This is a genomic window from Fictibacillus iocasae (assembly GCF_042665465.1).
Lineage (GTDB): Bacteria > Bacillota > Bacilli > Bacillales > Fictibacillaceae > Fictibacillus > Fictibacillus iocasae.
The window spans coordinates 115,344-171,462 of record NZ_JBHTCP010000009.1 but is presented as its reverse complement, the minus strand read 5'-3'; the positions used below and the strand labels follow the sequence as shown (position 1 = coordinate 171,462).

62 protein-coding genes and 1 other RNA gene (1 of these 63 running past the window's edge) are annotated in these 56,119 nt (G+C 47.3%); 53 read left to right on the top strand and 10 right to left on the bottom strand.

Features of this window, described 5'->3' with window-relative positions:
* Positions 1–82 precede the first annotated feature (82 nt).
* Positions 83–667: a hypothetical protein gene (locus ACFQPF_RS05030; protein ID WP_379747186.1), complete on the top strand. Its 585-nt coding sequence runs from the start codon at positions 83–85 to the stop codon at positions 665–667.
* 61 nt (positions 668–728) lie between these two features.
* Here ACFQPF_RS05030 and ACFQPF_RS05025 read toward each other — a convergent pair whose 3' ends face one another.
* Together ACFQPF_RS05025 and cax are read right to left on the bottom strand one after the other, a co-directional pair.
* Positions 729–1,760, bottom strand: coding sequence for a redoxin domain-containing protein (locus tag ACFQPF_RS05025; protein WP_379747184.1), 1,032 nt, complete (start codon positions 1,758–1,760; stop codon positions 729–731).
* 392 nt (positions 1,761–2,152) lie between these two features.
* Entirely contained in the window at positions 2,153–3,229 is a 1,077-nt protein-coding gene (gene cax / locus ACFQPF_RS05020) for a calcium/proton exchanger (RefSeq protein ID WP_379747270.1), read from the bottom strand.
* Between the two features lie 160 nt (positions 3,230–3,389).
* Between cax and ACFQPF_RS05015 the strand changes: the two genes are divergently transcribed.
* From ACFQPF_RS05015 to trpE, 17 genes are all read left to right on the top strand, one after another.
* Positions 3,390–4,574 (top strand): ATP phosphoribosyltransferase regulatory subunit, encoded by a 1,185-nt coding sequence (locus ACFQPF_RS05015; RefSeq protein WP_379747182.1) that lies wholly within the window; start codon positions 3,390–3,392, stop codon positions 4,572–4,574.
* Positions 4,571–5,215, top strand: a complete 645-nt coding sequence (hisG, locus tag ACFQPF_RS05010) for an ATP phosphoribosyltransferase (protein ID WP_379747180.1) — start codon at positions 4,571–4,573, stop codon at positions 5,213–5,215. Before ACFQPF_RS05015 ends, hisG begins: the two co-directional genes overlap by 4 nt.
* Positions 5,212–6,486, top strand: coding sequence for a histidinol dehydrogenase (gene hisD / locus ACFQPF_RS05005; protein WP_379747178.1), 1,275 nt, complete (start codon positions 5,212–5,214; stop codon positions 6,484–6,486). The genes hisG and hisD overlap by 4 nt, the downstream gene beginning before the upstream one ends.
* Positions 6,483–7,073 carry an imidazoleglycerol-phosphate dehydratase HisB gene (hisB, locus tag ACFQPF_RS05000; RefSeq protein ID WP_379747176.1) on the top strand — a complete coding sequence of 197 codons (591 nt, stop codon included), beginning with the start codon at positions 6,483–6,485 and terminating at the stop codon, positions 7,071–7,073. The genes hisD and hisB overlap by 4 nt, the downstream gene beginning before the upstream one ends.
* Position 7,074: 1 nt before the next feature.
* Positions 7,075–7,716, top strand: a complete 642-nt coding sequence (gene hisH, locus ACFQPF_RS04995) for an imidazole glycerol phosphate synthase subunit HisH (RefSeq protein WP_379747174.1) — start codon at positions 7,075–7,077, stop codon at positions 7,714–7,716.
* Positions 7,709–8,437, top strand: coding sequence for a 1-(5-phosphoribosyl)-5-[(5-phosphoribosylamino)methylideneamino]imidazole-4-carboxamide isomerase (gene hisA, locus ACFQPF_RS04990; protein ID WP_379747172.1), 729 nt, complete (start codon positions 7,709–7,711; stop codon positions 8,435–8,437). The genes hisH and hisA overlap by 8 nt, the downstream gene beginning before the upstream one ends.
* A complete protein-coding gene (hisF, locus tag ACFQPF_RS04985; RefSeq protein ID WP_379747170.1) occupies positions 8,438–9,196 on the top strand; it encodes an imidazole glycerol phosphate synthase subunit HisF in 759 nt (252 codons plus the stop codon).
* Entirely contained in the window at positions 9,193–9,819 is a 627-nt protein-coding gene (hisIE, locus tag ACFQPF_RS04980; RefSeq protein WP_379747168.1) for a bifunctional phosphoribosyl-AMP cyclohydrolase/phosphoribosyl-ATP diphosphatase HisIE, read from the top strand. The genes hisF and hisIE overlap by 4 nt, the downstream gene beginning before the upstream one ends.
* Before the next feature lie 521 nt (positions 9,820–10,340).
* Positions 10,341–11,972 carry a tetratricopeptide repeat protein gene (locus ACFQPF_RS04975; protein WP_379747166.1) on the top strand — a complete coding sequence of 544 codons (1,632 nt, stop codon included), beginning with the start codon at positions 10,341–10,343 and terminating at the stop codon, positions 11,970–11,972.
* A gap of 89 nt (positions 11,973–12,061) precedes the next feature.
* Entirely contained in the window at positions 12,062–13,006 is a 945-nt protein-coding gene (gene trxB / locus ACFQPF_RS04970; RefSeq protein ID WP_379747164.1) for a thioredoxin-disulfide reductase, read from the top strand.
* A 432-nt stretch (positions 13,007–13,438) separates the two neighbouring features.
* On the top strand, positions 13,439–13,897 hold the full coding sequence (locus ACFQPF_RS04965; protein ID WP_379747162.1) for an NUDIX domain-containing protein: 459 nt from the start codon (positions 13,439–13,441) through the stop codon (positions 13,895–13,897).
* Positions 13,898–13,942: 45 nt separating this feature from the next.
* On the top strand, positions 13,943–14,818 hold the full coding sequence (gene rapZ, locus ACFQPF_RS04960; RefSeq protein WP_379747160.1) for an RNase adapter RapZ: 876 nt from the start codon (positions 13,943–13,945) through the stop codon (positions 14,816–14,818).
* Positions 14,819–15,769, top strand: coding sequence for a gluconeogenesis factor YvcK family protein (locus tag ACFQPF_RS04955; protein WP_379747158.1), 951 nt, complete (start codon positions 14,819–14,821; stop codon positions 15,767–15,769). It abuts the gene before it with no gap.
* Between the two features lie 40 nt (positions 15,770–15,809).
* Positions 15,810–16,751: a DNA-binding protein WhiA gene (whiA, locus tag ACFQPF_RS04950; protein ID WP_379747156.1), complete on the top strand. Its 942-nt coding sequence runs from the start codon at positions 15,810–15,812 to the stop codon at positions 16,749–16,751.
* A 37-nt stretch (positions 16,752–16,788) separates the two neighbouring features.
* Positions 16,789–17,055, top strand: a complete 267-nt coding sequence (locus ACFQPF_RS04945) for an HPr family phosphocarrier protein (RefSeq protein ID WP_379747154.1) — start codon at positions 16,789–16,791, stop codon at positions 17,053–17,055.
* A 124-nt stretch (positions 17,056–17,179) separates the two neighbouring features.
* The gene (locus ACFQPF_RS04940) at positions 17,180–17,368 is read left to right on the top strand and encodes a hypothetical protein (protein ID WP_379747268.1); all 189 of its coding nucleotides are present in this window, start codon (positions 17,180–17,182) and stop codon (positions 17,366–17,368) included.
* Positions 17,369–17,752: 384 nt separating this feature from the next.
* Positions 17,753–19,258, top strand: a complete 1,506-nt coding sequence (gene trpE / locus ACFQPF_RS04935; protein WP_379747152.1) for an anthranilate synthase component I — start codon at positions 17,753–17,755, stop codon at positions 19,256–19,258.
* A gap of 39 nt (positions 19,259–19,297) precedes the next feature.
* Here the strand turns inward: trpE and clpP are convergent, their stop codons facing one another.
* Positions 19,298–19,888: an ATP-dependent Clp endopeptidase proteolytic subunit ClpP gene (gene clpP / locus ACFQPF_RS04930; RefSeq protein ID WP_379747150.1), complete on the bottom strand. Its 591-nt coding sequence runs from the start codon at positions 19,886–19,888 to the stop codon at positions 19,298–19,300.
* A gap of 283 nt (positions 19,889–20,171) precedes the next feature.
* On the bottom strand, positions 20,172–20,387 hold the full coding sequence (yvfG, locus tag ACFQPF_RS04925) for a protein YvfG (protein ID WP_379747148.1): 216 nt from the start codon (positions 20,385–20,387) through the stop codon (positions 20,172–20,174).
* Positions 20,388–20,685: 298 nt separating this feature from the next.
* On the opposite strand from yvfG, the gene cspD reads away from it, so the two are divergent.
* The 13 genes from cspD to ACFQPF_RS04860 all read left to right on the top strand — a co-directional run bounded on the left by cspD (position 20,686) and on the right by ACFQPF_RS04860 (position 32,302).
* On the top strand, positions 20,686–20,886 hold the full coding sequence (gene cspD / locus ACFQPF_RS04920) for a cold-shock protein CspD (RefSeq protein ID WP_379747144.1): 201 nt from the start codon (positions 20,686–20,688) through the stop codon (positions 20,884–20,886).
* A gap of 183 nt (positions 20,887–21,069) precedes the next feature.
* Entirely contained in the window at positions 21,070–22,389 is a 1,320-nt protein-coding gene (rpoN, locus tag ACFQPF_RS04915; protein ID WP_379747142.1) for an RNA polymerase factor sigma-54, read from the top strand.
* A gap of 263 nt (positions 22,390–22,652) precedes the next feature.
* Entirely contained in the window at positions 22,653–22,838 is a 186-nt protein-coding gene (locus ACFQPF_RS04910) for a Spo0E family sporulation regulatory protein-aspartic acid phosphatase (RefSeq protein ID WP_379747140.1), read from the top strand.
* On the top strand, positions 22,819–22,956 hold the full coding sequence (locus ACFQPF_RS04905) for an FbpB family small basic protein (RefSeq protein ID WP_379747138.1): 138 nt from the start codon (positions 22,819–22,821) through the stop codon (positions 22,954–22,956). Before ACFQPF_RS04910 ends, ACFQPF_RS04905 begins: the two co-directional genes overlap by 20 nt.
* Before the next feature lie 10 nt (positions 22,957–22,966).
* Positions 22,967–23,251, top strand: a complete 285-nt coding sequence (locus tag ACFQPF_RS04900) for a YkvA family protein (RefSeq protein ID WP_379747136.1) — start codon at positions 22,967–22,969, stop codon at positions 23,249–23,251.
* Positions 23,252–23,452: 201 nt separating this feature from the next.
* Positions 23,453–23,698, top strand: coding sequence for a glutaredoxin family protein (locus ACFQPF_RS04895; protein WP_379747134.1), 246 nt, complete (start codon positions 23,453–23,455; stop codon positions 23,696–23,698).
* A gap of 178 nt (positions 23,699–23,876) precedes the next feature.
* Positions 23,877–24,914 (top strand): sugar-binding transcriptional regulator, encoded by a 1,038-nt coding sequence (locus ACFQPF_RS04890; RefSeq protein WP_379747132.1) that lies wholly within the window; start codon positions 23,877–23,879, stop codon positions 24,912–24,914.
* Positions 24,915–24,978: 64 nt separating this feature from the next.
* A complete protein-coding gene (gene gap / locus ACFQPF_RS04885; protein ID WP_379747130.1) occupies positions 24,979–25,986 on the top strand; it encodes a type I glyceraldehyde-3-phosphate dehydrogenase in 1,008 nt (335 codons plus the stop codon).
* A 103-nt stretch (positions 25,987–26,089) separates the two neighbouring features.
* Positions 26,090–27,274: a phosphoglycerate kinase gene (locus ACFQPF_RS04880; RefSeq protein ID WP_379747128.1), complete on the top strand. Its 1,185-nt coding sequence runs from the start codon at positions 26,090–26,092 to the stop codon at positions 27,272–27,274.
* 71 nt (positions 27,275–27,345) lie between these two features.
* Positions 27,346–28,104, top strand: coding sequence for a triose-phosphate isomerase (gene tpiA, locus ACFQPF_RS04875; protein ID WP_379747126.1), 759 nt, complete (start codon positions 27,346–27,348; stop codon positions 28,102–28,104).
* A complete protein-coding gene (gene gpmI, locus ACFQPF_RS04870; RefSeq protein ID WP_379747124.1) occupies positions 28,101–29,636 on the top strand; it encodes a 2,3-bisphosphoglycerate-independent phosphoglycerate mutase in 1,536 nt (511 codons plus the stop codon). The genes tpiA and gpmI overlap by 4 nt, the downstream gene beginning before the upstream one ends.
* A gap of 102 nt (positions 29,637–29,738) precedes the next feature.
* Positions 29,739–31,031 (top strand): phosphopyruvate hydratase, encoded by a 1,293-nt coding sequence (eno, locus tag ACFQPF_RS04865; RefSeq protein WP_379747122.1) that lies wholly within the window; start codon positions 29,739–29,741, stop codon positions 31,029–31,031.
* Between the two features lie 650 nt (positions 31,032–31,681).
* A complete protein-coding gene (locus ACFQPF_RS04860) occupies positions 31,682–32,302 on the top strand; it encodes a nuclease-related domain-containing protein (RefSeq protein WP_379747120.1) in 621 nt (206 codons plus the stop codon).
* Positions 32,303–32,691: 389 nt separating this feature from the next.
* Here the strand turns inward: ACFQPF_RS04860 and ACFQPF_RS04855 are convergent, their stop codons facing one another.
* Entirely contained in the window at positions 32,692–33,489 is a 798-nt protein-coding gene (locus ACFQPF_RS04855) for an EcsC family protein (protein ID WP_379747118.1), read from the bottom strand.
* Between the two features lie 192 nt (positions 33,490–33,681).
* On the opposite strand from ACFQPF_RS04855, the gene ACFQPF_RS04850 reads away from it, so the two are divergent.
* The 9 genes from ACFQPF_RS04850 to ssrA all read left to right on the top strand — a co-directional run bounded on the left by ACFQPF_RS04850 (position 33,682) and on the right by ssrA (position 40,395).
* Complete coding sequence (locus tag ACFQPF_RS04850; RefSeq protein WP_379747116.1) at positions 33,682–34,401, top strand: FHA domain-containing protein; 720 nt, start codon at positions 33,682–33,684, stop codon at positions 34,399–34,401.
* A 146-nt stretch (positions 34,402–34,547) separates the two neighbouring features.
* On the top strand, positions 34,548–34,751 hold the full coding sequence (locus ACFQPF_RS04845; protein WP_379747114.1) for a hypothetical protein: 204 nt from the start codon (positions 34,548–34,550) through the stop codon (positions 34,749–34,751).
* A gap of 35 nt (positions 34,752–34,786) precedes the next feature.
* On the top strand, positions 34,787–35,086 hold the full coding sequence (locus tag ACFQPF_RS04840) for a hypothetical protein (RefSeq protein ID WP_379747112.1): 300 nt from the start codon (positions 34,787–34,789) through the stop codon (positions 35,084–35,086).
* A gap of 97 nt (positions 35,087–35,183) precedes the next feature.
* Positions 35,184–35,414 carry a preprotein translocase subunit SecG gene (gene secG, locus ACFQPF_RS04835; protein WP_094254089.1) on the top strand — a complete coding sequence of 77 codons (231 nt, stop codon included), beginning with the start codon at positions 35,184–35,186 and terminating at the stop codon, positions 35,412–35,414.
* A 162-nt stretch (positions 35,415–35,576) separates the two neighbouring features.
* Entirely contained in the window at positions 35,577–36,263 is a 687-nt protein-coding gene (locus tag ACFQPF_RS04830) for an alpha/beta hydrolase (protein WP_379747110.1), read from the top strand.
* Positions 36,264–36,276: 13 nt separating this feature from the next.
* Positions 36,277–37,026 (top strand): alpha/beta hydrolase, encoded by a 750-nt coding sequence (locus ACFQPF_RS04825; protein ID WP_379747108.1) that lies wholly within the window; start codon positions 36,277–36,279, stop codon positions 37,024–37,026.
* A gap of 36 nt (positions 37,027–37,062) precedes the next feature.
* Positions 37,063–39,366, top strand: a complete 2,304-nt coding sequence (gene rnr, locus ACFQPF_RS04820; protein WP_425589395.1) for a ribonuclease R — start codon at positions 37,063–37,065, stop codon at positions 39,364–39,366.
* A 107-nt stretch (positions 39,367–39,473) separates the two neighbouring features.
* The gene (gene smpB, locus ACFQPF_RS04815; protein WP_379747106.1) at positions 39,474–39,941 is read left to right on the top strand and encodes an SsrA-binding protein SmpB; all 468 of its coding nucleotides are present in this window, start codon (positions 39,474–39,476) and stop codon (positions 39,939–39,941) included.
* 93 nt (positions 39,942–40,034) lie between these two features.
* Positions 40,035–40,395, top strand: a transfer-messenger RNA (tmRNA) gene (ssrA, locus tag ACFQPF_RS04810).
* 253 nt (positions 40,396–40,648) lie between these two features.
* Here ssrA and ACFQPF_RS04805 read toward each other — a convergent pair.
* The 4 genes from ACFQPF_RS04805 to katA all read right to left on the bottom strand — a co-directional run bounded on the left by ACFQPF_RS04805 (position 40,649) and on the right by katA (position 45,664).
* Positions 40,649–41,962: a trypsin-like peptidase domain-containing protein gene (locus ACFQPF_RS04805; RefSeq protein WP_379747104.1), complete on the bottom strand. Its 1,314-nt coding sequence runs from the start codon at positions 41,960–41,962 to the stop codon at positions 40,649–40,651.
* 140 nt (positions 41,963–42,102) lie between these two features.
* Positions 42,103–42,852, bottom strand: a complete 750-nt coding sequence (locus tag ACFQPF_RS04800) for a sugar phosphate isomerase/epimerase family protein (protein ID WP_379747102.1) — start codon at positions 42,850–42,852, stop codon at positions 42,103–42,105.
* 295 nt (positions 42,853–43,147) lie between these two features.
* Positions 43,148–44,023 carry an esterase/lipase family protein gene (locus tag ACFQPF_RS04795; protein ID WP_379747100.1) on the bottom strand — a complete coding sequence of 292 codons (876 nt, stop codon included), beginning with the start codon at positions 44,021–44,023 and terminating at the stop codon, positions 43,148–43,150.
* A 186-nt stretch (positions 44,024–44,209) separates the two neighbouring features.
* Positions 44,210–45,664, bottom strand: coding sequence for a catalase KatA (katA, locus tag ACFQPF_RS04790; RefSeq protein WP_379747098.1), 1,455 nt, complete (start codon positions 45,662–45,664; stop codon positions 44,210–44,212).
* A gap of 176 nt (positions 45,665–45,840) precedes the next feature.
* On the opposite strand from katA, the gene ACFQPF_RS04785 reads away from it, so the two are divergent.
* The 11 genes from ACFQPF_RS04785 (at position 45,841) to moaA (ending at position 53,326) form a co-directional block, all read left to right on the top strand.
* Positions 45,841–46,272, top strand: coding sequence for an organic hydroperoxide resistance protein (locus tag ACFQPF_RS04785; RefSeq protein ID WP_379747096.1), 432 nt, complete (start codon positions 45,841–45,843; stop codon positions 46,270–46,272).
* Between the two features lie 23 nt (positions 46,273–46,295).
* Positions 46,296–46,586 (top strand): putative quinol monooxygenase, encoded by a 291-nt coding sequence (locus tag ACFQPF_RS04780; protein WP_379747094.1) that lies wholly within the window; start codon positions 46,296–46,298, stop codon positions 46,584–46,586.
* Between the two features lie 146 nt (positions 46,587–46,732).
* Complete coding sequence (locus tag ACFQPF_RS04775) at positions 46,733–47,755, top strand: MoeB/ThiF family adenylyltransferase (RefSeq protein ID WP_379747092.1); 1,023 nt, start codon at positions 46,733–46,735, stop codon at positions 47,753–47,755.
* A gap of 18 nt (positions 47,756–47,773) precedes the next feature.
* Positions 47,774–48,532, top strand: a complete 759-nt coding sequence (gene modA / locus ACFQPF_RS04770; protein WP_379747090.1) for a molybdate ABC transporter substrate-binding protein — start codon at positions 47,774–47,776, stop codon at positions 48,530–48,532.
* Positions 48,532–49,197 carry a molybdate ABC transporter permease subunit gene (modB, locus tag ACFQPF_RS04765; RefSeq protein WP_379747263.1) on the top strand — a complete coding sequence of 222 codons (666 nt, stop codon included), beginning with the start codon at positions 48,532–48,534 and terminating at the stop codon, positions 49,195–49,197. The genes modA and modB overlap by 1 nt, the downstream gene beginning before the upstream one ends.
* Positions 49,198–49,224: 27 nt before the next feature.
* Positions 49,225–50,493 (top strand): molybdopterin molybdotransferase MoeA, encoded by a 1,269-nt coding sequence (locus tag ACFQPF_RS04760; protein WP_379747088.1) that lies wholly within the window; start codon positions 49,225–49,227, stop codon positions 50,491–50,493.
* The gene (gene mobB, locus ACFQPF_RS04755) at positions 50,484–50,999 is read left to right on the top strand and encodes a molybdopterin-guanine dinucleotide biosynthesis protein B (protein WP_379747086.1); all 516 of its coding nucleotides are present in this window, start codon (positions 50,484–50,486) and stop codon (positions 50,997–50,999) included. The genes ACFQPF_RS04760 and mobB overlap by 10 nt, the downstream gene beginning before the upstream one ends.
* Positions 50,996–51,469 carry a molybdenum cofactor biosynthesis protein MoaE gene (locus ACFQPF_RS04750; RefSeq protein WP_379747084.1) on the top strand — a complete coding sequence of 158 codons (474 nt, stop codon included), beginning with the start codon at positions 50,996–50,998 and terminating at the stop codon, positions 51,467–51,469. Before mobB ends, ACFQPF_RS04750 begins: the two co-directional genes overlap by 4 nt.
* The gene (gene moaD, locus ACFQPF_RS04745; protein ID WP_379747082.1) at positions 51,462–51,689 is read left to right on the top strand and encodes a molybdopterin converting factor subunit 1; all 228 of its coding nucleotides are present in this window, start codon (positions 51,462–51,464) and stop codon (positions 51,687–51,689) included. Before ACFQPF_RS04750 ends, moaD begins: the two co-directional genes overlap by 8 nt.
* Positions 51,686–52,291: a molybdenum cofactor guanylyltransferase gene (locus tag ACFQPF_RS04740; RefSeq protein WP_379747080.1), complete on the top strand. Its 606-nt coding sequence runs from the start codon at positions 51,686–51,688 to the stop codon at positions 52,289–52,291. The genes moaD and ACFQPF_RS04740 overlap by 4 nt, the downstream gene beginning before the upstream one ends.
* Before the next feature lie 15 nt (positions 52,292–52,306).
* The gene (gene moaA / locus ACFQPF_RS04735) at positions 52,307–53,326 is read left to right on the top strand and encodes a GTP 3',8-cyclase MoaA (protein ID WP_379747078.1); all 1,020 of its coding nucleotides are present in this window, start codon (positions 52,307–52,309) and stop codon (positions 53,324–53,326) included.
* A gap of 141 nt (positions 53,327–53,467) precedes the next feature.
* On the opposite strand, the gene ACFQPF_RS04730 is transcribed toward moaA, so the two are convergent.
* On the bottom strand, positions 53,468–53,887 hold the full coding sequence (locus ACFQPF_RS04730) for a hypothetical protein (RefSeq protein WP_379747076.1): 420 nt from the start codon (positions 53,885–53,887) through the stop codon (positions 53,468–53,470).
* A 207-nt stretch (positions 53,888–54,094) separates the two neighbouring features.
* Here ACFQPF_RS04730 and ACFQPF_RS04725 point away from each other — a divergent pair, with 207 nt between their 5' ends.
* Both ACFQPF_RS04725 and fdhF read left to right on the top strand, forming a co-directional pair.
* Entirely contained in the window at positions 54,095–54,946 is an 852-nt protein-coding gene (locus ACFQPF_RS04725; RefSeq protein WP_379747074.1) for an undecaprenyl-diphosphate phosphatase, read from the top strand.
* 222 nt (positions 54,947–55,168) lie between these two features.
* Positions 55,169–56,119, top strand: partial view of a formate dehydrogenase subunit alpha gene (fdhF, locus tag ACFQPF_RS04720; protein ID WP_379747072.1) — the 5' end (the start) only. It continues 2,016 nt past the right edge of the window; the window shows 951 of its 2,967 coding nt (coding positions 1–951); its start codon is at positions 55,169–55,171; its stop codon lies beyond the right edge, outside the window.

The window sequence follows — 56,119 nt, the reverse complement described above, 5'->3', positions numbered from 1 at the left end:
GTCGGCTGTTCCCTACTTGGGTTTTTATTGTTTTCGTCGTATACTAAAAGAGCGAGAAAGTGCGAGGGAGGCAGAAGCTGTCATGAAACGAAAATCGTTTTCGATGTTTTTTGTGAAAGATACGTTTAAGGTTGGCCATCTAGTAGAGGACACCGCTTTGTCTTTTAATGCTTCCCAAATTCAGCATGGTTCAGATGAACACCAGGCGATCCGCAATTCCTATCGATTTAGAACCGCTGTTTCTAAAATGAAGGCCAGCAAGTTCATGAAACATTATGAACTTGAGCAATCCCGTGCCAAGCTTGTTTTTTTCGGCGATTATTCCACCTTTAAACGTTACAACCCTCATGTACCATCCACTAAAGAAGAATACCTTCATTATTTAGAATCGGAAGACCATGTGTACGAACTTCTCCTGGATTTATCTGTTTACCTTTTTAAAGAACTCCCTTTCCTGCATGATTTGCAGATTGATATTCCTAACCATGGAAGAATGTATTCACTTGACGTATCCCGCAGACAGCTGGACCGCCAGTTAAACTGCCGATTGTCAGACATGAAAGACGGCCACCATCACCGTTATTATTTTTTGTATATGGATGACGAACTGGACCGCTTTGTCGGGGAGTTTGTGAAGGTGAAGAGGATGAGGCGCAGGTATCAATAGTGTTGAATTCGTTTTTTAATATAAAAAGGCAGATCAGGGCCGTCCTTGATCTGCCTTTTTTCTATTGTGCCTGCTGCAGGTAGTTTTCCATGGTATTCGCGTCCATCGGACCGATGTGTCTGTTTGTGATAATGCCGTCTTTGTTGATGATGTAGGTGGTGGGAATCGTGACGGCTCGATAGGCAGAACCGACTGTTCCTTCTGTATCTAATAAGACCGGGAATGTGAGTTTGTTTTCTTTCGCAAATTTTCGGGCCGCTTCACGCGAATCGCTGTCTGTCAGGTTAACGGCAAGTATTTCGGCTTCATTACCGCCGTACTTCTTATAAAAGGCTTGCATTTCAGGCATCTCCGCACGGCAGGGCGGGCACCAGGTTGCCCAAATATTGACGAACACGACTTTTCCTTTTTGATCGGACAGATTCATCGTTTTACTGTCCAGCGTCTCTAGTTCAAAGTTTGGTGCTTTGTTTCCTGGTTTTATCCCTATTGTGGCTGCTTTCGTTTCAATGGCTTTTGGCTGCTCAGCCTTTTTGACAGAAGGCGATGCATTGGCCATCGTGAAAACAAGACTGATACCGACCAGCGCGAGTGACGCATTGCGAATGTCCCGGCTTTTTACAAACGTAAGATAAACGGAAGCAGCGAACATAAGAAGCGATAGTATTCCTTCGGCTGTATTCTGTTCAGCCAGCATATAGCGAAGTGCGAAATAGAGTGCGTAAAAGATAGTGAAGGCGTATGTTGCTGAAAAAAAGAGAGCGGTGAATGGGAGCTTTTGCTTACGTATGGATACGAGCAAAATCGCTATCCCAGCTATTGCTCCAATCAAGATGCCTGGAGTAGAACCTGAAAAGTAAAGAATATTGAGTGGGTTATTCAATGCTGCAGAAGGATGGAACAGCACATAGGAAAACTTCCATACCGCCAATCCTGTGATGACGGAGTTGGAAAGGATGTTCAGCATATCTTTTCTATGCCCGTCATTTCGGAGTAGAACATATAAAAGAACATAAGCCGCTAATCCAGATACCAGCAGGAAAAGCACGTCCGATTTCAGCGGAAAGTTCCCAATCATTATATAAGAATTCATTATAACCACCCTTTCTTGCCTTCTGTTATCACTTTATCAGAAAAAGAGGGAAAATATACGTAGAATGATTGGTTTGGTTGTTTAGCTTGGTTTTAGTTCTTTGGCGGAGAATGGCTGACATGTTCTTCGAGGCTAACCTGAGGTCTGGTACCGAGATGGGTTTGGTTCTTGGACGGAAATAGCGAACATGTTCTTCGAGGCTAACCTGAGGTCTGGTAACGAGATGATCACCTTCGGTGTAATGGAGTACTTGATCCGGATTGAGATGATGACCTTCGGTATTATATTGGTTGTTTTAAATGGGTTTGGACTCATTATGTTTTTGATTGGTGTTGTTATTTGGAGAAGTAAGAAAGGGGTCCGGTATCGGACCCCTTTTGTGTTGGCTTTTTTTAGAGAAGGTAGAATCCTACGCCCATGATGAGGTAGGCGGCGAGGAGGGTGAGGCCTTCGAACCAGTTGGTGTCGCCGTCGCTGGTGAGCGAGATGGTGAGGAAGACGGCGAGTACCATGGAGACGAGTTCGGGCAGCGAGAAGACGAGTGCCATGGGCTGCGGGAACAAGAGTGATACGAGTACTAGTGCGGGTGCGACGAACATGGCGATTTGCAAGGTGGAGCCTACGGCGATTTCGACGGCGACGGTCATTTTATTTTTGTAGGCCATGATGATCGCGGAAGCGTGCTCGGCTGCGTTACCGACGATGGCGACGATGATGACGCCGATGAAGACTTCGCTCCATCCTAGTGTTTGGCCGACTTCTTCAAATGTATGGACGAGTTTCTCTGATACATAGGCGACGGCGGCTGTTGCGAGTGCGAGTACGAGCATGGCGCGGCCTTTTGTCCATTCGGCTGTTTCGTGCTCGTGGCCTTCTTCGTGTTCGGATTGATAAACGCCTCGATGGGAGACGAGTTTGAAATAGAGTGCGGCTAAGTATAGGGCAATCATGATGACGGATACCCAGATGCTTAGTGTGAGTGATTCCTGGTCTTCGAGCTTAAAGGAGAAGACTTCCGGGAATACAAAAGCAACGACGACGGCGAAGATGAGCAGTCCGGCGTTATGGCGGGCGTCGTGGACGTTGAATTTCTGCCGTTTGTATTTTAGGCCGCCGACGAAGAAGGATAAGCCTCCGACGAGCAGGAGGTTTCCGAGTACGGAACCGGTCAGTGAGGCTAGGACGACGCTGATGAGTCCTGCTTTTAAGGCGAAGATGGAGATGATCAGCTCTACCGCGTTGCCGAATGTGGCGTTGAGCAATCCGCCGATTCGTGGTCCTGCTACGATGGCGAGGCTTTCTGTCGCGCGGCCCATGTAGGCTGCGAGGGCGATGATGGTGGCACAATAGATGACGAATAGAATGACGGCTGGCCAATGCAGCATACTACCTATGACAGATAGCGGGAGGCCGGCGAGTATGGCCACAAAGAAAATTTTATTAAACAAAATAATTCCACCTTTCTTCATAAATCTGTACATACTATTCCCTCATTTTCAGAAATTCAACACGTGATTTTGGTTGACGATAAATAGAAGGACGTGTAGACTACAAAGTATATTTTATCTTGTTAGCACATTAGCGAACTAAAGTATTTAGATCGATAACGATAATTGAAGGTGATGAATCATGCCAAGACCATTTGTATTCGAGAAACCTGCAGGAATGCGTGACAAGCTGCCTCTTTTTTTTCAGGCGAGTGAACAGATCAAGCAGCAGCTGCTTAAAAAAATAAATGAGTGGGGCTATCAGATGGTTCAGACACCCACTTTAGAATATTTTGATACGGTTGGTGAAGCGTCGGCGATTTCGGATCAGCAGCTGTTTAAGCTGCTGGATATGGAAGGCAGTACGCTTGTGCTCAGACCGGATATGACAGCACCGATCGCCCGTGTCGTGTCTTCGAGCATGAAGCAGGTGGCGTATCCGCTAAGGCTTTCTTACAGTGCGCCGGTTTTTCGTGCGCAGCAGCGTGAAGGAGGGCGTCCTGCTGAGTTTGAGCAGGTTGGTGTTGAGCTGATCGGTGATGGAACGATGAGTGCGGAAGCGGAAGTGCTTGCGTTGATGAATGATGTGCTCAGAGAGACGGGCATCCGGACTTTCACGATTACGATCGGCCATATTGGATTTGTTCAGGAACTGTTCATTGAGATACTTGGAAACGAGGAGCGTGCAGAGGAGCTTCGCCGGTTCTTATTCGAGAAAAATTACGTGGGCTATGCGAATTTTGTCAAGAATTTGCCGCTGTCATCGATTGATTCGGCAAGGCTGCTAAAGCTGCTGGAATGCAGAGGAGGCGACCGGGCGCTTGATATGGCAATGGACCTGGCGGGTACGGAGAAAGGAAAGAAAGCTGTTCAAGATCTTAAGGAACTGAAGGAGATTTTGAGCACGTATGGCGCGGCGGAAGCCATCAATTTTGATTTCACTCTGCTCAGCCATATGAGCTATTACACAGGAATCGTGTTTGAGGGATATGCTGCGGGCATCGGATCCCCGATTGCGGGAGGCGGTAGATATGATGATCTCTTAAGCCGGTTTGACCGGTCGGCGCCGGCGATCGGGTTTGCCGTTCGGCTCGATTATGTAATGGAAGCGATCGGCCAGCATGAAGGAGTGACGAATCGTACATGCATTCTATACAGCGGTGAAAGAAGAAAAGAAGCACTGCTTGCCGCTGCAGAAAAGCGCAGCAAAGGCATTCCGGCTGTCGCACAGGATGTCGCTGGAGTAGAGGATATCGACGCGTTTACGAAACGTTTTACTGACGTGGTTTATTTAATAGGAAAGACGCAAGGAGAGGAAACAACATGAGTGAGTTATTGACTGTTGCGATGCCAAAAGGGCGCATATTTGAAGAAGCGGCCGATATGCTCCGCGAGGCTGGTTACCCTCTGCCGCCAGAATTTGAAGATAACCGTAAACTGATCGTTGAGGCCCGTGAGGCTGGAATGCGGTTTATTTTAGCCAAGCCGATGGACGTGCCGGTATACGTTGAGCAGGGTGTGGCGGATGTTGGGATCGCTGGTAAAGACGTGATGATTGAGGAAGAGCGTGATGTGTATGAGGTGCTCGATCTGAAAATCAGCACTTGTTATTTAGCTGTGGCCGGTCTTCCCGGAGGCATTCGTGATAAGGTGGCTCCAAAAGTGGCCACGAAATATCCGGAGGCCGCGTCCAACTATTTTCGGGAGCAAGGGGAACAGGTGGAAGTGATCAAGCTGAACGGTTCCATCGAACTTGCGCCGCTTATCGGCCTCGCAGACCGGATCGTGGATATCGTCTCATCTGGACGTACGTTAAAAGAAAACGGACTTGTGGAATATGAAAAAATCATGGATATTACATCGCGTCTAATCGTGAATCCGGCCAGCTACAGGCTGTACGCGGACACGATCCAGAATCTCGTGGAAAGACTGCGCAAGGTTACGGAGAGCAAGGAGGCTGCCAGATGAAAATGCAACGAATCAGCGAACTGAATGCGCTTGAGCGCAGCCTTGAAGAAAACACATCGTTTCAGCGAGAATCCGTTCTGGCCATTCTGAAAAAAGTGCGCGAAGAAGGCGATGTTGCACTGTTTGAACTGACCGAAACGTTTGACCGGGTGTCGCTCGATGCTTTAGAAGTGACAGTGGAAGAAGTAAACGAAGCGTATAAAGAACTGGATGACGAAATGATCAGCATTATTAAGGAAGCAGCGGGTAACATCCGTGAATATCACGAAAAGCAGAAACGGCAGTCTTGGTTTTTTACCCGACCGGACGGGACGGTGCTCGGACAGCAGGTAAGGGCGCTTGATTCGGTCGGTATTTACGCTCCAGGCGGGACGGCGGCTTATCCGTCATCGGTCCTGATGGGAGCGATTCCTGCCCAAGTGGCTGGCGTTGAGAAGATCGTGCTCGTGTCGCCTCCGGGTGAGAACGGAAAGCTTCCAGCAGCTGTACTCGTGGCCGCGAATGAAGCGGGTGTAAAACACATGTATAAAATTGGCGGAGCACAGGCGGTCGGAGCACTGGCTTACGGAACAGAAACGGTGCCGAGAGTGGATAAAATTATTGGTCCGGGCAACATTTATGTCGCGCTCGCCAAACGAGAAGTGTTCGGACTGGTAGATATTGATATGATCGCAGGGCCGAGCGAGATCGCCGTATTAGCAGATGAAACGGCGAACGCCCGCTATATCGCCGCTGATTTATTATCACAGGCAGAGCACGATCCTCGATCGGCAGCTATCCTTGTCACGACATGCGAACAGCTAGGGCTTGATGTGATAGAGGAAGTGAAATCACAGCTCGAAAGCCTGCCTCGCAAGGAAATCGCCGCTCAGTCGATCTCGGCTTATGGTGCAGTGTATATCGCAGCGACAATGGATGAAGCGGTTGACGCGATCAATAAGATTGCCCCAGAGCATTTGGAGATCATGACGGAAGAACCGATGGAACTGCTCGGACAAATCAAGCATGCAGGCGCGATCTTTTTAGGTGAATACAGCTCAGAGCCGGTCGGCGATTATTTTGCCGGCAGCAACCACGTGTTGCCTACGAGCGGAACGGCGCGCTTTTCCAGTCCGCTGAACGTGGACGATTTTATGAAAAAGTCGAGTGTGATCCGATACAGCAAGCAAGCACTATTAAATAATGGAAGAAAGATAGCATCATTCGCGCGTTTAGAAGGCTTAGAGGCTCACGCACGGGCGATCGATGTCAGGCTGGAGGAGAAACGATGACAGAACGTACGTATTCAGTAGAACGAAACACGAAAGAAACGCAGATCAGCCTGTCTTTGAACTTGGACGGATCGGGTCAGGCTGACATCAGCACACCGGTTCCTTTTTTGAACCATATGCTCGATGCGTTCGCCCGCCACGGTCTGTTTGATCTAACGGTGAACGCTGCAGGCGATACAGAGATCGATGACCACCATACGACAGAGGATGTAGGGATTGTGCTCGGACAGGCGATTCAGGGCGCACTTGGCGATAAAAAGGGGATCAAGCGATACGGAAGCGCGTTCGTGCCGATGGATGAGACGCTTGCACAAGTGGTGATTGACCTTAGCAACCGGCCGCACCTCGAATTTCGTGCTGAAATGCCGAGCCAGAAGGTGGGCTCGTTTGATACAGAACTGGTGCACGAGTTCTTCTGGAAACTTGCACTGGAAGCCCGGATGAACCTGCATGTGATCGTGCATTATGGCAGCAACACGCACCACATCATCGAAGCGATTTTCAAGGCCTTTACAAAAGCGCTGGACGAAGCGACACAGCTGGATCCGCGCGTTGAAGGAGTGCCTTCTACGAAAGGGGCCCTGTAAGATGATCGGGATCATTGATTATGGAATGGGCAACCTGCACTCGGTCAAGTCGGCGCTGTCGCGAATCGGCGAAGAGTTTGTGTTATCGAGTGACAAAACAGAGCTGGAAAAATGCGACGGATTGCTGCTTCCGGGTGTCGGAGCATTTAAAGATGCGATGGATCAGCTCAATAGCAGCGGACTTGCCGAGTTTGTGAAAGATGAAGCGGCTAAAGGGAAGCCGCTGCTTGGAATCTGTCTCGGCATGCAGCTTTTGTTTGAAGAAAGTGAAGAGCACGGCAACTTCCAAGGTCTCGGCCTTTTGCCTGGTCGCGTGACGCGCTTTACGGGAAAAACAGCTGGTGGTGTAACGTATAAAGTGCCGCATATGGGATGGAACCATCTTGCTTTTCATCAGCGGGAGCACGATTTGCTCGACGGTCTGCAGGAAGGCTTTGTGTATTTTGTCCACTCGTATGTGGTGAATACGGCTGAACAAGACGTCATCGCCGCATCAGCACAGTATGGGGATGTCGAAGTGCCCGCCGTCGTTGGTCGCGGCAACGTGATGGGTACCCAGTTTCACCCTGAAAAGAGCTCACAGCTTGGAATGGGTATGCTGAAGAATTTTTGTACGTTTGTAAAGGAGAGGTCATATGCGTGAATTCACATTATATCCGGCGATCGACATGCGCGGCGGCAAGTGCGTAAGACTGCTGCAGGGAGATTACGATCAAGAGACCATTTACGGAGACTCACCGTTCGATATGGCTAAAACGTTTGCCGAAAACGGAGCACAGTGGATTCATATGGTCGATTTGGATGGTGCCAAGGCTGGCGTGAAGATCAACCATGAGCATGTGCTTCGTGTCGCGAAGGAGCTGGACGTGAAGGTGCAGATCGGCGGCGGCATTCGCACGATGGAGGATGTAGAAAGTTACTTGAACGAAGGTGTAGACCGCGTCATTTTAGGCAGTGCGGCAGTATCTGCCCGGAATTTTGTCGAGGACGCTCTCGCAAAATTCGGTCCGCGCATCGCCATCGGTCTTGATGCGCGCGATGGCTATGTCGCGACTCACGGATGGCTTGAAACATCTGAGCTGAAAGCGAGTGATCTGGCGCAGGAGCTCGCGGCCAAGGGTGCAGAAACGTTTATTTTCACCGATATCTCGAAAGACGGCATGCTGCAAGGGCCGAATACGGAGGCCATTGCAGAGCTTGCTGCTCTGACAGGTAAAGAAGTGATCGCTTCTGGCGGAGTCAGCTCCATCGACGATTTAATCCTGTTGAAGAATGATGAGCGCGGTGTGGCTGGCGCGATTATTGGAAAAGCGCTGTACACCGGCAAGTTTTCGCTGCAAGAGGCGTTAAGGAGCGTGAAGTAGATGCTCACAAAACGCATCATACCTTGTCTTGACGTAAAAGATGGACGTGTCGTAAAAGGCGTCCAGTTTGTGAACTTGATTGACGCCGGCGACCCGGTGGAGCTTGCCCGCTTTTATGATGAACAAGGAGCGGACGAGCTCGTGTTCCTCGACATTTCAGCGAGCCATGAAGGCCGCGAAACAATGACAGAGGTCGTTGAGCGAGTCGCATCTGAGCTTGCCATACCGTTTACGGTCGGCGGCGGGATCAACACGCTTGATGACATGAAACGCGTTCTTCGGGCAGGAGCTGACAAAGTGTCGGTGAACACGGCGGCCCTTCTCCGGCCAGAGCTGATTACAGAAGGGTCACAATTCTTCGGGGCACAGTGCATCGTTGTGGCGATTGATGCGAAATACGATGAGGAGCTAGGATCTTGGCGCGTTTACACGCATGGCGGACGAAAGTCGACTGAGTGGGAAGTGACCGACTGGGCACGCGAAGCTGTTTTACGCGGGGCGGGCGAAATTTTGCTGACGAGCATGGATAAAGACGGTGAAAAGTCCGGGTTCAACCTGAAGCTGACAAGAGCGGTCTCTGAAGCAGTCCCTGTTCCGGTTATCGCATCGGGCGGCGCGGGCAACGCGGATCATTTTTATGATGCGTTTTCGGAAGGCTTAGCCGATGCGGGACTTGCCGCGAGCATTTTTCATTATAAAGAAACGTCTATCGCAGAGGTGAAAGCAGCGTTGGCTGAAAGAGGGGTGGCCATTCGATGAATATAGAAGAATTGAAATTTGATGATAAAGGCTTGATTCCTGCTGTCGTGCAGGACGTCCAGTCACGTGAAGTGTTGACGGTTGCGTATATGAACAAAGAATCGCTGCAAATGACTCTAGAAAAAGGCGAAACCGTCTTTTACAGCCGTTCACGCAGCGAGCTTTGGCATAAAGGCGCCACTTCAGGCAATACACAGCGCGTAGTAGACATCAAGTTGGATTGTGACCAAGACGCACTCGTCGTCCTAGTAGAGCCGAACGGACCTGCCTGTCACACCGGTGCTTACAGCTGTTTCAGCGGGACGGATAGTGAGCCTGTTTTCAAAGAATCCAAGGATCGGTACGCCATCTTAACAGAATTGCAGAACGTGATCGCACAGCGTGAAAAAGAGATGCCAGAGGGTGCGTACACGACGTATTTGTTCGAGCATGGCGTGGATAAGATTTTAAAAAAGGTCGGAGAGGAAGCGGGCGAGGTCATTATCGCGGCGAAGAACCGGGACCCCGAGGAGCTGAAATGGGAAGCGGCGGATTTGCTGTACCACCTGCTCGTCCTGCTGCAGGAACAGAAGCTGCCGTTTGATGACGTGCTTTCGGTGCTGAAGGAAAGGCATGCTAAATGATGCAAGTATTGTCCCAAAAGACTGAATGATGTCTTTTGGGATTTCTTTTGTTAGAAGGATGACTTATCACTTCGATTCAATGGCTGAGAACTCAATTGTTGTAACAAATGGCTGAACGGTCGTGAAAAACCAATAACTTGCTGTAAAGGTTTCTTTATTTGCTTTAAGAAATACAAAACTTGCTGTGAGATTTTCAAAAAGTGTAGTAAGGCGGAAAATGAGTCCTGCCGTATCACTAAAAAAAGGTCATTATAGATCCCATAATAAGAAAAAGTGGATCCACCATTCTTATTTTTCATAATGAGTGACCGTAATCTATCGTTTTATGGTTTTCAAACTCAAAAACCTAATCGATAACAAAGCACACGTTTGACCGCATCGTCCAAAAAATGTCGAAAACTTACAATATAGAAATGTGCGGGAAGTGGTTTACGGAAATTTTCGCTATGTTATACTTTTTGAGTTGAAAACTTCTTGTATATGTTCGATATTAAATGGACGCATACATATTGGAGGAACAGATGGGGAATCAAAAAGAGGCCAGCCGTATCAGGGGCCGTGTCCTTCCTTTTTTGCAGGATGGCGATTATTTCTTTAAACGCGGCATTAAAGCCTATCATAAAAAAGAGTTGAATAAAGCAAGAAAGATGTTCGAGCGTGCCGTGTTCTTCCAGCCTGAAGAGCCTGCTTTCTTATGCCAGCTGGCGTCGGTGCTGGCTGAGATCGGAGAATACGAGCTTTCGAATGATTACCTGCATGAAGCGCTCGCCTACACAGAGGAAGAGATGGCCGAATGCTATTATTTCATGGCGAACAACTATGCGCATCTTGGGTTGTTTTCAGAGGCGGAGCAATATGCGCTGCTATATATGGAGCATGATCCAGAAGGTGAGTTCTTTGAGGATTCACAGGAATTGCTTGATCTCATTCATTTCGAGAACGACGATAAAGATTTAAGCGAGGCGCTTGTTGAAGAGGATGACCTCATTCAGAAGCATGATGATGCGAAGCGATCCATTGAACGCGGCGAGCTCGTGCTGGCGAAGGAGCAGCTGAACGCTATTATCGATCAGCACCCAACCTTTTGGGCGGCATACAATAACCTCGCGCTCACTCATTTTTACAAAAGTGAGTATGAAGAAGCGCTCCAAGTACTGCAAAGTGTATTAGAGAAGAATCCAGGAAACCTGAATGCGCTCTGCAACATGGCGATTTTCATGTCGCAGCTCGGCATGAAGGAAAACGGAAGAGTTCTGCTTAACCGTTTAAAAGGGGTGCACCCGATTCATCCGGATCACCGCTACAAGCTAGGCAATACGTTCGGCCTGCTAGAAGAGCATGAGTATGCGAACCGCTGGCTGCTCGCCCTGAAAAAGACATCGCTTATGCATGATCCAGTCGTGAATCATGCGCTTGCGGTATCCTTTTATGCTCTAGGCAAACCAGGTCTTGCTCTGAAATACTGGAAGCGCACAGCAGACATCGATCTGGATGGAAACGTGGCGTCCTATTATATGAAAAAAGCAGAAGAAGGCACCTTGGTTGTTTCGGGCAGTGATTATCAATATCGTGTACCGAAGCCATCCATGCCTAAAGCGCTGCCGGAAAACCGAAAGATGAGCAGCATGATTGAGCGGTTTAAGCAGATTCGACAGTCACTTGAAAAAAACAAACTAACGCATTTATTCCTGCTTAGAGGGAATAAGAATGAAGAAAGCTATGAACTGCTGCAGGAGGTCTGCCAAAGAGAAGAAGAGCCTCTATTCCTGAAAGAAATTGCGGCAGCTATCATGCTCGAGCACGATCCAGCTCAGCCTGTCATCCTTGTGCATGGCGGCAACAAAGCGGAAATTTCGACTCCAAGTCCAGTGCTAAGCAGCGGAATGGACATTATTCAATGCCTGAAAGAGAACGGAACGGCAATTGATGAAGATGTGATGTTTTATTGGCTGGAGACGGTTCGTTTCGCCAAGGAAGAAGAAAAGCGGATTCTGCAGAACACAGCAGGTGCAGCCGCTGCGATTGATTACATGGCGCGAAAGCATAAAGGAAAAACGTCTCAAAAGGCGATCTCAGAGCTGTACGGCGTATCCGTCTCTATCCTTTCTTCTCGTGTGAAAAAGGTGAGCGAATGGCTAGGACGCAGCATGTAATGAGCGTGAGCAGAATATTAGACACGACCTCTTATACCCGTTACGATGGGACTACAAATAAGAAGCAGCTTATATAGGAGTGACGGCAAATGAGTGAAGAAAAAATTTATGATGTTGTAATTATCGGAGCAGGCCCGGCAGGTATGACGGCGGCCGTCTATACATCTCGCGCCAATTTGAGCACGCTCATGATCGAGCGAGGCATTCCAGGCGGACAGATGGCGAACACGGAGGATGTGGAGAACTATCCAGGCTTCGACCACATTCTTGGACCCGAGCTATCAACGAAAATGTTTGATCACGCGAAAAAATTCGGAGCTGAATATGCTTACGGTGATGTAAAAGAGATCGTGGATGGCGAAGAATTCAAAACGATTAAAGCCGGAAACAAGGAATACAAGACACGGGCAATTATCCTGTCGACTGGTGCAGAATACAAGAAAATCGGCGTGCCTGGCGAAAAAGAGCTGAGCGGACGCGGCGTATCGTACTGTGCGGTATGTGACGGAGCGTTCTTTAAAGGCAAAGAGCTCGTTGTTATCGGCGGCGGAGATTCGGCGGTTGAGGAAGGCGTTTATTTAACACGCTTTGCTTCTAAAGTGACGATCATTCACCGGCGCGATAAGCTGCGCGCACAGAAAATTTTGCAGCAGCGTGCATTCGATAACGAAAAAATCGATTTCCTCTGGAACAAAACCGTGAAGGAAATCCACGGCGAGAACAATAAAGTAGCAGGCGTCACACTTGTAGATACAGTCACTGGTGAAGAATCACCGTTTAAGACGGACGGCGCGTTCATCTATATCGGCATGCTGCCGCTAAACGCAGCATTCAAAGACCTTGGCATCACGAACGAAGCTGGGTATGTGGAGACGAACGAACAGATGGAAACACGCATCCCGGGCATATTTGCAGCGGGCGATATCCGGGAAAAGTCATTGCGCCAGATCGTCACGGCTACAGGTGACGGAAGTATTGCCGCGCAAGCCGTTCAACACTATGTAGAAGAATTGATGGAAAAGATAAAATCGTAATTTCAGCTTAATCAATCTGTAATGATGGTGCAATAAACTTGGGGTAATATAAGAGTAAGAAATTGACCCCCTTTTTATAAAGCTTTTGCTTTAGCACGGAGAAACCTTCCGTGCTCTTTTTTTGCGTAAAAATTAAGGAACTCTGAATAAATAATAGAAACTTTATGACGATTTATTCGTATATAAAAAGTTAGATTAATTAAATGGGGATAGGTTCGGTAAAAATAGAATCAGATGTTGTTTAAACATCAAGTGTTACTATGATTATTCTGTCAGGGAAAGTCTGCTGCGGAAGCCAACTCTCTAAAGAAGTAAGATGGCTTTAAATCACTCCATTAAACCGCAATAACCCCAAGGCCGCCTTTATTGTGAGGGGTTACATTATTTAGTATACTGATAGTAATGTTCAGTTATAAAACTGAGGTGAACGAATTGCAAAGAGTAGCCAACTGTGTTTTGGTCAAGGACGGCAAGGTTTTGCTTCTGCAAAAACCGAGGCGTGGCTGGTGGGTCGCACCAGGCGGAAAGATGGAATCAGAGGAATCAATCCGTGATACCGTTATCCGCGAATATCGTGAAGAAACCGGGATTTATTTAAAGAACCCTACGTTAAAAGGGGTTTTTAATTTTATTATTAAAGAAAACGAAAAGATCGTATCTGAGTGGATGATGTTCACCTTTTTCGCAAACGACTTCGAAGGGGAAGCGCTAGAAGAGAGTGAAGAAGGAAAGATTGAATGGAAGTCCTCTGCAGATGTCCGGACCTTGCCGATGGCGCCAGGTGATTATCATATTCTCGATTATGTCCTTCAAGGAAGCGGCATGATTTTCGGGACCTTTACGTACACACCTGAATTTCATTTATTATCATACCGCCTGGATCCGGCTTAACATCCGACAGGCGTGTTCTAACATAGAGACAGGGGGAGAGCGGCTATGGAAAACAGAGAACTTCAGACCGTTATCATTACAGGAATGTCAGGAGCCGGAAAAACGGTAGCGATGCAAAGCTTTGAGGATCTGGGTTTCTTTTGCGTGGATAACCTTCCGCCTGCCCTTTTGCCGAAGTTTGTAGAACTGATGGAAGAATCGGGCGGAAAGCTGAATAAAGTGGCGCTCGTTATGGACCTGCGCGGACGGGAATTCTTTGATCAGCTGTTTACGACGCTGGATCAGCTTGCGTTAAGTTCGCATATTACGCCGCAAATTATTTACTTGGATTGCAAAGACGCGACACTCGTTCGCCGATATAAAGAAACAAGGCGGTCTCATCCGCTTGCGAAAAGCGGCAACCCTCTCCAAGGCATCACGCAAGAGCGTGAGATGCTCGAGGAATTGAAGGGGCGTGCTCAGCAGATCATTGATACGAGCGAGCTGAAGCCGGTTGAGCTGCGCGAGAAGATCATTCAGCGCTTTTCAACGAACGAATCGCATCCCTTCACGGTGAATGTGATGTCATTCGGCTTTAAATACGGGATGCCGATCGACGCTGACCTTGTGTTTGATGTGCGTTTTCTTCCTAATCCGCATTATATCGACCATATGCGGCCGCGCACAGGGATGGAATCGGATATTTCCGAGTACGTGCTAAAGTGGCCGGAAACGACCATTTTCCTTGAGAAGCTGCTCGATCTGCTGCGCTTCATCATTCCGCAATACAAGCGTGAAGGCAAGAGCCAGCTTGTCATCGCTATCGGTTGCACGGGCGGCAAGCACCGTTCTGTCGCACTGGCAGAATATATCGCTAAAGAATTGTCACAGGACCTCGCTGCGCTCAGCAGCCACCGCGACATGGGAAAGGATAAGGGCTAAATGGACAACAAGCCAAAAGTGGTGGTGCTCGGAGGGGGAACAGGCCTCTCCGTCCTTTTGCGAGGGTTAAAGCAGTATCCTGTTGATATCACGGCAATCGTGACAGTTGCGGACGACGGCGGCAGTTCAGGAAGACTGCGCCTCGATTATGACATGCCGCCTCCAGGTGACGTGCGAAACGTAATCGCTGCCCTCTCAGAGGTTGAACCGCTCGTTGAACGGATGTTTCAGCATCGCTTTACGACTGGAGACGGTTTGTCGGGGCATTCATTAGGCAACCTCCTGCTGGCGGCGATGCATGATATTACAGGAGACTTTCTGACGGGCATCCGTGAGCTCAGCCGAGTGCTGAATGTTCGCGGACAGGTTTTGCCTGCTGCTAAGAAAAGCGTGATGCTGAGTGCGGTTTTTGAAGATGGATCCACAATACAGGGGGAATCCAAGATCCCTTTGGAGAATAAGAAGATAGACCGCGTATTTTTGACGCCTGCCGATATGGAACCGCTGCGTGAAAGCGTGAAGGCGATTCAAGGCGCTGATTTAATCGTGATCGGTCCGGGAAGCTTGTATACGAGCATCCTTCCCAATCTGCTCGTAAAAGGAATTGCCGATGCGATTAAAGCAGCGAGCGTCCCGCGGGTTTATATCTGCAACGTCATGACCCAGCCAGGTGAAACGACAGGCTATTCAGCTGCCGGACATATTCAGGCTCTGATCGACCACGTTGGAAACGACGTGCTTGACATCGCCATTGTGAACAACGAGCTCATTCCAGAGGAATTTCTCGAGCTTTATCGCGAGGAAGGCGCTGAACAAGTCCTGTGCGATGCTGAAAAATTGGGCAAACTGGATATGAAGGTTATCTGTGAAAATATTATTCAATACGGAACACTCGTGAGGCATGATTCAAAAAGGGTTTCCGACCTGCTGATGACATTAGTACAAAAATAGAGAAAAAGGCACGGCTGCTTGATGAAACGGGGTGAAAAAGGTGTCATTTGCTGCAGAAACAAAGAAAGAAATCACACAGCTTGAAATGAAGGGATGCTGCATGAAAGCAGAGCTGGCCGCTCTTATTCGGATGAACGGTTCCGTCTCTTTCAGCAACCGCCAGCTCGTTCTGGACATTCCGACAGAAAACGCGGCGATTGCCCGCAGAATATATACATTAACGAAGAAGCTGTACCCCTATCATGTGGAGCTGCTCGTCCGCAAGAAAATGCGCTTGAAAAAGAACAACGTCTATATCGTCAGGGTATCAGAAGAAGCTAGGACACTGCTTGAGGACCTGAAAATTATTGACCAAGGATTTACGTTCACTCGGACGGTTGCGGAGGAATTTCAGAAAAAAAGCTGCTGCCGCCGTGCTTACATGAGAGGCGCGTTCCTCGCCGGCGGCTCGATCAACCATCCGGAAACGAGCTATCACCTAGAGATTTTCTCCATGTATGAAGAGCACACGGTTGCACTTGCCGACCTAATGAACACGTTCGATTTAAAAGCGAAGGTTCTCGAACGAAAAAAAGGGTACATTATCTACCTGAAAGACGGCGAAAAAATTTCAGAATTCTTAACGCTGGTCGGCGCGCATACGGCCATGATGCATTTTGAAGACATCCGCATCTTAAAAGATATGCGAAATTCGGTTAACCGTCTCGTAAACTGCGAGACCGCCAACCTGAACAAAACGGTCGGTGCGGCAATCCGGCAAGTCGAGAACATTAAATTTATTGAACAGGAAGCAGGACTTGGCGTATTGCCTGACAAATTAAGAGAAATCGCGGAACTCCGGGTAAAGCATCAGGATATCACATTAAAAGAGCTTGGAGAGATGGTCTCATCAGGAACTGTCAGCAAGTCTGGTGTGAACCACCGCTTGCGTAAAATTGACGAGATCGCTGAAAAGCTCCGCTCAGGTTTGCCAATGAATTAACAGGTGAAAAGAAATAACCATATAGGAGGACACAAAAATGGTAGAAAAGAAAGTTACGGTACTGCTTAAATCAGGTCTACAGGCACGACCTGCTGCATTGTTCGTGCAGGAAGCAAACCGTTTCACATCAGATGTATTTGTGGAAAAAGACGGGAAAAAAGTGAACGCGAAAAGCATTATGGGCATCATGAGCCTGGCGGTAAGCTCTGGTGCTGAACTGACGATCACGGTCGACGGTTCAGATGAAAGCGAAGCAATAGACGCACTCACTGCATTCGTTGAAAAAGAACAAGTCAACAGTTAATGATATCGGGGTCCGACACGAGCATTTTATCTAGCATAAAGTTCTCGTGCCGGACCCTGATTTTTTTTTGTTAATAAAGAAATTAAATAGGAAAATAATGTTAAAATATAGTGGCATGGAGGTGATGGAATTGAACAAATGGGCTGCGGGTTTTGTTTTTGTATTAACAGGTTTTATTTTCTTGGTGATTTCATTTGCGCTGTCTGAGTCAACCGTATTATGGGCCATATCTTTAGGAGCAAGCATCGTACTCAACATTGCCGGTACGGCTATGTTAGTGCAGTCTATTAAATCAAGAAAAGAGAGCATCTAAAGATTGCCACCGCAAATGACTGTAAGATTCTGTCATCTTCACAATGAAGTTTTTCACATGAAACCGTTGACTACTTCTAAAATTTTGTCTATAGTTTGAATAACTTTAAGGCGAAGAGGTTTTGAGCACGTTAAAAGGATCACTTTTAACAATGAAGAAAATTGGTGTAGTCAAAAAGTTAACGAATAACGTATAAGAGCAACTAGGGCTGACATAAAGGCTTAGTGTCTTCCTAGTTTTCGTTATTGAGCAGAGCAGAGTGTTTTTAGTGAGTGCAGAAGAGTGTAGCAGAGCCTTTCATAGAAGGTTTCTTTTGCGTTCGCAAAATTCGGGCTCCGCATTACTGCGGGGTTTTTTATTTTACAGACGAGGTGAGATGAGACGATGTATATTCCTGATGTTAAGCACGTTCAACAGCTGTCCTTAGAGGGATTTAACGTCATTCCTATCAGCTATTCCTTTTTATCCGATTCCATTACGAGCATTTCGATCTTCAGCCATTTTCTGAATGAGGATCATGCCTTTTTGCTCGAAAGTGTAGAGGGTGGCGAGCGATGGGCGCGTTATTCGTATATTGGCAGGCGTCCGTTCTGGAAGTTTACGAGCAAGGAAAATGAAGCCTCCATTCAAGATCAGAATGGCAATGTGCGAAGGTTAAAAGGCGAGCCGCTTTTGCTGCTGAAGGAAGAGCTAGCCCGCTTTCGGTCACCCCAAATAGACGGTATTCCGCCGTTTACAGGAGGGGCCGTCGGATTCTTTGGCTATGACTTGATTCATACATTTGAAAAGGTATCACCTCATCGCGAGGATTCACTTCAATTGCAAGATGCGGAATTCTTATTCACAGATGAGATCATCGTGTTTGACCATCTGAAGCAGACGACGACCATCATCGCGAACCTTCATGTGAGTGAGCATGCTTCTCCAGAAGAGATTGAGAGCAACTACCACCGCATCTGTTCGGCGATTATGGAAACCTATACCGAGATTACAAAATCTTCAAACGTACATCAGCAGAACAGGCAGAATGATCAAGATATGACGGTCAATTCCACTCATACGAAGGAAGAATTTTGTGAGATGGTTGAAAAAGCAAAGGAATATATTCGCGCTGGTGATATCTTCCAGGTTGTTCTATCTCAGCGCTTTGAAGTGGAGACCGATGTTTCCCCTTTTGACGTGTACCGCATGCTGCGTGTGATGAACCCTTCGCCGTATTTGTACTATTACAAGTCTGGTGAAAAGGTGGTTGTAGGTTCATCTCCTGAGCTGCTCGTGAAGGTAACGGACGGCGTGGTAGAGAACAGGCCAATTGCTGGAACTCGTCCGCGCGGCAAAACGCAGGAAGAAGACAAGCAGCTGGAAAGAGAACTATTGGCGGACGAGAAAGAAACAGCCGAGCATGTGATGCTGGTTGACCTTGGCCGAAATGATGTGGGACGTGTGTCCGAATACGGCTCGGTTGAAGTGGAATCGTACATGAACATCGAGCGGTACTCGCATGTGATGCATATCGTGTCGCACGTGAAAGGAAAGCTGAAGAAAGGCCTCGATTTCTTTGATGCCTTAAAATCGTGCATGCCGGCGGGAACGGTGTCAGGTGCCCCAAAGGTAAGAGCATTGCAGATTATTTCTGAGCTGGAGAATGAGAAGCGCGGACTATATGCGGGCGCGGTTGGTTATCTCGGCTTTAACGGGACGATGGATTCGTGCATTGCGATCCGGACCATTCTTTTTCAAGACGGTAAAGCGTATGTGCAGGCAGGAGCAGGTGTGGTCGCTGATTCGGTTCCGGAGAAAGAGTACGAAGAGACGATCAATAAAGCGATGGGCATGATTAAAGCGATTGAAGCGGCGCATGAATACAGCAGAAAAGCCGCTGCCATATAAAAAAAGAGCGGACCCGATTAAGGTCCGCTCTATTCATGGTTACTTCGCGTCAACGGATGTGATCAGCTTGTCGACAAGTCCGTATTTTACCGCGTCTTCTGCAAGAAGGAAGTTGTCGCGGTCTGTGTCGCGCTCAATCACTTCAAGCGGCTGGCCTGTTTTTTCTGAAAGAATCTTATTCAGCTGCTCGCGCATTTGAATGATGCGGCGTGCGTGGATTTCGATATCGCTCGCCTGTCCGCGTGTTCCGCCAAGCGGCTGATGAATCATAACTTCAGAGTTTGGAAGCACATAACGCTTTCCTTTCTCACCTGCTGCAAGCAAGAAAGCGCCCATAGAAGCTGCCATACCGATACAGATTGTAGAGACCTGAGGCTTGATGTAGTTCATCGTGTCATAGATCGCCATACCAGCTGTGATGGATCCACCCGGGCTGTTTATGTAGAGAGAGATATCCTTCTCTGGATCTTCAGCAGCAAGGAAGAGAAGCTGTGCGACGATCGAGTTGGCCACGTTGTCATCGATAGCGCTTCCAAGCATGATAATACGGTCCTTTAATAGGCGAGAATAAATGTCATACGCGCGTTCACCGCGGTTAGTCTGTTCAATTACTGTAGGAATTAAGTTCATGTAAATCCTCCTCTTCACCAATTTAATTGTGTGTACTGTCATCATACAAAAAAGGTCAAACAAGGTCAAACGATATGCAGCCCTTTTTATGATTTCAAGAAAAGACGGCAGCTGAAGGCTATTTATCTTATTCGGTATGGATGATAAGAATTCCTTCCTATCACGTTGCAGGCTAACTTCATCATTCCCGGCACAGCGGGATTTAAACGTTTCAGATGCAAAAAAGATACTTGAAAAAAGAAGCAGCCTGCCACGTGGGCGGCTGCAGCTTATGGGGAAAGAATTATGATTCACTTTTCACATTCTTATAGGCTTCCTCCAGGTTGCGGATGCGTCTGACAATCTCCCCGTTTTTATTCAGGTTGTCGTTGATCAAGGTCCCGACTATTGATCGATAATAAGCGTTCATCGCATGTGTTTTCGTGAACACATCCGCGTTGCGCTCAATAAACTGCCTAAGGTTTTCTTCAAAATAAGGGATGGAAAAAGACTCACTCATATAGGGCTCCTTCTTATTTACATGTATTCTATTATCCTAACAGAATAGGTGCTAAAATCAACGTTCAAAACGATATCCTTTTTTGACAATAGTGTGCAGCCATGATATATTGAGGGTAACCAGTTTACGTGTAATAGAACGGATTTAAAGCGAGTCGTACTTTTGATAAGAAGTGGATGCTGTTTTAAAGTCCCCCTCTTATTTGGAAGGCGATTTTTTTTATTGACGGGATATTGCTCTGTGAGGTGGTTGAAACATTTAAACGCTTACATAACGAGCGTGACTAGGAGGAAACACCATGCAAAACGGTAAAGTGAAATGGTTCAACGCTGAAAAAGGCTTTGGATTCATCGAAGTAGAAGGCGGAGACGATGTATTCGTACACTTCTCAGCTATCCAAACTGACGGCTTCAAGACTCTTGAAGAAGGCCAAGACGTATCTTTCGAAATCGTAGAAGGATCTCGCGGACCACAAGCATCTAACGTAACAAAACTTTAATCAACATTTACAGTGCCGGGCAACCATGCCCGGCACTTTTTGCATTCTTATAGGGGAGGGGGTCCGGTACACATTTCCCTAAACCGCTGTGCACAGAGGCCAGCTAGGAAATGGTACCGGACCCCTCTATGGTTTTAAAAGCGCTTACAAGTGTAGTAGAATAGGAAGGAGGAGGGATGCATCATGATGGAAATGGGGCAATATTTGCAGCAAAACTTAAGCCTTGTTATGACAGCTGAACTTCGCCAAGCCATTGCCGTCCTGCAATATCCAGGCTATGAGCTGGCCTCCTTCCTGCAGGAGCAGGCGAACGAGAATCCGCTCATTGAAGTGATCGAACCGCCAGGCATTATCGGCAAGAGCCCTAGCTCGAGGAAATCTTCTTCATCAGCTGGAATGCCTGTTTCATTTGAAGAATATATGAGCAGCACTGAAACATTGCATGACACCCTGCTCAAACAATCCATCCTTCTTTCCCTTTCAGAGAAAGAGCGAAGGATGCTGAATTTTTTACTATTAAGCATTGACGATAACGGCTACTTAACGGTATCAGCAGCGGAGGCAGCACAGCATCTTGGTGCATCAGAAGAGATTGTGGATAAGCTGATCGTACATATCCATCAAATGGAACCAGCGGGCATTGGAGCACGAAGCCTGCAGGAATGCCTGCTGCTGCAGCTTGCGGCTGCCGGGATGGAAAACACGCTGCCGTGGCGCCTCGTTCTGCTTTACTTTGAAGAACTGGCGAACCGCAAATGGAGGGCAGTGGCAGATGAACTCCAGCTTTCGCCTGAGGACATTCAGCATGCCGCTGACTATATTCAAACATTAAACCCTCGTCCGGGGAAAATGTATTCTCATGGAGTTAAAGAAGGATATTTATATCCGGATATTACAATTACTCACCATGATGGAAGCTTTGCGATTGCGTTTAACGACCGCTACAATCCATCCGTGAAGCTGAACAGCGACTATGAGCCGCTTCTGTTTATGTCAAAGAACGACCAGCCGTCTAAATATTTGCAAAATCAATTTTCTAAATATCAGTGGCTGAAAAAAGCGGTGGAACAGCGCAGGCAGACGCTGATTAAAATCGTAACCGAGGTGGTAAACGTGCAGCATTCCTTTTTCTCAAAAAAGGGAAGCCAGCTGGCTCCCCTTACTTTGAAACAAGTGGCAGCCGCGACCGGCATGCACGAGTCAACCATCAGCCGTGCAGTAAAGAATAAAGTCATACAAACGCCTCTAGGCGCGAGAGAACTGAAGTCTTTTTTTACAGCCAAAATTGAGACGAGTGAAGGCGGGGAAGCATCGGCAAGTGCGGCTAAGGACGCCATCAGGCGGCTCATTGAAAAAGAGAATAAACAAAAACCGCTGTCTGACCAGCTCATATGCGAAATGCTGAAACGAGATGATGGATTGGCTATTTCCAGAAGGACCGTGGCCAAATACCGAGAAGAATTGATGATTCCTTCTTCATCAAAGCGCAAACGGTTCGTCTGATGAGCAGGGAATGCTTTTTAATTGACAGATAAATCAAGCTATTTTAAAATGTGGTTAACTAGTTGAATAGTTCCCAAAAAGGGGAGTAGCTTTTACAGCAAAGTCGTCATTACGGAGCATTCGCTCTCGGCTTTGTTGGCAGCATCAGCTGTTAGCAAGACCTTTGCCATCTCGGTAAAGGAATACATGTGTGGATCCCAAACCTTTACCATATCCGGTGAAGGTTTTTTTCGTTCCTTTCCAACTAGTAAAGGAGGCTGCGAATGAACGAAAAACAGGCATTATCACTTGAAATCGTCAAACAGCAGGACATCTTGGCAGAAAGCGTAGAACGCTCAGGGCTGAACAGCACCGAAACCATTCAGCAAAGCCAGAAGCTAGATCAGCTCATCACCAAATGCCAGCAAATTAAAAAGGAGAGACAACGATATGAAAAAAATGAAATATAATTTACAGTCACTGATTAAAAAGAATAAAGAAGAGCTGCTCAATAACAAATCAGAGCTGGAGAAGATTGAAAAGAAAATTGACGCTAAGCACACAGCTCGTGCCATCACAGCATCATAAGGAGGCCTTCATGTTTAAATTTTTCAAAAGGCTAAAGTTTGTCTTGAAATTTTGGAAGTTCATCCCGTTCTTAAAAGACTATTTCTTAACATCAGAGGTGGCATTGCCAAAAAAACTATTCGGCGTCGGACTGCTTGCCGCCTACGCCGTCTTTCCGTTTGATATCATCCCAGACTTCCTGATCTTTTTCGGTATACTAGACGAGGTCACACTCGCCGCCTTCGTTCTGCAGCGACTGGTAAAAAACGCCCCGCCATCATTGCAAGAAAAACATGGACTGAGTGGCATGAAATAACTTATTTCGCAACCCTTTTTGCTTTTAGGATTCTGAGAAGCCGTTGACCTACGTTACAGGCGCACGCTTTCCGCCATCACCCCTCTGGATAAGCGTGCACCTGAAACGGAAATCAACACTTTCCCTGATTTCTAAAAGGCCACATGCCTACAGACAGAAAAAGTTGTTTTAAATTACCCAAAACGGGAAAGGATGAAAGTGGTGCAGATTAAAATCGTTGAATTCTACACAAAACATCATTGTCCATTATGCGACAAAGCGCATAAACTATTGCAAGAGCTGCAGTCGGAGCTTTCATTTGAAATAAAGGTCATCGATATTTATAGCGATGACACACTCATTGAAGAGTATGGCTTGATGATTCCAGTTGTTAAAGTGGATGGAAAGATGATTGGGTTCGGTCAAATTGTGAAGGAAAAGGTAAAGAAAGCGCTTACTAATTTTTAATAAGTAAAATGTATTGAAAAGTTGTTTTGGTTTCGCTAAAATGAATTTGACTTCAGACATATACACACAAAAAAATGCTTGGTGTAACAGCCGGGATTTTTTTACTCTCCATCGGGACACAAAATGACTATGCGGGACACTTTTTGTCCAACGTGTAGCATATTAGGAGAAATGCAGGATGAAAGAACTTATCAAGATACAGCAAAAACTGCTGCCTGATCTAATTGAAGTCATGAGGAAACGATACAGCATCCTTTCTGTCGTCAGATCACACGAGCCGATCGGACGCCGAAGCCTTGCCGCGAACCTGAACCTAACAGAACGCGTATTAAGAAGCGAAGTCACCTTTTTGCGTGATCAAGGGCTGCTGCATATCGGCACGTCTGGCATGTCACTGACAGCCGATGGAAGCGAGACGCTGGCAAATCTCTCTGAAATGATGAAAGAACTTTCAGGTTTGCGTGTTTTAGAAACAGATTTAAAGGAAATCTTAAATCTGTCTGAAGTGATCATCGTCCCTGGAGACAGCGACAAAGACCCATGGGTGAAAACCGAGCTGGGTAAAGCGGCCACTCAACGGTTAAAGATGCAGCTGAAAGGCGATAATGTTATCGCGGTTACCGGCGGGACAACACTGGCGGCGGTGGCCGAAATGATGACGCCTGGAAGCAAGGAGCAGGAGCTGCTTTTCGTGCCGGCGCGCGGCGGGCTTGGTGAGAAGGTAGAGAACCAGGCGAACACCATTTGCGCAACGATGGCACAAAAAGCGAATGGTCATTACCGGCTGCTACATCTGCCTGACCAGCTGAGCAAGGACACTTACTTGTCGCTCATTCAAGAGCCTGTCATAAAAGAAGTGCTGGAACTGCTGCAGTCGGCGAGTATAGTGATTCATGGCATTGGTGATGCTAGAACAATGGCGGAACGGCGGAATGCTTCATCTGAGCTTATTGAAAAGCTGAATGAAGAAAAAGCCGTCGCAGAAGCGTTCGGGTATTATTTTGACAAACAAGGCAATGTGGTCCATCGGGTTAGAACGATTGGACTGCAGCTAGAAGAACTGCAGAACAGCGAGCTGATCATGGCTGTTGCAGGAGGGTCTTCAAAAGCCCAGGCGATTTCCTCATTTATGAAGCATGGCCCTCGCGGTGTGCTTGTAACAGACGAAGGAGCTGCCCGGAAGCTGGCAGATGAACTTCGAAATATCATTCGTTAATTAGGGAACTCTCCCTTTTTATAAAATTTAAAACTTTCTCTTAATCACAAGGAGGTCATTTATAATGGCAACGAAAATTGGTATTAACGGTTTTGGACGTATCGGACGTAACGTATTCCGCTCTGCATTCTCTAACCCTAACGTAGAAGTAGTAGCAGTAAACGACTTAACAGATGCTGAAACTCTAGCATTCTTGCTTAAGCACGACACGGTTCACGGCAAGTTCGAAGGAACAGTTGAAGTAAAAGAAAACTCTCTTATCGTTGACGGCCGCGAGATCAAAGTTCTAGCTGAGCGCGATCCTGCACAGCTTGGATGGGGAGACCTTGGCGTAGAGGTTGTTGTTGAATCTACTGGACGTTTCACGAAGCGTTCTGACGCTGCCAAGCACCTAGAAGCAGGCGCGAAGAAAGTCATCATCTCTGCTCCAGCAACTGACGAAGACATCACAGTAGTACTTGGCGTTAACGAAGACAAATACGATGCAGCTTCTCACGATGTAATCTCTAACGCGTCTTGTACAACGAACTGCTTAGCTCCTTTCGCTAAGATCCTTCATGAGAAGTTCGGTCTTGTTCGCGGTATGATGACAACGGTTCACTCTTACACAAACGACCAGCAGATCCTAGACCTTCCGCACAAAGACCTTCGTCGTGCGCGTGCGGCAGCTGAGAACATCATCCCGACTTCAACTGGTGCTGCTAAAGCGGTATCCCTTGTTCTACCTGAGCTTAAGGGCAAGTTGAACGGTATGGCTATGCGTGTTCCAACTCCAAACGTATCTCTAGTTGACCTTGTTGCTGAGCTTGAAAAAGACGTAACAGTTGACGAAATCAACGCTGCGTTTAAAGAAGCTGCTGAAGGCCCGCTTAAAGGAATCCTTGGCTATTCTGAAGAGCCGCTTGTATCAACTGACTACAACGGAAACGCTAACTCTTCTACAATCGATGCTCTTTCTACAATGGTTATGGAAGGCAACATGGTTAAAGTTATTTCTTGGTATGACAACGAGACTGGATACTCCAGCCGTGTAGTTGACTTGATTGACTTTATCGCTAAAAAAGGACTTTAATAAATAGAGACGAACATTAAGGAGGGGGAGAGAGGCACATACTCTACTCCTCTTTCCTATGTTTGTTAAAAATACCCACCCTGTCAGGAGGTCTCGAGTACTTATGAACAAGAAATCAGTTCGCGACATCGACGTGAAAGGCAAAACGGTATTTTGCCGCGTAGACTTTAACGTACCGATGAAAGATGGAGAAGTAACAGACGATACGCGTATCCGTGCTGCTCTTCCTACCATTCAATACTTAACAGAGCAAGGCGCGAAGGTGCTTCTTGCCAGCCATCTTGGCCGTCCAAAAGGACAAGTGGTTGAAGAGCTGCGTCTGGATGCCGTTGCGAAAAAATTGAGCGAGCATCTTGGCAAGGAAGTTGTCAAAACAAACGAAGCATACGGCGAAGAAGTACAGAATGCCGTTTCTTCATTAGAAGAAGGCGGCGTGATTCTGCTTGAAAACGTCCGTTTCTACCCTGGTGAAGAAAAGAACGATGCAGAGCTGGCTGAAAAGTTTGCCGGTCTTGCGGATGTGTATGTGAATGACGCGTTCGGTGCTGCTCACCGTGCTCACGCTTCAACAGCAGGCATTGCGAAGCACATCCCAGCTGTTGCTGGTCTTCTTATGGAAAAAGAATTGGAAGTTCTCGGAAAAGCTCTTTCCGACCCTGACCGTCCGTTCACGGCTATCATTGGCGGAGCGAAGGTTAAGGATAAAATTGACGTTATCAACAATCTTTTAGATAAAGTTGACAACCTAATCATCGGCGGCGGTCTTGGCTACACGTTCATCAAGGCGCTTGGACATGATGTTGGTAAGTCATTGCTTGAAGAAGATAAGATCGAAACAGCGAAAGGCTTCATGGAAAAAGCGAAAGAAAAAGGCGTGAACTTCATGATCGCTGAAGACGTGCTTGTCGCTGACGATTTTTCCAATGATGCAAACACGAAAATCGTGCCAATCAGCGAAATCCCGTCTGACTGGGAAGGCCTTGATATCGGAACCAAAACAGCTGCAAAATATGCTGAAGTCATCAAAAACTCTAAGCTTGTGATTTGGAACGGACCGATGGGCGTATTCGAAATCGATGCGTTCGCAAACGGCACACGCACTGTCGCAAACGCTCTTGCAGAAGCGACAGACACATACAGCGTGATCGGCGGCGGAGATTCTGCGGCAGCTGTTGAAAAGTTCGGACTAGCTGATAAAATGAGCCACATCTCTACAGGAGGCGGCGCTTCCCTTGAGTTTATGGAAGGGAAAGAGCTTCCTGGGGTTACAGCTTTAAACGACAAGTAAGCTAATTATTCGATGATGAAAACGGATGACCCCCGTTAACAAAATCGAAAATTTCTAAAGAGGTGATACACATGCGTAAACCGATAATTGCGGGTAACTGGAAAATGAACAAAACACTTTCTGAGGCGCGCAGCTTTGTGGAAGAAGTAAAAGGTCTAGTGCCATCAGCTGAAGCGGTTGACTCTGTCATCTGTGCCCCGGCGCTTTTCCTTGACTGCCTGGCAGACGAAACAGAAGGAACGCCTCTTTCTGTTGGTGCACAAAATATGCACTTTGAAGAAAGCGGAGCGTTCACTGGTGAAATCTCACCTGTTATGCTTAAAGATTTGAACGTACAATATGTGATTCTTGGACACTCAGAGCGCCGTGAGCTTTTCGCTGAAACGGACGAGCTTGTGAACCAGAAGACACACGCGGCATTCAAGCACGGCTTGACGCCGATCGTATGTGTTGGTGAAACGCTTGAACAGCGTGAATCTGAAAGCACAAAAGAGGTTGTAAAAGAGCAGACTGAAAAAGGTCTCGCAGGCCTAACGGAAGAACAAGTCACGCAAACGGTGATCGCTTATGAGCCAGTTTGGGCGATCGGAACAGGCAAGACCGCTTCTTCTGAAGATGCAAACGAAGTATGTGCCTACATCCGCAGCCTAGTGGCTGAGCAGTTCTCACAATCAGCAGCTGATGCTGTGCGCATCCAGTACGGCGGCAGCGTAAAGCCGGATAACATCAAAGAATTGATGGGTATGTCTGATATCGACGGTGCGTTAGTCGGCGGAGCAAGCCTTGACCCTAAGTCTTATCTGCAGCTTTTAGAAGGTGTAAGCAAATGAGCCACAAACCGGTAGCATTGATCATCTTAGACGGCTTCGCTTGCCGCCCAGAGGAAAAAGGCAACGCCGTGGCACAAGCGAACAAGCCCAACTTCGACCGCTACTGGGAGAAGTACCCTCACGCACAGCTTGTTGCAAGCGGTGAAGCAGTCGGTCTTCCTGAAGGACAAATGGGGAACTCTGAGGTCGGCCACTTAAACATTGGCGCAGGCCGAATCGTATACCAAAGCTTGACGCGCGTGAACCTAGCCATCCGCGAAGGTGATTTTGCAGAAAATCAAACGTTCGTTGATGCGATGGAACACGTGAAAAAAGAAGGAACGAACCTTCACATTTTCGGACTTCTTTCTGACGGCGGCATTCACAGCCACATCGACCATATTCTTGCTTTGCTTGAACTGGCGAAAAAGCGCGGCGTGAAGAACGTTTACCTTCACGGCTTCTTAGACGGCCGTGACGTTCCTCCGCAATCCGCTGAGCAGTATATCGAAAAGACACTCGAAAAGATGAAGGAGCTAGGCGTCGGAGAAATCGCGACATTGTCAGGACGCTACTATTCTATGGACCGCGATAAGCGCTGGGACCGAGTAGAAAAGTCGTACCGTGCCATCGCTTATGGCGAAGGTCCTGATTATACAGATCCGATGGACGTCGTAAAAGACTCGTATGCGAACGAAATCTATGATGAGTTCGTATTGCCATCTGTTTTGAAAAAAGAAAACGGAGAGCCGGTTGCAACTGTTCAGGATAACGATGCTGTGATTTTCTGCAACTTCCGTCCTGACCGCGCAATTCAAATCTCGCAAGTCTTCACGAACGAAGACTTCCGTGGATTTGACCGCGGCGAAAAGTTCCCTAAGAACCTTCACTTTGTGTGTTTGACGCATTTTAGTGAAACAGTGCAAGGAAATGTTGCATTCAAGCCGACGAACTTGGATAATACTCTTGGAGAAGTGCTGTCACAGCAAAACTTCAAGCAGCTTCGCATCGCGGAAACAGAGAAGTATCCGCATGTTACCTTCTTTTTCAGCGGCGGACGTGAAGCCGAATTCCCAGGTGAGAAGCGAATTTTGATCGATTCGCCGAAAGTCGCGACTTACGACTTGAAGCCTGAGATGAGCGCTTATGAAGTAACGGACGCGCTGTTAAAAGAAATCGAGGCTGACGCGCACGACGCGATCATCCTGAACTTCGCCAATCCGGACATGGTCGGCCATTCCGGAAAGCTGGAGCCGACGATCAAGGCGGTTGAAGCGGTTGACGAATGTTTAGGAAAAGTGGTCGATGCGATTATCGCCAAAGGCGGAACAGCCATCATCACTGCCGACCACGGAAACGCCGATGAAGTCGTGACGATGGAGGACAAGCCGATGACTGCCCACACGACAAACCCTGTGCCGGTCATCGTGACGAAAGACGGCGTGAGTCTCCGTGAAGACGGAATCTTAGCCGATCTTGCACCAACGTTCTTGAACCTTCTTGGTGGAAATCAGCCAAAAGAAATGACAGGAAAAACATTGATTCAAAAGTAAAGCTGGCAGCACGGCAAATGACCCTTGCCGTCATGCCCGAAAAATCCCGGATAAATGACCCTTATCCGGAACAAAAAAATGATCCATAAAGGAGAGGTTTTCATGCCACAAATTATCGAAGTTTACGCACGTGAAGTCCTTGACTCTCGCGGTAACCCGACAGTTGAAGTAGAAGTATACACAGAATCAGGCGCATTCGGCCGCGCGATCGTACCATCAGGTGCATCCACTGGTGAATACGAAGCCGTTGAGCTTCGTGACGGCGACAAAGAGCGTTACCTTGGAAAAGGTGTTCTTAACGCAGTAAACAACGTAAACGAAAACATCGCACCAGAGCTAGTTGGCTTTGACGTGCTTGACCAAGTCGGCATCGACCAAACATTGATCGAGCTTGATGGAACGGAAAACAAAGGCAAGCTAGGCGCTAACGCGATCCTTGGTGTTTCTATGGCGGTTGCACGCGCAGCTGCTGACTACCTTGGAATCCCGCTTTACCTTTACCTTGGCGGATTCAACTCTAAGACAGTTCCAGTTCCAATGATGAACATCCTTAACGGCGGCGAGCACGCTGATAACAACGTGGACATTCAGGAATTCATGGTTATGCCTGTTGGCGCTGAAAGCTTCTCTGAAGCAGTGCGCATGGGCGCTGAAATCTTCCACAGCCTGAAGTCTGTATTAAAAGAAAAAGGCTTGAACACTGCTGTAGGTGACGAAGGCGGATTCGCTCCAAACCTAGGCTCTAACGAAGAAGCGCTTCAAACAATCATGACAGCAATCGAGCGCGCTGGATATAAGCCAGGTTCAGAAGTGAAGCTTGCAATGGACGTTGCCTCTTCTGAGCTATTCAACAAAGAAGACGGCAAGTACCACCTTAAAGGTGAAGGCCTTGTGAAAACGTCTGAAGAAATGGTCGCTTACTACGAAGACCTCGTGAACAAGTACCCGATCATCTCAATCGAAGACGGTCTTGACGAAAACGACTGGGATGGCCACAAGCTTCTAACAGAGCGCATCGGTGACCGTGTTCAGCTCGTTGGTGACGACTTGTTCGTTACAAACACAGCGAAGCTTTCTGAAGGTATCGAAAAAGGCATCGCAAACTCCATCCTAATCAAAGTAAACCAAATCGGTACGTTGACAGAAACATTCGACGCGATCGAAATGGCGAAGCGCGCTGGCTACACAGCGGTTATCTCTCACCGTTCTGGTGAATCAGAAGACAGCACAATCGCTGACATCGCAGTTGCGACAAACGCTGGCCAAATCAAGACAGGTGCTCCGTCACGTACGGACCGCGTTGCGAAGTACAACCAGCTTCTTCGCATCGAAGACGAGCTAGGCGGCCTTTCCATCTACCCAGGAATGAGCACGTTCTACAACCTTAAAAAGTAATTGAGATTGATTGAACCCCCGGATGACGATTCGGGGGTTTTTGTGTGGTTTTGGGAAAATGTCGTAACTTTTTTCTGAAATGCTGTGACAAAGAGCTGATCTGCTTTAACTTTTTTTAAAAGTTGCTGTGACATTTCACAGAACTGCTGTAAGAAATCCTAACTTTGTTGTGATGCCTACACATTCTTTTAAAAATAGGGTGTTTTTTGACATATATGAAGCCCTTGAACGTTTCTTTTTCTTCAAATCGGTAAAAACTACTTCTTGTTAGGGCTTCAATTAATCATGTTCTGGAAAAAAGGATGGAAGGTGAGATGAGAATCTTAGCCAGGGTGATGGAGTTTGAGCAATTGTCGTAACTTTTCTATTAAATGCTGTGACAATAAGCTAAAATGCTTTAACTTTTTTTAGAGTTGCTGTGACATTTCACAAAACTGCTGTAAGAAACAGAAATTTTGTTGTGATGCCTACAAAATTCCATAAAAATTAAATGTTTCCCCAACTTATATCAGCCTTATAACGCCAAAATCATGATTCCACCCTAACCAAATCATCAAAAACAGCTTAAAAATGAGCGGATTTTTCCATTTCTCTGCTTAGATTTTTCAACAATACACGATTATGATGAAAAATAAAGGTGAGGTGATGAGATGATTAAAAAAATGAGAAAACGCACGTTGAAACTCGTTAAATTAGAGGTGTTGTCACGGAGGCTGATGCCGAATCATCCGAAAAGGAAGTATATTGAAGGTGATTTGGCGAAGCTGGAAGCGGGGTATAAGGGAGAGAAATCATTAGATTATTTCTTGGAACTCATAACGGATAAAGAAATCTTAGTGTTCCATGATTTAAGGCTTCCCATTATCCAGACCAAGGATTATTTTCAAATTGATACGCTCATTGTCACTCCTTATTTTATCGCCGTCGTTGAGGTGAAGAATATCAACGGCAACATCCATTTTGATCATTTGGCGGATCAAATCATCCGGACACTAAATGGAGAACAGGAAGCTTTTCAGGACCCGGTTAACCAGGCGGGAAGGCAATCCGCTCATTTAATGATGCTGCTGCAACATAAACCGTTTCAACAAATCCCGATTGAACACCTCGCATGTTTTACGAATTCTATTTCGGTCATCACATTCTCTAATAAGTATCCTGAAAAAGCAAAATTAAAGGTGATTCGTCCGAGAATCTCCCGGAAAAACTGGAACATTTCAAGAATTTGCATCCTCTTCCTATCTTCACAAAAAGTGACCTCAAAAAAATAACCGCCTTTCTTTTAAAAAATCATACAGATAATGAAACGGACATTCTATCGCACTATCATATTCAAAAGCACGAAATTATGACAGGTGTACAATGTGGATCTTGCTATGAGTTCTCAGTGCAAAGACAATATGGCAATTGGCGCTGCACGAACTGCCAGCACACTCACCGTGATGCCTACCTCCACGCCCTAAACGATTACAGTTTCCTTTTTTCTACTTCTATTTCTAATAAAGAAGCGAGGCTCTTTTTACATATTCCTTCATCCCACACAGCCATGAGAGTTCTTCAGAGTATGCGGTTGCCGGCGGAGGGTAAATCAAACAACTATCGCTACATCCTCCGAGAATAGAACAAAAAAACCGCCAAAACGGCGGCATCGTACAATCATTCAATTTAACCTTTCCAGCACCCGGCGTTTCTTATAAAGCATCATCCCGGTTTCCGCTACCTCATCGATCGCGCTGCGGTTGATGAACGCGCCGAACACGATACCGGCGATCGGGATCATCTGGAACAGCTTTTTCCAGCCGTAGTTGTCACGGTATGTCATAAGCACCTCGCGCCATCCTTGAATTTGTGAGAACGCCTGACGATTTGCCTCACTTTTGTTCAGCGCCGTCAGGTCCTCTAGGATCGCCTTCTTACCGACCACATCGGAAGAAGCAAATTGAAGGCACTTGATGATAAAATAGCGCTCTTCCTTCTCATGCGGGTCATAGCCGTAGGCAAGAGCGATCTCCTGCAGCGTTTTAAGTGCCAGTCCGAGGCTGAGCGGAATATCCGCAGCCAGTGTGAAGATACCGCCTACACCTGTGGAAGCCCCTTGGACGGCCGCGATGTTCTTGCGCGACGAACGAAGGTCTTCGGCGACTTCATCCATCACTGCGATCGGCATCGACGCGGCGGTCTCGATTGAAACGTCTTCGTCCAAAACGCCGCTATGCTTGGCAAAGCGGTTTAATATCGCCTTTTCTGAGATCAAGTAGCGTCCGCCTGTCTGTACGAAACCACCGATCTCATCGACTAAGGTCATCATCTTGTCTTGGATAAACTTGGGTGTGAACTTGTCCAGCAGCATAAAGGGAATCCGGCCGATACGCTCCCAGAACCATAGGCTTTTCTGATCTTTCTCCCATTTTTCAATGTCTTGAAGCATCGTTTTCAGCTGTTCGTGGTTTTCTGTCATTCTGATTTGCCTCGCTTTCGGTTAACAACCATACAAATTCTTTCTATTAACGTACCAGATTTGAAAATGTTTCAAAAGTCTAACTTTGTCCATTCGGTGTGGACTTTTCACTGAATGTGTCTTTTTGTGGTACCGGACCCCGATTTTGTTTACAATGCTAATAAGCACGTTGGTGGGCGGAGGAAGATGGAAATGGATAGGAAAGATTATTTGAAAATAGAGATAGGAGATCCATATGAGGCAGGCAGCATTATACCGTTAACAGAGGACAAAACGTTAAGTATCGGAAGGGTCAATCCAAGGTTGATGCTTGATGTTGCGCTGCAAAGTCCGTACGTCTCTCGAAATCATGCGGAAATTACCACTGAAAATCGTAAGGTGTATGTCCGAGACTTGGGCAGCAAGCATGGGACGGAGCTGAACGGTGCGGCGCTGACGCCTTATTTAAAAAATGAGCTGAAGGATGGAGATCGAATCACGCTGGCTAAAGGGGCGGTCTGCTTCACGTTTGCCGGCGGTGCGGAAGCGGACTGGGATATGACGATGGAGCTTTCGATGCCTGCCGGCGGGTTGGCAAGAATGGAGGAAGGCCTTTATATCATTCCAGAGAGGCGCCAGGTGGTGATTGATAATCATCATGTCATTTTGTCAGGAAAGCATACGGATTTGCTCATGCTGCTGCATGCGAGGAAAAATCAGGCTGTCAGCTATGATGAGATCAAAATTTATGTTTGGCCGGAGCGGCTCGGTCACGGGGGTCAGGCAGTTCCTGATGTAGGCAACGATGAGATTACCGCACTCGTCTATCGATTACGAAAGAAACTGAACAATTATGGCGATAAAATAATCAGCCTTCCCAGGTACGGCTATATGCTGGAATTGGAAGAAGGGAAACGGAGTCCCCAAACATAAGGGATTCCGTTTTTTTGTTTGAAATAATCTGACACTTATCATGAAAGTATCATGAAATCCATCATCAACATTCTATTTTGAAAAGTTTGCGGGAAGAGTAAATTATAACAAAGCCTTTTCATATACTATCAGTGGAGGAATGGTCAATGGCTGTTACAGAAAGCCGGCAGCAGCGGAAATCCCGAATATTTCGGTTTAAATTATTGCTAGGATTTATCATGATGCTGTTTATGATTCTCTATATTCGCGTATATGAATTGCAGATCACCAACGGACAGGACGCGCGTGACAAATCAGAAACATATGAGGATGTTGTCGTGAAACGTTCAAAATCCTCAAACGACGGGTAAAAGCAAATGATCAACAGGCAAAGAGGTGAAGTGAAATGTCGGGCAGCATTAAAAATGCATCTCATCATCCATACCACGCTGACCCGGTCAGCATCGTCGGCAGTGTCCGGGATGCTGGCGGAACAGCGTTCACTATTGAGCATAAGCAGCAGCTGCTGAAGGTGAAGCTTGATGCTGGCACGGAGCTTCTGGACGGAGATAAGACATTGGACATAGCATTGGAAGAGGCCGTCAAAAAAGGCGTGAAAGTACATATTATCGGCCTCCTCAATAAAAAAGTGAGCGAAATACGGGCTCTTAGGCTTTATATCTTTCATAAAGAGTTTAACGGATAAGGCATGAGCCGGAAAAAGTTGAAAAACACTTTGCCTCACCCTCTTTGCTGTGATACATTTAAAGTAATGCAAAGCGGATACGGTGGAGGTGTTACATATGCAAACAGCAGCAACCATTCTTCTTATTATCGTGTCCATCGCTTTAATCGTCGTGGTCGTCCTTCAGTCAGGACGTTCTGCAGGCCTTTCCGGTGCGATTACAGGCGGTGCGGAACAGCTTTTCGGAAAACAAAAAGCGCGCGGTATCGATGCACTATTGAGCAAGCTGACAGTCATTCTGGCAACTTTGTTCTTCGTGCTTTCCATCGCAGTAGCTTATTTCCTATAAGTAAACGTGGCTGATTAGCTTAACGGCAGCGGAAAACGTTATAGAGAAAAAGCCTTTAAACGGCAGGTGTACAAGCACCTGCCGTTTTCGCATTCCTGCAAGTGCCTGCAATGGTTCACCAGAGCGGCAATAGGGTATCCTATAAGTAAAAAAGGTGGTTGTATGATAGGCTGTCTTTGTTTACACGGGTTCACGGGAAGTCCGTATGAGATTGAGCCTGTGACAGAGTATTTAAAGAAACACACAGATTGGATTTTGTCTGTACCGACCTATCCGGGTCATGGCGACATCCTGAACCTTAAGGGAATCACGCATACCGAGTGGATTGAAGAAGCAGAGAGGGCGTATCTTGATTTGCGTGAAAAAGCAGATGTGATTTACATTCTCGGCTTTTCCATGGGCGGTATGATCGGCGGCTATCTGGCATCGAAATATGGCTGTGACAAGCTGATCCTTCTTAGTGCAAGTGCGTATTATATGAACCCTGCTCAGATGCTCAAGGACATATATGATGTGGTTAGATCTGGCATTTCCGGACAGCTAAAGGATCATGAACTTTTTTTGCGCTACAAGAAAAAGTTTATGGACACCCCTTTTAGCGCAACGAGGGAATTTCGCAAGCTTGTTCGTACATTAAAACCATCGCTTTGTGACATACAGGCGCCGACATTGATCATTCAAGGGGAATGTGACGGGCTCGTGCCCAAAAAAAGCGCCGAATACTTATACCGTACCATCTCGTCGCCTCAAAAAAAGCTTTGTTACCTGCAGCAGTCGAAGCACATGATCTGTCATGATGTGGAGCAGGAGCAGCTGATCGACGAAGTGTTTCAATTTTTAATGAAGTAAGGAGTTATGCAACATGATGAAAATCAGCGCACCTAAACCATTTTTCTTTGAAGGAGGAAAGCGTGCCGTTCTGATGCTGCACGGTTTCACAGGAAGCTCAGCCGATGTCAGGATGATGGGCCGCTATCTCAATAAGCAAGGATATACATGTATGGCGCCGCAATACAAAGGACATGCCGTTCCGCCAGAGGAGCTTGTCAAAACTGGTCCAGCTGACTGGTGGCAGGACGTGATGGACGCCTACACCGAGCTGAAAGAAAAGGGATATGAAGAAATCGCAGTATGCGGACTCTCTCTTGGCGGTGTGTTCTCACTCAAGCTGGCGACCACTCAGCCTGTAATGGGTGTCGTTCCGATGTGTTCTCCCATGTATATTAAAAGCGAGGAGATAATGTTTGAAGGAGTTTGCGCCTATGCGAGGGAATATAAAAGCAGGGAAGATAAATCGCAGCAGCAGATCGACAGTGAAATGGAAGACTTTGGAAAAACGCCGATGAATACACTGAGAGAACTGCAGGAGCTGATTGCAGAGGTGCGAAACTCAGTCGACATGGTGTATGCGCCGCTGTTCGTCGTACAGGCGCGGCACGATGAAATGATTGATGTGAATTCGGCAAATATTATATATGAAGAAGCCGAAAGCGATCATAAAGACATCAAATGGTACGAAAACTCAACACATGTTATTACATTGGGCAAAGAAAAAGAACAGCTTCACAAGGATGTTCACACGTTCCTTGAATCTCTTGACTGGTCAGAGTAACGCTGTCCATTTTCCGTCCCGAAAGGAGGAAAAATAGTGGATAAACAAACCATTTTAGATATCATGCAGCAATCCGAGAAGCCATTGACCGTTCAGGAGCTTGAAGAGGGCCTACAGCTGAAGGATGCCGAAAGCTTTAAACAGCTTGTTCTGACGCTGAACCAGATGGAGGAGGAGGGAGCGGTCGTCCGCACGAGAACGAACCGCTACGGCCTCCCGCAGAAAATGAATTTGATAAAAGGGAAAGTGCAGGGGCACGCAAAAGGCTTTGCTTTCCTTATCCCCGAAGAAGAGGGACAGAAGGACGTCTATATCTCGCAGTCGGATATGAACGGTGCGATGACAGGCGATGTCGTTCTTGTTAGGCTGAACGCCGATTCTCAAGGCTCACGTCCAGAGGGCACGATCATCCGTATTTTAGAGCGCGGCGTGACAGAAGTCGTTGGGACGTTCCAGGAAAGCCGCAGCTTTGGTTTCGTCGTCGCAGACGACAAGCGCATCCCGAACGATATCTTCATTCCGGCAGACGGAGTGAACGGAGCGGTCGAAGGACATAAAGTCGTCGTGAAGATCGTGAAATACCCGGAAGGTCGCAACAGCGCCGAGGGTGAAATCATTCATATTATCGGCCACAAAAATGACCCGGGTGTGGACATTATTTCGGTCATTTTCAAGCACGGTCTTCCTCGCGAGTTTCCGGCTGAAGTGATCGATCAGGCGAACAGCGTGCCAGACGTGATTGACCCGAAAGATATTGAGGGGCGCCGTGATCTGCGGGAAGAAACGATCGTCACCATTGACGGCGAAGACGCGAAAGATCTGGATGATGCCGTTAACGTGGAGAAGCTGCCGAACGGCAACTATAAGCTCGGCGTTCATATTGCCGACGTTTCTCATTATGTGACAGAAGGTTCGCCGATCGATGTGGAAGCGAAGGACCGCGGAACGAGCGTATATCTCGTAGACCGCGTAATTCCGATGATTCCGCACCGTCTCTCGAATGGCCTTTGCTCATTGAATCCGAAAGTCGACCGTCTCACTATTTCGTGTGAGATGGAAATCAATCAAGATGGTCATGTTGTCAAGCATGACATTTTCCCAAGTGTGATCCGCACAACAGAGCGGATGACGTACACGAATGTCCGTAAAATCCTGCAGGACGAGGATGAGGCGGTCACAGAACGCTACGAGCCGCTTATTCCGTTCTTTAAGCTCATGGGAGAGCTGGCGGAAGTGCTGCGCAAAAAGCGCTTTGCGCGCGGCGCGATCGATTTTGATTTTAGCGAAGCAAAAGTGCTTGTAGATGAAAACAGCGACCCGCAGGACATTGTACTGCGTGAGCGTTCAGTTGCCGAACGCTTAATTGAAGAGTTCATGCTTTGTGCGAACGAAACAGTCGCCGAGCATTTTCACCGCATAGACATTCCGTTCATGTACCGTATTCACGAAGATCCAGACGAAGGTAAAGTAGAACGTTTCCTCGAATTTGTGGCGATGTTCGGCTACGCATTGAAAGGCACGCCGGGTGACATTCATCCACGGACGATGCAGCAGCTGCTCGAAACGGTGAAGGGTGAGCCAGAGGAAATGGTTATTTCGAAAATAATGCTTCGCTCGATGAAGCAGGCGAAATATGATCATGTTTCTCTCGGACATTACGGCCTTGCCACCGAATTTTACACGCATTTCACATCACCGATCCGACGTTATCCGGATCTGATCGTCCACCGTTTAATCAGAACATATTTGTTCAATAAAAAAACGGACCCAAAAACCGTCAGCCATTGGAAGAGCGAGCTGCCGGGCATCGCCAAGCATTCCTCTGCGATGGAGCGCCGCGCTGTTGATGCCGAGCGTGAGACGGATGATCTGAAGAAGGCGCAGTTTATGGTCGACAAGATCGGGGAAGAGTACGATGGTGTTATCAGCTCGGTCACGAACTTCGGATTGTTCGTCGAGCTGCCGAACACGATCGAAGGTCTCGTACACGTCAGCTATCTGACAGATGATTATTACCGTTATGATGAAAAATACATGGCGATGATCGGGGAAAGAACAGGTAACGTGTTCCGTATTGGCGATGAGATTTCCATAAAAGTCGCGAACGTGAACATCGATGAGCGTGCAATCGACTTTGAAATCGTCGGCATGAAAGGCACCCCGAGACGCCGTCCGAAAGAACGCCAAAAGGTGATCGATGGCGGCGGAGCTAGCCGAGGACGCAGACGCCGTGGCGGCCGCAGTGCGGAAGGCAGCAAGGACAGCAAGCCTTCGGTTAAAGGCAAGAAAAAGCCATTTTATAAGCCGGTCGCGAAAAAAGGCAAGAAAAAGAAAAAGTAAGGATGACGGTCAAGGTTCAGCGGCCTCTTCGGCTGAACCTTGACGTTTTCTGACCAATTTTGTTATAATCGATCATGCAACTCTTTTAGGAAAGGATTGACCATCAGATGCCAAAAGGCGAAGGAAAAGTCGTCGCTCAAAACAAAAAAGCGACACATGACTATCATATCGAAGACACATACGAAGCAGGAATCGTCCTTCAGGGCACTGAGATCAAATCCATCCGAGCAGGCAAAGCAAACCTGAAAGACTCCTTCGCCCGCGTTCAAAACGGAGAGCTATTTCTTCATAACATGCATGTCAGCCCGTACGAGCAAGGAAACCGGTTCAACCATGATCCGCTCCGGACGCGCAAGCTGCTGCTTCACAAAAAGCAGATCAGCCAGCTGATTGGGGCCACGAAGGAAAAAGGGTATTCCATTGTACCTCTGAAAATGTACTTGAAGAACGGATTCGCGAAGGTTTTGATCGGAATTGCGAAGGGTAAGAAAAACTATGACAAGCGAGAAGATTTGAAGCGAAAAGACGCTAAGCGCGAAATCGAGCGTGCCTTCCGCGACCGTCAAAAGGAGTAGTTTTTACAGAAAGTGACATTTAGTTCACTGACTTTCTGTGTTATACTCGTAGTACTGTGAAGGAACATTTCTTCACATCTCATACTTTTATATGGGGACGCTACGGATTCGACAGGGGTAGTTCGAGCTTAAGTTGCGAGTCGAGGGGGTCGGCCTCGTTAAAACGCCAAAGCCAATAACTGGCAAAACTAACAACAACCTAGCTTTAGCTGCTTAATAGCACTTTAGCTGTTCCTCCCTCCATTGCCTACGTGGTAGGGTAAGGGACTCACTCTTAGTAGGATACGCCGGCTGTCCTCCGCCTGAGGACGAAGGAAGAGCACAATCAGGCTAGCTGTTCTGACGCCTGTCGATTGGCAGACGGATTAGCGAAACGCGAATAGATCGACTACACTCGTAGAAGCTTAAGTGCCGTTATCTTTGGACGTGGGTTCGACTCCCACCGTCTCCACCATACATAGGTGGCTCAAGACCAGCCGATCAGGCTGGTCTTTTTATTCGGAAAAATATGATTTTTTTATCTAAAGAATGCTTTTTCAAATCCTACAGAAGTGTATTTTCTGTTTCTTGAAGTAACAACATTTTAACGATCAAGAATCCACAGACCTCTCTTTTTTTCATGGTTATTTTTATAAATGGAATAATATGATCTAATATAGACAACAAAAAGCCGCCTTGTGGAATACTTCCAGGCGGCTTGTATGTGTTTAATCTTCTTTTTTCTTTTCCTCCTGCTGCTTTTGAAGCGCAAGCAATAACTCTTGAACATTGAGGTTATCCATAGATGGGACGGCTGCTTGTGCACTAGGCTTAGCTTTCGGCTTCATCGCGAACGTGAAGAGTATCAAAAAGAGAATGAGCATTAATGCGACGCCGTCTGCGATATAGAAGATCGTGCTGTAATCGCTCCATAGCGTTTTGCTGTCTGGCGTTTTTTTCTCAGCCAGCGCGATATAGCGGCTGATTTCTGAGTGCTTCGGATACAGTCTTTCCACCGCTTCGAACTTTTCAAGTGCATTCTTATAGTAACCCGACCAATAGTAGATCAATCCCTCTTCGTAAAGGATGTCGGTCTGGCTTTTCTTGTTTTTTGCTCCTGCCTGGTTCACAAATTCTTTTACCGTATTCACGGGAACCGCGAAGTTAAAGCCCTGCACTTCCTGGCCGTTTACCGTATCACCGCGGAAGGTGAGCAGCCCGACGATCTCGCCTTTTTCGTTAATGACAGGGCCGCCGCTGTTTCCGTGCGTGGAGGCCGCGTTCAGCTGGATGACCGGACTGCCTTGCTCGGTTTTCTTTGAAGTGGCGGATACCTGGCCGGCGTTCATGGAAGAAACGAGTGAAGAGTCAGGCGAGAGCAGGTCTGAGTCCGCTGCTGCCGGATAACCGATCACCCAGATGTTATCCTGGTTCTGAATCGTGTCAGAACTGCCGAGCTGGAGTGTTGGCAGGTTCTTTCCTTCGACTTTTACGACAGCCACGTCTTTGCCTTCATTAATAGGCGCACCGTAGCTTTTTACCTCACCTGCCAGCTCCTCGCCGCCAGGCATGATGACTTTCAGCACTTTTTCTACATTCGTGTAGCTGGTGTGCATCACCATATAATTGTAAACAATCTCGTAGTCATATCCGAAATAGTCGGAGATTCCGCCGACAAGCTGTTCGAAAGCAATATTGGCGATTTCTTCCTCATCAAGCTGTGAACCCTCCACCACGTGTGCATTTGTCACAATATAGCCATCTGAGCTAATGATGGCACCTGATCCTGAGCCTCCAAAAATACTTTGGTTCTCAATAGCCGCCATGTAGGTTGCTGCATCCGGGTCTGTGCCGGTGAACTGCCAATCAACGATAGAGTAGTCCAGAATGCGGACGACGCCTGGCTTAGACAGCTCTGCCAGCTTTTGTGCTCGGGAGACTCCAGTCGGTTCAGGCTGTATGTTCAACAGAAACAAGGAAACGGCAATTGCCGCAGCAAGAAGAACACTGACCGGAATCGTCCAGACCGCTCTTTTTTTCAAAATATCTCACCCTCTTGGAATCAAGTTAAAGGCAATATATTCGAGGGTGAAGTCATTGTTATTTTGTACCCGAAAATAATACAGGCAATAATAAAAAAGCTCATGAGGTTGATCTCAAGAGCTTTTTAAGCTGACTATGACTATAATGATTTCAAATAAGAAAGACTATGGCTGACACTTTCAAACGGATCTAGGCGGCAAATGTCTTGTTCGACAACGTACCAGTCCACATGCGCTGATTTTCCGGCATCCAGCACACCGTTCAAGTCAATGCCGCCAGTGCCAAGCTCAGCGAAGAAACGTTCGCTGTCGGTTGTCATGTCCTTTAAATGGAGCAGTGGAGTCCGTTCGCTGTAGCGTTTGATCCATTCAGCTGGATTCTCTCCCGCATACGTGAGCCAGTACACATCTAGCTCCGCCTTCACCCAGTCAGGATTGGTTTCTTCTAGAATCAGCTGCAGTGCCGAGCGTCCGTCGCTCATCTTTTCTAGCTCAAAATCGTGATTATGGTAACAGAGCGTGATGTTGTTTGCTGCGCATTTTTCGCCGGCTCTGTTCAACGTGTCGATTAGCTGTATGTAGTCTTTTTCGGTTCGCTCGTTTTCTTCTAAATAAGGGCAGACGATATACTTGCTGCCAAGTGCTAATTGAATCTCGATTTCCTTGTCGAGCACGTGGCGGATGTTATTCAGAGGCACATGGCTCGAAGCCGCGCGCAGTCCAAATGTATCAATGACGTTTCTCAGTTCTTTCGCTTCCAGTCCGCCATATCCAGCGAACTCGACACCGTCAAACCCGATTTCGGCCACTTTCTTCAACGTGTTAATAAAATCTTTTTCACTTGCATCTCGTAAAGTGTACATCTGCAGGGCGATAGGTTGGTTGATCATGGGTAGATAGCTCCTTTTTGATGTGATGTTTTCTTAAGTGTACAGGAGAACATGTTCGTGTGAAAGAAAAGAGAATGTATGGTAAAAAACGGAATTAAGCCCGCAGATTGTGAAAGTGCGCGCGGACTTCACAAGAACTTGGGCGAAAATGTTAAGAACACGCCTGCGCCACAGCCAAACACGTCCGCAAATATGTAGAACGCGCCCTCGCACCCCCATACCGCGCACCAAAATGGCTTTATTAACAAAAATAGAAGCTCACCGGCAGCAAAATAGCCAATAAGCTTCATAAATTTTATTCAAACAGCCCTGACGCCCGACGGCCATCTGCCGGTCCGTCGTGTTCGAGCGCGTCAAACACAAACTTAAACGCGAGCGGGTCCTGGGCGATGTTCTGATGCTCAATCTGATCATATGGGAAGTAGTCTTGAATCGTAATATTCGCTGTTTCTTTAGCAGGACCTTCTAAGAATGCTGAATGGTACGGTACGACAATCTCATCGTTTCTCGTCGTCACGATCGTGAATGATGCGCTGCCCGGTGTTTCGTCACCGCTGTTCAGCTTGGTTAAAAACTCAGAGCCTGTTGCCTGGTCCTGACAGGCTGCGCAAGACGTGACATCGGCTCCTGTAGACGTAAGCTTTGATAAGCCCGCCACCCCGTCTGTGCCATGATTAGAAGGGACGAGACCGATTAAGTCTTCTACTTTATTGCCGCCGCCGAGAAACTTCATATATTGCCTCGGCATCATTCCGCCCTGGCTGTGGCCGACGATCGAAACTTTTTCGGCACCTGTAAGGGCAAGTACATTATCGATAAATCCTTTAAGTTCAACGGCAGAATCCGCTACCGGACCGGATGCCGGAATGCCGTTGCTGTAGCCATAATTCAGTGCGAACACGCAATATCCTTTTTCCTTTAAAAGCGGAGCCAAGTTGATCCAGTTGCGTTCCATCGTCTCGAACGTTCCAGGAACGAGCACAACCGGATAAGGGTGGTCAGGTGTTGGCCGGCAGCGCGGATCGTTCGCTCCTGGCGGGGGTGTTCCTTCTTCCGCCAAAAAGCCTCCTGACAGAAGACCCGCTGCGCTTGCGGGCTCTGCTTTGCTGCCAATCCCCATCATGCTGAATAAACCAATCATGGCCACAACAGCCATCCATACATTCTTCATATACTAGCCTCCTTATAGAATGTAAAAAGACACACGTCAATCCCTCTTAACAGGTCTTGTGTGCGTCTCCTTTTTCTCCAACACGTAAAATATTAACTTGTCTACATTAAACAAGGGATTGAAAGCGCTGTCAATACTTTGATGTGCAAAAGGCATCCGGTAAATGCTGGATACCTTTCGTTAGTTTTATTTCGCTGCAGCAGGAACGGGAAGTCCGAGTGCTTCTGCTACGGCTGTGCCGTATTCAGGGTCCGCCTTGTAAAAATGCTCAATCTGACGCTGTTTAATGTCATCTCTCGTGACTGGTTTCATCGCACGGGCGATATTCTGGACGAGTCTTGCCCGTTCTTCTACCGAAAGCAGGCGATAAAGGTCGCCAGCCTGAGTATAGTGGTCATTTTCGTCGTAAGGTGTGCTGTCGGCCAATCCGTTCACTTCATATGGCGCAGGCTTATGCTGTGGTGCTTCTGCTGGCCCGCCAAAACTGTTCGGCTCGTAATACACCGATCCGCCGCCGTTGCTGTCTGGACGCATTTGTCCATCGCGCTGATGATGATGGACCGGACATTTTGGACGGTTGATCGGCAATGCGTTATGGTTCGCCCCAACGCGGTAGCGGTGTGCGTCCGCATAGGCGAACAAGCGGCCCTGCAGCATTTTATCCGGTGACACCTCAACGCCTGGAACGAGTGTCCCAGGTGAGAAGGTTGCCTGCTCGACCTCGGCAAAATAGTTTTCCGGATTTCGGTCGAGCACCATGCGGCCAACCTCAATCAAAGGATAATCCTTCTGCGACCACACTTTTGTCACATCAAACGGATCAAAGCGGTACGTGTCTGCGTCTTCAAGCGGCATGATCTGTACGTAAAGTTTCCAGGCCGGAAAGTCTCCTGCTTCAATTGCATTAAACAGATCTTCTGTATGGTAATCCGGATTTTCACCGGCAATCTGGGCGGCGAGTTCTGGTGATAAGTTTTTCACACCTTGCTCTGTTTTAAAGTGATATTTAATCCAATAGCCTGTGCCTTCCGCGTTCACCCATTTGAACGTATGGCTGCCAAACCCGTGCATGTGGCGGAGAGTGGCCGGGATACCGCGGTCAGACATGAGAATCGTGACTTGATGCAGCGATTCAGGCGAAAGGGACCAGAAATCCCAGACGGCATCAGGGTTTTTCAGATGTGTGACCGGATGGCGCTTTTGTGTATGAATGAAGTCAGGGAACTTGATCGCGTCGCGTATAAAGAAAACAGGGGTGTTGTTGCCGACGATGTCGTAGTTGCCTTCTTCTGTGTAAAATTTAACTGCGAATCCGCGCGGGTCGCGCACTGTGTCAGCCGATCCGTTCTCGCCTGCAACAGTTGAGAAGCGGACGAACAGCGGCGTGCGTTTTCCTTTTTCAGATAAAAAAGCAGCCTTCGTATAAGCAGAAACATCGTTCGTCACTTCAAAATAACCGTGTGCGCCAGCTCCTTTTGCATGGACGACTCGTTCAGGCACACGTTCACGGTTAAAGTGCGCGAGTTTTTCGAGTAAGTGGACATCCTGTAAAAGGGTTGGACCTCTCGACCCTGCTGTCATTGAATTCTGGTTGTCGCCGACCGGCGCACCCCAGCTAGTTGTTAACGTTGTGTTTTTCATCTCTCTCACTCCTACTTTAGAATGATTACAAATAAGATAATAACAGGTTTGAAAATATAATCAATAGTTTTTAATAGTAATTATAATGTGATACATGTTATTGTAGGTTTAAATTCACTGAATAAGTGAATTATTAATATGAACGATAAGAACAGGATGGAAAGGATGAGAACATAATGGCAGAAAAATTATTTACAGCAACCGTAACAGCACAAGGTGGACGTGAGGGGCATATTCATTCGGAGGACGGTGTGCTGAAGCATTCGATCGCCATGCCAGGAACACCAAGAATGAAGGAGATACCGGATGCAGTCACTCCAGAGCACCTATTCGCAGCGGGATATGCTGCATGCTTTGACGGTGCGCTTAACTTGATGGCGAAAAAAGCAAAGGTAAAATCGTTTCAGTCGGAAACAACCGCGGTCGTCAGCTTCCTGAAAGATCAGTCTGATGATGGGTTTAAGCTAGCGGTTGACCTTGAGATTAAAGGAAAGGGTGTAGAGCAGGCAGAGCTAGAGGAGCTTGTTGAAAAAGCACACCATTTCTGTCCGTATTCTAAAGCGACTCGTGGTAACATCGATGTAACGTTAAACGTAACAGCAGAATAAACAAGGCAGAAAGGGGAGCGTGCATGGGACCTGTTATTATCACGGCCGTATTGAAGGCGAAACAGGGGAATGAGCAAAAGCTTTACGAAGAATTGATAAAGGTCGCCTCTGCCTCTCAGCAAGAAGAAGGCTGCACGCAATACCGTCTTCATCAGTCGATAGAAGACGGCGGTTTGTTCGTTCTGTATGAAAGTTATCGTGATGAAGAATCGCTGCAGTTGCATATCGATTCGCCGCATTATAAAGGGTACAGGGAGACTATTCAGCACCTTATCGAGACACGGGAAGTGCATAAATTAGGTCAGATCATTTAAGTAAGGACAAGCCGCTGCGGCTTGTCCTTTTCGTATGAAACCTTTTGTTTAAGCCCAGTTCGCAACCTTTGGTATACTGTTATATATACCAAAGTGAATTTTCTGAAATTATATGGTGTTCATTTTCATTTAAAGAGGTGTCCTACATGTCGGATGGGCGTTATTCAAGGCAGGAGCGGTTTGCTCCAATCGGTAGAAGCGGACAAGCTCTTCTTTCGAAAAAGCACGTTCTTCTGATCGGGGCGGGAGCACTCGGAACAGGCAACGCCGAGGTTCTTGTCCGCGCCGGTGTCGGCAGGCTCACGATTGTTGACCGGGACTATGTGGAAGCGAGTAACCTGCAGAGGCAGCAGCTGTACAGCGAGGAAGACGCGAATCAGAAAATGCCAAAAGCAGCAGCGGCCAAATCCAGGCTTCGAGACATCAACTCTTCCGTTGGCATACACGCCGTTGTGGAGGATGTCTCTTTTATCAAACTGGAAGAACTTGCAGAAGATGCTGACCTTATTCTCGATGCGACCGATAATTTCGAGACACGCTTAATTATCAATGACTTGTCGCAGAAACTTAATATACCGTGGATTTATGGAGCGTGTGTTGGCAGCTATGGCATGACCTTTACCGTAATACCGGGAGAAACGCCATGTTTTCAATGTTTGTGGAAAAGCATTCCGCAAGGCGGACAGACGTGCGACACGGCAGGCATCATCAGTCCTGCGGTCATGATGGTCGTCGCCTATCAAAGTGCAGAAGCACTAAAAATACTTTCGGAAAATTATGCTGCACTACACAATAAACTCGTTACGTTTGATGTATGGGAAAACCTGCATTCGGAGATTGGTGTCAGCAAGCTGAAGAAAGCAGATTGTCCGTCATGCGGCCTCGCACCGTCCTATCCTTATCTTAGTGCGGAGAACTTGATGAAAACGTCCGTGTTGTGCGGGCGTGATACCGTTCAGCTTCGTCCATCTTCACGCCAGCCGGTGGATCTTCCGCAGCTTGAGGCACGACTGTTATCGCAAGGGTTTCAGACTGCGCGCAATCCATACCTGCTGTCCCTCACACAGGACACGAACAGGATGGTCATTTTCTATGACGGACGTGTTCTCGTTCATGGAACAAAGGATGTAATTGAAGCAAAAAAGATGTATACCAACGTGTTTGGGTAGCAAGAAAGGGAGAACAAGATGAATGGGCGTTATAAAACTTTACTGGTTCTTGCCTTGTTATTCGTCGTGAGCGGATGTGGAGGAGAAGGCTCTGAAAAAGAGTTAACGATTTCTGCCGCAGCAAGTTTGCAAGGAACGATGAATGAGATAAAAAAAGAGTTTGAGAAAGAGCAACCGGACGTGAAGCTTGTGTTTAACTTTGGCGGGTCAGGTTCCTTGCAGCGCCAGATTGAACAGGGTGCGCCAGCAGATATGTTCCTATCAGCTGCCAAAGAAAACACCGAAGCTCTTTCTAAAAAAAATCTGATAGATGGAGAGGTTCCCTTTATCGCCAACAAGCTGATGTTGATTGCTCCGATCAACAAGCCTTGTTCCTCACTTGAAACATGTCTTGAGGTTAGCAGCCGAATTGCATCCGGAACACCGGAAACTGTTCCTGCCGGAAAGTATGCACTGTCTGCCATTCCAGAAGAGATGCGCAATAAAAGTGTATACGGAAAAGACGTCAGGACGGTCCTGACACTCGTTGAACAAGGAAGTGCGGATATTGGATTTGTTTACCAGTCAGATGTGACCACTTCCAAAAAAGTGACCGTTGTGGAAGAAATCAAAACCACTGAAGAGATTTTGTATTATGGGGGCATTTTAGAAAAAAGCAGTCAAAAAGAGTCAGCTCGCCAGTTTATGAAGTTTCTGCGGCTGCCGCGGATTCAGCAATTGTTTGCTGAGAACGGATTCACGCCTTTAACCACGCAGCAGATCAAGCAGGTGAGATGATGAACATGGAATTTTGGCTTCCTGTACGTCTCTCGATATCGGTCTCCTTTATCGCAGCGATCATCGTTTTTGTTTCAGGAACTGCTTTAGGACGGGTGTTCGCGGTACGAGCATTTAAAGGCAAAGTACTAGCCGAGACGCTGTTGATGCTGCCGCTTGTTCTTCCTCCGTCTGTGATCGGCTTTTTGCTGATCGTGACGTTTGGAGTGAACAGTTTGCCAGGCAAAATGATTGAAACACTGTTTGGCGGCACACTGATTTTCACACCGTGGGCGGCCGTTTTGGCATCAGCCGTTGTCGCATTTCCGTTGATGTTTCAGTCTGCCAAGGCGGGATTTCTTGGTGTCGACCGAGAGTTAGAAGGAGCCGCACAGGTAGACGGCGCATCAAAACGGCAGGTGTTTATGTCGATCTCGATACCGCTCGCTTCACGGGCACTGGCAGCAGGAGCGTTGCTCAGTTTTACTAGAGCATTGGGGGAGTTCGGGGCGACGCTCATGTTCGCCGGCAACCTGCCCGGCAGAACGCAGACCATTCCGACCGCTATTTATGTAGCGATTGAATCAGGCAACATGCAGCTTGCGTTTTATTATGTGATCATCAGCATGGCCATCGCGCTCGTCCTGCTTGGATTGGTCCAATATTTTAACCGCCAGCATCATTAACATCATTTTATCAGGGAGCTGTTTGAAATGGTTGAACGAAGAAAGCCGATACGAGTGAGTGAGGCTGTTAATAAAGTGATGGCGTTCGCAAAAAGAGGGAATGAGGAAAAGGTGCAGCTTGAGCACTCATATGGCCGAGTGCTGGCAGAGGCTTTAAGAGCGACTCATCCTGTCCCGCCATTTGACCGTTCTCCCTATGACGGGTTTGCTGTCCGTTCCTGTGATACTGTGCACGCGGGTATGGATAACCCGGTATCGTTTCAAGTAATCGATGAAATCGGAGCTGGCTTTGTCTCTGAAAAGAAGGTCGGACCGTTTGAGGCGGTGCGGATTATGACAGGCGCAAAGCTTCCGGAGTTATGTGATTGTGTCATCATGCTTGAGCTTGTCTCAGAGTTTGCTTGTGGCGGAGAGTCTTGGTTTTCAATCAAGCGTTCCTATAGACCTGGCGACAATGTTTCGTTTCAAGGAGAAGACACCGAAGAAGGCACCGTGATTGCAGAAAAGGGTACATACATAAATCCAGGAGTTGTCGCTAACCTGGCAACGTTCGGGTATCAGGAAGTGATAGCTGCGAAAAGGCCAATCGTTGGCGTCTATGCAACAGGCACGGAGCTGCTTGACGTGTCGGATGAACTGCAGCCGGGAAAAATACGAAACAGCAACGGCCATATGGTATGTGCGCAGATAGAACGGGCTGGGGCACAGGCGCGCTATTTTGGCACATTGCCGGATGACTTTGACACATGCTACGATTCTGTCAAACAGGCCGCAGAGTCGGTCGACATGCTGATCACCACTGGCGGTGTGTCCGTCGGAGACTATGATTTCCTTCCGGCCATTTATGAAAAACTTGGTGCGGAAGTGCTGTTTAACAAAGTCGCGATGCGGCCCGGAAGTGTCACGACGGTCGCTGTCTGGAACGGCAAGTTCTTGTTCGGGCTGTCAGGAAATCCGTCTGCTTGCTATGTCGGGTTTGAGCTGTTTACGCGTCCAGTCATCCAGAATATGCTTGGAAGCAAGACTCCTCACCTAAGAAAAGCTCGTGCCATTCTTTCAGAGGAGTTTACTAAGGCGAACCCGTTCACCCGGTTCGTGAGAGGCAAGCTTAGCTTTTCTGGTACGACGCTTACTGCTGCGCCAAGCGGTTTTAATAAATCGAATGCGGTCACGTCGCTCAGCTTAACGGATGTTTTCATCGTATTGCCGGGAGGAACGCGAGGATTTTCGGCAGGAGACGAAGTGGATGTTCTTTTGCTGGAGTATTGTGAAGGAAGCGAATGGCCATGGGATTGACGAAGCCTGTCCTGCAGCTGGCCGGGTATTCCAACAGCGGCAAGACCAAGCTGATGGAGCGGCTCATAGTAGAAGCATCCAAGAACGGATGGCGCACCGGAACATTGAAGCATCACGGACATGGCGGTGTGCCTGATATGTCAGATGGCGGGAAAGACAGCGGCAAGCATCGGCAAGCTGGTGCCGCAGTTACCGGTGTGGAAGGCGGCGGGATGTTCTTGCTATCTGCTGAAAAGCAGCAATGGACGCTTGAGGAATTGCTGTCTTTTTACGAAGCAATGGACATGGATCTGATACTTGTTGAAGGCTATAAGCATGCTGATCTGCCGAAAATCGCCATAATAAAAGAGCCGGACGATCTTTCGCTTTTACAGAGCCTGACGAATGTTCAGGCGGTGGCGAGCTGGAAGCCGCTGACGCACGATTTGGATGTTCCGATATTTTTAATGGAAGATGATGCGCTGATGGACTGGTTCCGAAATTATATAAAGGGTGTGATGAGATGAACGAGAAGCTGTTTATCATAACCGATCAGCCGATATCGGTGGAAGAGGTGACCGCTAAAGTCATTCGGCGTGAAGCGGGAGCTGTCACAAATTTTATCGGAACAGTGAGAGAATTTACAAAAGGAAAGCGAACGTTATATTTAGAGTATGAAGCTTATCCAGCCATGGCCGAAAAGCAGCTTGCTAGAATCGGTGCTGAGATTCAAGAACGGTGGCCCGACGCGGTGACTGCAATCACGCATCGAACCGGACGACTCGATATCTCGGATGTGGCGGTTGTCATTGCTGTTTCGACACCTCATCGAAAAGATGCATACGACGCGAACGAATATGCGATTGAACGCATCAAGCAAATGGTGCCCATTTGGAAAAAAGAGCATTGGGAGGACGGCGAGCAGTGGATCGGCGACCAGCTTGAGATAGGGCGGTATCCATCAGGACGGCCGGAAGGAGTGGTAAACCGTGATTAACGTATTATGCTTTGCGCATATTAAAGAGCTTACAGGTGCTGAAAAAGTGCAGATTCAACAAGACGAGATGACCGTAGAGCAGCTTCTTAACGAGTTGAATTACAGGTACGGTGTATCAGGTGACTTTATGGTCGCGGTAAACGAAGAATATGCGGATAAAGAGGATATCGTGAAAAGCGGTGATACCGTAGCGATCATCCCGCCGGTTAGCGGAGGATGAAAAGCGCCAGCACCTCGGATTTAACAGGAATCATTTTAGCGGGCGGGCTTTCGTCGCGATTTGGAAGTCCAAAAGCGTTTGCGCGTTACAAGAACCAGCTGTTTTATGAGCATGCACGAAATGCACTGTGTCCTTTTGTCCGTGAAACGGTGATCGTCAGCTCAGTCGATCTGCTTCCACGTTTCAGCAGAGAAGTAAAGGTAGACGTCATCAGAGATGCAAAAGAACATGAGGGAAAAGGACCGCTTGCGGGTATATTCAGTGTAATGAAGGACTTTGTAAACACGTGGTATATGGTGCTGCCGTGTGATATGCCGCTCATGAATAGTCATGCGATAGAGAAAATCGTTTCGTTTCGCAGGGGAGAAATAGACGCCGTGATTCCGAAAATCAATGGCAGGATCCAGCCGCTTGCCGGGCTATACAAAAGATCGCTATTGGATAAAATAGACTGTCAGCTTAACAGCGGCGATTACCGCATGATGGATCTGCTAAGCCAAGTAACAGTGAAATGGGTTACCGAGATAGATCTGGACCTTTCACCTGACGTGTTTCAGAACGTGAATGATCAGGAAGCGCTGAACAGGCTTTCAAGTAGATAGAGAGAGTAGAGGAGGATGGCCATGAAACCTTTAACCGACACGCTCGGACGTCCGCTGCGTGATTTCAGGATCTCGGTGACGGACCGCTGCAATTTTCGCTGTACATACTGCATGCCGGCTGAAATTTTCGGGCCTGATTACCACTTTCTTGATAAAAGCGAGCTGCTCAGTTTTGAGGAAATTGTACGGCTGGTGAAAGTATTCAGGAAGACAGCAGGAATTGAAAAGGTGCGAATCACAGGCGGGGAGCCGCTTATGCGCAAAGACCTTGACAAGCTGATTGCCATGATATCAGATGTTGCCGGAATTGATGATCTGGCCATGACAACGAACGGATCCTTGCTGCCACTTCATGCGCAGCGGCTGAAGGATGCGGGTCTCAAGCGTGTCACGGTCAGCCTGGATACTCTTGATGAAGAGCGCTTCCAAAGAATTAACGGCAGAGGTGTGAGCGTCAAAAAAGTGCTGCAAGGAATGGAAGCGGCTGAAAAAGCAGGTCTCGGAGTCAAGGTGAACATGGTCGTTCAAAAAGGGTTGAACGATGGAGATATCCTTGAGATGGCCCGTTTTTTTAAAGGCAGCGGCCGGATTCTCCGGTTCATTGAATTCATGGACGTTGGCAACAGCAATGGCTGGAAGATGGATCAGGTTTTCACGAAACAGCAAATCTTTGACACCATTAATTTCGAAACACCGATCGAGCCGATCGAGCCAAGGTATAAAGGAGAGGTAGCGACACGCTACCGTTACAGTGGTTCAAATGAAGAAATCGGCATCATTTCGTCGATCACAGATTCGTTCTGCAGCTACTGCAACAGAGCGAGGCTGTCGGCAGAGGGCAAATTGTATACGTGCCTCTTTGCTTCAAAAGGCCATGATTTACGAAGTCTATTAAGGAAATCAGAGGATAATGAAGAAATTACAAAGGCAATAGAAGGTATCTGGAGATCGCGCACTGACCGCTATTCGGACGAACGAAGTAGCAGCAAAAGCGCTTCAAGAGAAAAGATTGAGATGTCCCATATCGGCGGATAAGGAGACGATGCACCCCTTTATGGGGTCCGGTACATTTACAAAGAATTCCTTGTTATGTCAGGTGAAAATGTAAATGGTACCGGACCCCGGCATGAAACAACCCGCGTACAAGCAACTGCTTGTACGCGGGTTGTTTCATGGTTATACCGCTTTTCTAAACTTAAATACGAACCCGATTACAAATGAGATCAGTGTCATAATGAGCAGAGCGAGTGATAACGTGCTGACCATTCCGTTCATGCCGAGCGAATGATAGATTTGTGAGCAGATGGCAAGCGGGATGGCGAAGAACAGAAAAATCATGCCGAACAGTGCGTTGCTTGTTTTAAACAGCTGTGTTTTGTGCGCTACGTCCAATACTTTCAGCGCCAAAATCCAAAACGCACTCGTCAATGACCAGAAAAGAACCATGGATGACAGGAACGATGTGGTTGTCAGTCCGCTCTCCTGTTCAAAGAACATGTCAATCTTTCCCCACACCATGGCCGTCTGGTAGATTCCGCTCAAGAATAGCAAGCTTAAAAAGAACATCGCCGCTTCAAAACCTGGTTGTTTTTTCATTCTGAACTTATTCTCCTTCCCTAAAAAAATAGCCGTTAAACGCCGTTTTTGATTTTAAATTATTCTACTATATTTTAACGGTGTTTTCAAAGACATTTTTGAACTTTTTACATTTTTACACAATTCAAAAACTTGTTTTTCGTTGTTTTTGGAACAAAAACCATTTATTATGACTGTTAGTGATAATAAAAAGAAATAGGTGAAAAAATGGATTTTCTATTATTGATAAAAGCGATCATACTAGGTTTGGTAGAAGGGCTCACTGAATTTGCACCTGTCTCTTCAACAGGGCATATGATTCTTGTAGATGACATGTGGCTGCAATCTAAAGAATTTTTAGGAAAGTATCCGGCCAATACGTTCAAGGTCGTCGTACAGCTCGGCTCGATTCTTGCCGTTGTCATTGTGTTCAAAGATACGTTCATTAATATGCTTGGACTGAGAAGTTTATTTAAGAAAAATAAAACACTCGTCGATAAAGCCGAACAGCAGCAGCGCCTCAAACTCACTCAGGTCATTGTCGGGTTGCTTCCTGCAGGAATTCTAGGCGTCTTGTTCGAGGATTATATTGATAAACACTTGTTCACTGTTAACACGGTTCTAATCGGTCTTGTAATTGGTGCCGTGTTCATGCTGGTTGCCGATCTAACGGGACCTAAAAAACCTGAAGTGGAAACAGTGGATGAAATTTCTTACAAGCAGGCGTTTCTGATCGGATTGTTTCAATGCTTCTCGCTCTGGCCAGGGTTCTCCCGCTCAGGTTCCACCATTTCAGGCGGAGTCATTCTCGGCTTAAGCCACAAAGCTGCAGCGGATTTCACGTTCATCATGGCAGTCCCGATTATGGCCGGAGCCAGCTTGATTTCTTTAGTAAAAAACCTGCAATATTTTAATCCTGATTTCCTGCCATTTTTTATTGCCGGTTTCTTGAGTGCTTTCATCTTTGCCTTGATATCTATCAAGTTTTTCTTGAAAATCATCTCAAAGGTGAGACTCGTCCCTTTCGCCATCTACCGCATTATACTTGCGGCTGTGATTTATACACTATTTGTTTTATAAAGGAAAAAAGGAGAAGAGCCGGCAACGGCTTTTCTCCTTTTTTTAATCCATGATCGGGGTCCGGCACCATTTACTGCAAACGCTGTTGTTTCAAGGCAGCATAGTAAATGGTACCGGACCCCGGTTGTTTTTCTCCCTATTAGTTCACTTAGTTTAAGAAACGCGTTTTAGGGAAAAAATTATACAGTTGTCAGAATATTCACTATGCGAGAGGTGAAGAGATTGTCAGATTCCTATTCCATTAAATTAAATGGTGCTGAAATGAAAGCCAGCAAGGATCAAACGATATTGAATCTATTAGAAGGCAGTGAAGCACAGGTTCCTCACGTATGCTATCATCCGAGCCTTGGGCCAATCGAGACTTGTGACACGTGCATCGTCAAGGTGAATGGCGAGTTTGTTCGGGCATGCTCGACTACGATTGCGGAAGGAGACGAGGTTGACACCATTTCTGATGAGGTAAGAGAAGCGCAGGTCATTGGCATGGACCGAATTTTGTTCAACCATGAGCTGTATTGTACGGTTTGTGATTACAACAACGGCGGATGCGAAGTACATAATACCGTAAAAGCCATGAAGGTTAACCATCAGAGCATCCCGTTTGATCACAAGCCGTATGAGAAGGACACATCCAACCCATTTTATCGGTACGATCCAGATCAGTGCATCCTGTGCGGACGCTGCGTGGAAGCCTGTCAGGATGTGCAGGTGACCGAAACATTGTCCATCGACTGGGAACGCGAACGGCCGCGAGTCATCTGGGACAAAGACGTGCCGATCAATGAATCTTCTTGTGTATCTTGCGGCCATTGTTCGACTGTCTGTCCTTGCAACGCCATGATGGAAAAGGGAATGGAAGGCGAGGCTGGCTATATGACCGGCATCAGCCGTGAAACGCTCAGACCGATGATTGAAATCACGAAAAGCGTAGAGACGGGGTACGGATCAATCCTCGCGATTTCTGACATGGAAGCAGCGATGCGTGAACAGCGCATTAAGAAAACGAAGACGGTCTGCACGTATTGCGGTGTCGGCTGCAGCTTTGATATCTGGACGAAGGACCGGAAAATTTTAAAAGTGGAGCCGTCAATTGAGGCACCTGCCAACGGCATTTCAACATGTATAAAAGGAAAGTTCGGATGGGATTTTGTGAACAGTGAAGAACGCCTCACT

Excerpts from the sequence above, each read along its gene's own strand:
- ACFQPF_RS04725 (WP_379747074.1), top strand. The coding sequence starts at position 54,095 with ATGGATTTTCTATTATTGATAAAAGCGATCATACTAGGTTTGGTAGAA.
- ACFQPF_RS04760 (WP_379747088.1), top strand. The coding sequence starts at position 49,225 with ATGGTTGAACGAAGAAAGCCGATACGAGTGAGTGAGGCTGTTAATAAA.
- modA (WP_379747090.1), top strand. The coding sequence starts at position 47,774 with ATGAATGGGCGTTATAAAACTTTACTGGTTCTTGCCTTGTTATTCGTC.
- ACFQPF_RS04910 (WP_379747140.1), top strand. The coding sequence starts at position 22,653 with ATGAACGAAAAACAGGCATTATCACTTGAAATCGTCAAACAGCAGGAC.
- ACFQPF_RS04795 (WP_379747100.1), bottom strand. The coding sequence starts at position 44,023 with ATGAAGAATGTATGGATGGCTGTTGTGGCCATGATTGGTTTATTCAGC.
- ACFQPF_RS04840 (WP_379747112.1), top strand. The coding sequence starts at position 34,787 with ATGTCGGGCAGCATTAAAAATGCATCTCATCATCCATACCACGCTGAC.
- ACFQPF_RS04850 (WP_379747116.1), top strand. The coding sequence starts at position 33,682 with ATGGATAGGAAAGATTATTTGAAAATAGAGATAGGAGATCCATATGAG.
- smpB (WP_379747106.1), top strand. The coding sequence starts at position 39,474 with ATGCCAAAAGGCGAAGGAAAAGTCGTCGCTCAAAACAAAAAAGCGACA.
- trxB (WP_379747164.1), top strand. The coding sequence starts at position 12,062 with ATGAGTGAAGAAAAAATTTATGATGTTGTAATTATCGGAGCAGGCCCG.
- moaA (WP_379747078.1), top strand. The coding sequence starts at position 52,307 with ATGGCCATGAAACCTTTAACCGACACGCTCGGACGTCCGCTGCGTGAT.
- ACFQPF_RS04945 (WP_379747154.1), top strand. The coding sequence starts at position 16,789 with ATGGTAGAAAAGAAAGTTACGGTACTGCTTAAATCAGGTCTACAGGCA.
- rapZ (WP_379747160.1), top strand. The coding sequence starts at position 13,943 with ATGGAAAACAGAGAACTTCAGACCGTTATCATTACAGGAATGTCAGGA.
- ACFQPF_RS04900 (WP_379747136.1), top strand. The coding sequence starts at position 22,967 with ATGTTTAAATTTTTCAAAAGGCTAAAGTTTGTCTTGAAATTTTGGAAG.
- yvfG (WP_379747148.1), bottom strand. The coding sequence starts at position 20,387 with ATGAGTGAGTCTTTTTCCATCCCTTATTTTGAAGAAAACCTTAGGCAG.
- ACFQPF_RS04940 (WP_379747268.1), top strand. The coding sequence starts at position 17,180 with ATGGAATTGAACAAATGGGCTGCGGGTTTTGTTTTTGTATTAACAGGT.
- ACFQPF_RS04785 (WP_379747096.1), top strand. The coding sequence starts at position 45,841 with ATGGCAGAAAAATTATTTACAGCAACCGTAACAGCACAAGGTGGACGT.
- ACFQPF_RS04905 (WP_379747138.1), top strand. The coding sequence starts at position 22,819 with ATGAAAAAAATGAAATATAATTTACAGTCACTGATTAAAAAGAATAAA.
- rpoN (WP_379747142.1), top strand. The coding sequence starts at position 21,070 with ATGATGGAAATGGGGCAATATTTGCAGCAAAACTTAAGCCTTGTTATG.
- katA (WP_379747098.1), bottom strand. The coding sequence starts at position 45,664 with ATGAAAAACACAACGTTAACAACTAGCTGGGGTGCGCCGGTCGGCGAC.
- ACFQPF_RS05015 (WP_379747182.1), top strand. The coding sequence starts at position 3,390 with ATGCCAAGACCATTTGTATTCGAGAAACCTGCAGGAATGCGTGACAAG.
- ACFQPF_RS04800 (WP_379747102.1), bottom strand. The coding sequence starts at position 42,852 with ATGATCAACCAACCTATCGCCCTGCAGATGTACACTTTACGAGATGCA.
- ACFQPF_RS04830 (WP_379747110.1), top strand. The coding sequence starts at position 35,577 with ATGATAGGCTGTCTTTGTTTACACGGGTTCACGGGAAGTCCGTATGAG.
- ACFQPF_RS04740 (WP_379747080.1), top strand. The coding sequence starts at position 51,686 with ATGAAAAGCGCCAGCACCTCGGATTTAACAGGAATCATTTTAGCGGGC.
- ACFQPF_RS05025 (WP_379747184.1), bottom strand. The coding sequence starts at position 1,760 with ATGAATTCTTATATAATGATTGGGAACTTTCCGCTGAAATCGGACGTG.
- cax (WP_379747270.1), bottom strand. The coding sequence starts at position 3,229 with ATGAAGAAAGGTGGAATTATTTTGTTTAATAAAATTTTCTTTGTGGCC.
- ACFQPF_RS04750 (WP_379747084.1), top strand. The coding sequence starts at position 50,996 with ATGAACGAGAAGCTGTTTATCATAACCGATCAGCCGATATCGGTGGAA.
- hisG (WP_379747180.1), top strand. The coding sequence starts at position 4,571 with ATGAGTGAGTTATTGACTGTTGCGATGCCAAAAGGGCGCATATTTGAA.
- tpiA (WP_379747126.1), top strand. The coding sequence starts at position 27,346 with ATGCGTAAACCGATAATTGCGGGTAACTGGAAAATGAACAAAACACTT.
- gpmI (WP_379747124.1), top strand. The coding sequence starts at position 28,101 with ATGAGCCACAAACCGGTAGCATTGATCATCTTAGACGGCTTCGCTTGC.
- ACFQPF_RS04975 (WP_379747166.1), top strand. The coding sequence starts at position 10,341 with ATGGGGAATCAAAAAGAGGCCAGCCGTATCAGGGGCCGTGTCCTTCCT.
- clpP (WP_379747150.1), bottom strand. The coding sequence starts at position 19,888 with ATGAACTTAATTCCTACAGTAATTGAACAGACTAACCGCGGTGAACGC.
- ACFQPF_RS04860 (WP_379747120.1), top strand. The coding sequence starts at position 31,682 with ATGATTAAAAAAATGAGAAAACGCACGTTGAAACTCGTTAAATTAGAG.
- ACFQPF_RS04775 (WP_379747092.1), top strand. The coding sequence starts at position 46,733 with ATGTCGGATGGGCGTTATTCAAGGCAGGAGCGGTTTGCTCCAATCGGT.
- trpE (WP_379747152.1), top strand. The coding sequence starts at position 17,753 with ATGTATATTCCTGATGTTAAGCACGTTCAACAGCTGTCCTTAGAGGGA.
- modB (WP_379747263.1), top strand. The coding sequence starts at position 48,532 with ATGAACATGGAATTTTGGCTTCCTGTACGTCTCTCGATATCGGTCTCC.
- ACFQPF_RS04955 (WP_379747158.1), top strand. The coding sequence starts at position 14,819 with ATGGACAACAAGCCAAAAGTGGTGGTGCTCGGAGGGGGAACAGGCCTC.
- hisA (WP_379747172.1), top strand. The coding sequence starts at position 7,709 with ATGCGTGAATTCACATTATATCCGGCGATCGACATGCGCGGCGGCAAG.
- hisD (WP_379747178.1), top strand. The coding sequence starts at position 5,212 with ATGAAAATGCAACGAATCAGCGAACTGAATGCGCTTGAGCGCAGCCTT.
- ACFQPF_RS05030 (WP_379747186.1), top strand. The coding sequence starts at position 83 with ATGAAACGAAAATCGTTTTCGATGTTTTTTGTGAAAGATACGTTTAAG.
- hisF (WP_379747170.1), top strand. The coding sequence starts at position 8,438 with ATGCTCACAAAACGCATCATACCTTGTCTTGACGTAAAAGATGGACGT.
- hisH (WP_379747174.1), top strand. The coding sequence starts at position 7,075 with ATGATCGGGATCATTGATTATGGAATGGGCAACCTGCACTCGGTCAAG.
- hisIE (WP_379747168.1), top strand. The coding sequence starts at position 9,193 with ATGAATATAGAAGAATTGAAATTTGATGATAAAGGCTTGATTCCTGCT.
- ACFQPF_RS04780 (WP_379747094.1), top strand. The coding sequence starts at position 46,296 with ATGGGACCTGTTATTATCACGGCCGTATTGAAGGCGAAACAGGGGAAT.
- ACFQPF_RS04825 (WP_379747108.1), top strand. The coding sequence starts at position 36,277 with ATGATGAAAATCAGCGCACCTAAACCATTTTTCTTTGAAGGAGGAAAG.
- cspD (WP_379747144.1), top strand. The coding sequence starts at position 20,686 with ATGCAAAACGGTAAAGTGAAATGGTTCAACGCTGAAAAAGGCTTTGGA.
- ACFQPF_RS04890 (WP_379747132.1), top strand. The coding sequence starts at position 23,877 with ATGAAAGAACTTATCAAGATACAGCAAAAACTGCTGCCTGATCTAATT.
- eno (WP_379747122.1), top strand. The coding sequence starts at position 29,739 with ATGCCACAAATTATCGAAGTTTACGCACGTGAAGTCCTTGACTCTCGC.
- secG (WP_094254089.1), top strand. The coding sequence starts at position 35,184 with ATGCAAACAGCAGCAACCATTCTTCTTATTATCGTGTCCATCGCTTTA.
- ACFQPF_RS04855 (WP_379747118.1), bottom strand. The coding sequence starts at position 33,489 with ATGACAGAAAACCACGAACAGCTGAAAACGATGCTTCAAGACATTGAA.
- gap (WP_379747130.1), top strand. The coding sequence starts at position 24,979 with ATGGCAACGAAAATTGGTATTAACGGTTTTGGACGTATCGGACGTAAC.
- hisB (WP_379747176.1), top strand. The coding sequence starts at position 6,483 with ATGACAGAACGTACGTATTCAGTAGAACGAAACACGAAAGAAACGCAG.
- mobB (WP_379747086.1), top strand. The coding sequence starts at position 50,484 with ATGGGATTGACGAAGCCTGTCCTGCAGCTGGCCGGGTATTCCAACAGC.
- ACFQPF_RS04880 (WP_379747128.1), top strand. The coding sequence starts at position 26,090 with ATGAACAAGAAATCAGTTCGCGACATCGACGTGAAAGGCAAAACGGTA.
- ACFQPF_RS04730 (WP_379747076.1), bottom strand. The coding sequence starts at position 53,887 with ATGAAAAAACAACCAGGTTTTGAAGCGGCGATGTTCTTTTTAAGCTTG.
- ACFQPF_RS04845 (WP_379747114.1), top strand. The coding sequence starts at position 34,548 with ATGGCTGTTACAGAAAGCCGGCAGCAGCGGAAATCCCGAATATTTCGG.